Source organism: Roseococcus sp. SYP-B2431 (assembly GCF_004336745.1).
Lineage (GTDB): Bacteria > Pseudomonadota > Alphaproteobacteria > Acetobacterales > Acetobacteraceae > Roseococcus.
On record NZ_SJXD01000025.1, the window covers coordinates 500544 to 556077 of the forward strand.

At 72.2% G+C, this 55534-nt stretch carries 53 protein-coding genes (2 of these 53 only partly in view); 28 read left to right on the plus strand and 25 right to left on the minus strand.

All coding sequences use genetic code 11. The features are described from left to right. On the minus strand, positions 1–358 hold the start of the coding sequence (locus EJV46_RS13665) for an ABC transporter substrate-binding protein (RefSeq protein ID WP_131549188.1). The gene continues 1238 nt to the left of window position 1, outside the view; the window shows 358 of its 1596 coding nt (coding positions 1–358); the start codon lies at positions 356–358; its stop codon lies off the left edge, out of view. Between the two features lie 345 nt (positions 359–703). Between EJV46_RS13665 and EJV46_RS13670 the strand changes: the two genes are divergently transcribed. Both EJV46_RS13670 and EJV46_RS13675 read left to right on the plus strand, forming a co-directional pair. Continuing rightward, positions 704–1381 carry a Crp/Fnr family transcriptional regulator gene (locus EJV46_RS13670; RefSeq protein WP_131549189.1) on the plus strand — a complete coding sequence of 226 codons (678 nt, stop codon included), beginning with the start codon at positions 704–706 and terminating at the stop codon, positions 1379–1381. Next, positions 1378–3144 (plus strand): adenylate/guanylate cyclase domain-containing protein, encoded by a 1767-nt coding sequence (locus EJV46_RS13675; protein WP_131549190.1) that lies wholly within the window; start codon positions 1378–1380, stop codon positions 3142–3144. The genes EJV46_RS13670 and EJV46_RS13675 overlap by 4 nt, the downstream gene beginning before the upstream one ends. 44 nt (positions 3145–3188) lie before the next feature. Here the strand turns inward: EJV46_RS13675 and EJV46_RS13680 are convergent, their stop codons facing one another. After that, positions 3189–3800: a FecR domain-containing protein gene (locus EJV46_RS13680; RefSeq protein ID WP_131549191.1), complete on the minus strand. Its 612-nt coding sequence runs from the start codon at positions 3798–3800 to the stop codon at positions 3189–3191. 190 nt (positions 3801–3990) lie between these two features. Here EJV46_RS13680 and EJV46_RS13685 point away from each other — a divergent pair, with 190 nt between their 5' ends. After that, positions 3991–4284: a hypothetical protein gene (locus EJV46_RS13685; protein ID WP_131549192.1), complete on the plus strand. Its 294-nt coding sequence runs from the start codon at positions 3991–3993 to the stop codon at positions 4282–4284. A gap of 7 nt (positions 4285–4291) precedes the next feature. Here the strand turns inward: EJV46_RS13685 and EJV46_RS13690 are convergent, their stop codons facing one another. After that, positions 4292–5683, minus strand: a complete 1392-nt coding sequence (locus EJV46_RS13690) for an amidase (protein ID WP_131549193.1) — start codon at positions 5681–5683, stop codon at positions 4292–4294. 119 nt (positions 5684–5802) lie between these two features. Between EJV46_RS13690 and EJV46_RS13695 the strand changes: the two genes are divergently transcribed. Both EJV46_RS13695 and EJV46_RS13700 read left to right on the plus strand, forming a co-directional pair. Beyond that, positions 5803–6693: a polysaccharide deacetylase family protein gene (locus tag EJV46_RS13695; protein ID WP_165585525.1), complete on the plus strand. Its 891-nt coding sequence runs from the start codon at positions 5803–5805 to the stop codon at positions 6691–6693. A 10-nt stretch (positions 6694–6703) separates the two neighbouring features. Next, positions 6704–7633 carry a polysaccharide deacetylase family protein gene (locus EJV46_RS13700; RefSeq protein WP_131549195.1) on the plus strand — a complete coding sequence of 310 codons (930 nt, stop codon included), beginning with the start codon at positions 6704–6706 and terminating at the stop codon, positions 7631–7633. A gap of 57 nt (positions 7634–7690) precedes the next feature. Here the strand turns inward: EJV46_RS13700 and EJV46_RS13705 are convergent, their stop codons facing one another. The 3 genes from EJV46_RS13705 to EJV46_RS13715 are packed head-to-tail and all read right to left on the minus strand — an operon-like array spanning position 7691 to position 10821. Beyond that, positions 7691–8467, minus strand: coding sequence for an SDR family NAD(P)-dependent oxidoreductase (locus EJV46_RS13705; RefSeq protein WP_131549196.1), 777 nt, complete (start codon positions 8465–8467; stop codon positions 7691–7693). Next, the gene (locus EJV46_RS13710; protein WP_131549197.1) at positions 8467–10044 is read right to left on the minus strand and encodes an ABC transporter substrate-binding protein; all 1578 of its coding nucleotides are present in this window, start codon (positions 10042–10044) and stop codon (positions 8467–8469) included. Before EJV46_RS13710 ends, EJV46_RS13705 begins: the two co-directional genes overlap by 1 nt. Before the next feature lie 15 nt (positions 10045–10059). Then, on the minus strand, positions 10060–10821 hold the full coding sequence (locus tag EJV46_RS13715; RefSeq protein ID WP_131549198.1) for an SDR family NAD(P)-dependent oxidoreductase: 762 nt from the start codon (positions 10819–10821) through the stop codon (positions 10060–10062). Between the two features lie 167 nt (positions 10822–10988). Here EJV46_RS13715 and EJV46_RS13720 point away from each other — a divergent pair, with 167 nt between their 5' ends. Then, on the plus strand, positions 10989–11816 hold the full coding sequence (locus EJV46_RS13720; protein ID WP_165585526.1) for a TauD/TfdA family dioxygenase: 828 nt from the start codon (positions 10989–10991) through the stop codon (positions 11814–11816). Here the strand turns inward: EJV46_RS13720 and EJV46_RS13725 are convergent. Genes EJV46_RS13725 through EJV46_RS13735 form a run of 3 tightly spaced genes read right to left on the minus strand, consistent with a single transcriptional unit; the run spans position 11813 to position 13377 of the window. Next, on the minus strand, positions 11813–12565 hold the full coding sequence (locus EJV46_RS13725; protein WP_131549200.1) for an alpha/beta fold hydrolase: 753 nt from the start codon (positions 12563–12565) through the stop codon (positions 11813–11815). The genes EJV46_RS13720 and EJV46_RS13725 overlap by 4 nt on opposite strands. A 12-nt stretch (positions 12566–12577) precedes the next feature. Then, complete coding sequence (locus EJV46_RS13730) at positions 12578–13066, minus strand: cupin (protein ID WP_131549201.1); 489 nt, start codon at positions 13064–13066, stop codon at positions 12578–12580. A gap of 41 nt (positions 13067–13107) precedes the next feature. Beyond that, positions 13108–13377: a hypothetical protein gene (locus EJV46_RS13735; RefSeq protein ID WP_131549202.1), complete on the minus strand. Its 270-nt coding sequence runs from the start codon at positions 13375–13377 to the stop codon at positions 13108–13110. A 67-nt stretch (positions 13378–13444) separates the two neighbouring features. Between EJV46_RS13735 and EJV46_RS13740 the strand changes: the two genes are divergently transcribed. Beyond that, positions 13445–13993 carry a 4-vinyl reductase gene (locus tag EJV46_RS13740; RefSeq protein WP_131549203.1) on the plus strand — a complete coding sequence of 183 codons (549 nt, stop codon included), beginning with the start codon at positions 13445–13447 and terminating at the stop codon, positions 13991–13993. Between the two features lie 64 nt (positions 13994–14057). Next, positions 14058–16751 (plus strand): EAL domain-containing protein, encoded by a 2694-nt coding sequence (locus tag EJV46_RS13745; protein WP_131549204.1) that lies wholly within the window; start codon positions 14058–14060, stop codon positions 16749–16751. A gap of 13 nt (positions 16752–16764) precedes the next feature. Here EJV46_RS13745 and htpG read toward each other — a convergent pair whose 3' ends face one another. From htpG to EJV46_RS13775, 6 genes are all read right to left on the minus strand, one after another. Further along, the gene (htpG, locus tag EJV46_RS13750; protein ID WP_131549205.1) at positions 16765–18591 is read right to left on the minus strand and encodes a molecular chaperone HtpG; all 1827 of its coding nucleotides are present in this window, start codon (positions 18589–18591) and stop codon (positions 16765–16767) included. Positions 18592–18666: 75 nt separating this feature from the next. Next, positions 18667–19248: a transposase gene (locus tag EJV46_RS13755; RefSeq protein WP_131549206.1), complete on the minus strand. Its 582-nt coding sequence runs from the start codon at positions 19246–19248 to the stop codon at positions 18667–18669. Between the two features lie 70 nt (positions 19249–19318). Further along, entirely contained in the window at positions 19319–19675 is a 357-nt protein-coding gene (locus tag EJV46_RS13760; RefSeq protein WP_131549207.1) for a response regulator, read from the minus strand. A 9-nt stretch (positions 19676–19684) separates the two neighbouring features. Beyond that, a complete protein-coding gene (locus EJV46_RS13765) occupies positions 19685–20686 on the minus strand; it encodes a PAS domain-containing sensor histidine kinase (protein WP_131549208.1) in 1002 nt (333 codons plus the stop codon). Positions 20687–20778: 92 nt separating this feature from the next. Next, complete coding sequence (gene hflX, locus EJV46_RS13770; protein ID WP_131549209.1) at positions 20779–22146, minus strand: GTPase HflX; 1368 nt, start codon at positions 22144–22146, stop codon at positions 20779–20781. A 59-nt stretch (positions 22147–22205) separates the two neighbouring features. Continuing rightward, a complete protein-coding gene (locus EJV46_RS13775; protein WP_131549210.1) occupies positions 22206–22550 on the minus strand; it encodes a hypothetical protein in 345 nt (114 codons plus the stop codon). A gap of 537 nt (positions 22551–23087) precedes the next feature. Between EJV46_RS13775 and EJV46_RS22850 the strand changes: the two genes are divergently transcribed. The 5 genes from EJV46_RS22850 to EJV46_RS13795 all read left to right on the plus strand — a co-directional run bounded on the left by EJV46_RS22850 (position 23088) and on the right by EJV46_RS13795 (position 27336). Further along, on the plus strand, positions 23088–23378 hold the full coding sequence (locus tag EJV46_RS22850) for a hypothetical protein (protein ID WP_165585527.1): 291 nt from the start codon (positions 23088–23090) through the stop codon (positions 23376–23378). Then, entirely contained in the window at positions 23375–24322 is a 948-nt protein-coding gene (locus tag EJV46_RS13780) for a tripartite tricarboxylate transporter substrate binding protein (protein ID WP_165585528.1), read from the plus strand. The genes EJV46_RS22850 and EJV46_RS13780 overlap by 4 nt, the downstream gene beginning before the upstream one ends. Before the next feature lie 10 nt (positions 24323–24332). Further along, positions 24333–25439 carry an LLM class flavin-dependent oxidoreductase gene (locus EJV46_RS13785; RefSeq protein ID WP_131549212.1) on the plus strand — a complete coding sequence of 369 codons (1107 nt, stop codon included), beginning with the start codon at positions 24333–24335 and terminating at the stop codon, positions 25437–25439. Next, positions 25432–26256 carry a CmcJ/NvfI family oxidoreductase gene (locus tag EJV46_RS13790; protein ID WP_131549213.1) on the plus strand — a complete coding sequence of 275 codons (825 nt, stop codon included), beginning with the start codon at positions 25432–25434 and terminating at the stop codon, positions 26254–26256. Before EJV46_RS13785 ends, EJV46_RS13790 begins: the two co-directional genes overlap by 8 nt. 354 nt (positions 26257–26610) lie before the next feature. Next, positions 26611–27336, plus strand: a complete 726-nt coding sequence (locus EJV46_RS13795; RefSeq protein ID WP_165585529.1) for a class I SAM-dependent methyltransferase — start codon at positions 26611–26613, stop codon at positions 27334–27336. Positions 27337–27349: 13 nt separating this feature from the next. Here the strand turns inward: EJV46_RS13795 and EJV46_RS13800 are convergent, their stop codons facing one another. From EJV46_RS13800 to EJV46_RS13830, 8 genes are all read right to left on the minus strand, one after another. Beyond that, positions 27350–28120 carry a YdcF family protein gene (locus EJV46_RS13800; RefSeq protein ID WP_131549215.1) on the minus strand — a complete coding sequence of 257 codons (771 nt, stop codon included), beginning with the start codon at positions 28118–28120 and terminating at the stop codon, positions 27350–27352. A gap of 118 nt (positions 28121–28238) precedes the next feature. After that, positions 28239–28409, minus strand: coding sequence for a hypothetical protein (locus tag EJV46_RS22855; protein ID WP_165585530.1), 171 nt, complete (start codon positions 28407–28409; stop codon positions 28239–28241). Between the two features lie 118 nt (positions 28410–28527). Beyond that, positions 28528–29379, minus strand: a complete 852-nt coding sequence (locus EJV46_RS13805; protein ID WP_131549216.1) for an alpha/beta fold hydrolase — start codon at positions 29377–29379, stop codon at positions 28528–28530. Next, the gene (locus tag EJV46_RS13810) at positions 29376–30473 is read right to left on the minus strand and encodes a mandelate racemase/muconate lactonizing enzyme family protein (protein WP_131549217.1); all 1098 of its coding nucleotides are present in this window, start codon (positions 30471–30473) and stop codon (positions 29376–29378) included. Before EJV46_RS13810 ends, EJV46_RS13805 begins: the two co-directional genes overlap by 4 nt. A gap of 70 nt (positions 30474–30543) precedes the next feature. Then, on the minus strand, positions 30544–31839 hold the full coding sequence (locus EJV46_RS13815) for a replication protein RepA (RefSeq protein WP_165585531.1): 1296 nt from the start codon (positions 31837–31839) through the stop codon (positions 30544–30546). A gap of 280 nt (positions 31840–32119) precedes the next feature. Next, positions 32120–34291 (minus strand): 1,4-alpha-glucan branching protein GlgB, encoded by a 2172-nt coding sequence (gene glgB, locus EJV46_RS13820; protein ID WP_131549219.1) that lies wholly within the window; start codon positions 34289–34291, stop codon positions 32120–32122. Next, positions 34284–37589, minus strand: a complete 3306-nt coding sequence (gene treS, locus EJV46_RS13825) for a maltose alpha-D-glucosyltransferase (protein ID WP_131549220.1) — start codon at positions 37587–37589, stop codon at positions 34284–34286. The genes glgB and treS overlap by 8 nt, the downstream gene beginning before the upstream one ends. 2 nt (positions 37590–37591) lie before the next feature. Next, positions 37592–40825 (minus strand): maltotransferase domain-containing protein, encoded by a 3234-nt coding sequence (locus EJV46_RS13830; RefSeq protein ID WP_240782547.1) that lies wholly within the window; start codon positions 40823–40825, stop codon positions 37592–37594. Between the two features lie 435 nt (positions 40826–41260). Between EJV46_RS13830 and EJV46_RS13835 the strand changes: the two genes are divergently transcribed. The 10 genes from EJV46_RS13835 to EJV46_RS13880 are packed head-to-tail and all read left to right on the plus strand — an operon-like array spanning position 41261 to position 50008. Further along, positions 41261–41977 carry a sulfite exporter TauE/SafE family protein gene (locus EJV46_RS13835; RefSeq protein WP_165585532.1) on the plus strand — a complete coding sequence of 239 codons (717 nt, stop codon included), beginning with the start codon at positions 41261–41263 and terminating at the stop codon, positions 41975–41977. A gap of 59 nt (positions 41978–42036) precedes the next feature. Then, positions 42037–43524 (plus strand): cytochrome-c oxidase, cbb3-type subunit I, encoded by a 1488-nt coding sequence (gene ccoN / locus EJV46_RS13840; RefSeq protein WP_370323082.1) that lies wholly within the window; start codon positions 42037–42039, stop codon positions 43522–43524. Positions 43525–43535: 11 nt separating this feature from the next. Further along, positions 43536–44270, plus strand: coding sequence for a cytochrome-c oxidase, cbb3-type subunit II (ccoO, locus tag EJV46_RS13845; protein ID WP_131549222.1), 735 nt, complete (start codon positions 43536–43538; stop codon positions 44268–44270). A 9-nt stretch (positions 44271–44279) separates the two neighbouring features. Beyond that, the gene (locus EJV46_RS13850; RefSeq protein ID WP_131549223.1) at positions 44280–44432 is read left to right on the plus strand and encodes a cbb3-type cytochrome c oxidase subunit 3; all 153 of its coding nucleotides are present in this window, start codon (positions 44280–44282) and stop codon (positions 44430–44432) included. A 12-nt stretch (positions 44433–44444) separates the two neighbouring features. After that, complete coding sequence (gene ccoP, locus EJV46_RS13855; protein WP_131549224.1) at positions 44445–45329, plus strand: cytochrome-c oxidase, cbb3-type subunit III; 885 nt, start codon at positions 44445–44447, stop codon at positions 45327–45329. Between the two features lie 21 nt (positions 45330–45350). Further along, entirely contained in the window at positions 45351–46847 is a 1497-nt protein-coding gene (ccoG, locus tag EJV46_RS13860; protein WP_131549225.1) for a cytochrome c oxidase accessory protein CcoG, read from the plus strand. Further along, a complete protein-coding gene (locus EJV46_RS13865; RefSeq protein ID WP_131549226.1) occupies positions 46844–47311 on the plus strand; it encodes a FixH family protein in 468 nt (155 codons plus the stop codon). The genes ccoG and EJV46_RS13865 overlap by 4 nt, the downstream gene beginning before the upstream one ends. After that, a complete protein-coding gene (locus EJV46_RS13870; RefSeq protein WP_131549227.1) occupies positions 47308–49659 on the plus strand; it encodes a heavy metal translocating P-type ATPase metal-binding domain-containing protein in 2352 nt (783 codons plus the stop codon). The genes EJV46_RS13865 and EJV46_RS13870 overlap by 4 nt, the downstream gene beginning before the upstream one ends. Next, positions 49656–49832: a cbb3-type cytochrome oxidase assembly protein CcoS gene (gene ccoS / locus EJV46_RS13875; protein ID WP_131549228.1), complete on the plus strand. Its 177-nt coding sequence runs from the start codon at positions 49656–49658 to the stop codon at positions 49830–49832. The genes EJV46_RS13870 and ccoS overlap by 4 nt, the downstream gene beginning before the upstream one ends. After that, positions 49829–50008, plus strand: coding sequence for a hypothetical protein (locus tag EJV46_RS13880; protein ID WP_165585533.1), 180 nt, complete (start codon positions 49829–49831; stop codon positions 50006–50008). Before ccoS ends, EJV46_RS13880 begins: the two co-directional genes overlap by 4 nt. A 20-nt stretch (positions 50009–50028) precedes the next feature. Here the strand turns inward: EJV46_RS13880 and EJV46_RS13885 are convergent, their stop codons facing one another. Then, on the minus strand, positions 50029–50721 hold the full coding sequence (locus tag EJV46_RS13885; protein WP_131549230.1) for a Crp/Fnr family transcriptional regulator: 693 nt from the start codon (positions 50719–50721) through the stop codon (positions 50029–50031). A gap of 172 nt (positions 50722–50893) precedes the next feature. Here EJV46_RS13885 and EJV46_RS13890 point away from each other — a divergent pair, with 172 nt between their 5' ends. Together EJV46_RS13890 and EJV46_RS13895 are read left to right on the plus strand one after the other, a co-directional pair. Next, positions 50894–51658 (plus strand): histidine phosphatase family protein, encoded by a 765-nt coding sequence (locus EJV46_RS13890; RefSeq protein WP_131549231.1) that lies wholly within the window; start codon positions 50894–50896, stop codon positions 51656–51658. Beyond that, positions 51655–52554 carry an NAD(P)H-hydrate dehydratase gene (locus EJV46_RS13895; protein ID WP_131549232.1) on the plus strand — a complete coding sequence of 300 codons (900 nt, stop codon included), beginning with the start codon at positions 51655–51657 and terminating at the stop codon, positions 52552–52554. Before EJV46_RS13890 ends, EJV46_RS13895 begins: the two co-directional genes overlap by 4 nt. A 13-nt stretch (positions 52555–52567) precedes the next feature. Here the strand turns inward: EJV46_RS13895 and EJV46_RS13900 are convergent, their stop codons facing one another. Beyond that, complete coding sequence (locus tag EJV46_RS13900; protein ID WP_131549233.1) at positions 52568–53539, minus strand: tripartite tricarboxylate transporter substrate binding protein; 972 nt, start codon at positions 53537–53539, stop codon at positions 52568–52570. A 250-nt stretch (positions 53540–53789) separates the two neighbouring features. On the opposite strand from EJV46_RS13900, the gene EJV46_RS22860 reads away from it, so the two are divergent. The 3 genes in view from EJV46_RS22860 to EJV46_RS13915 are tightly spaced (at most 35 nt apart) and all read left to right on the plus strand, a layout consistent with a single transcriptional unit that may run on beyond the window. Then, complete coding sequence (locus tag EJV46_RS22860; RefSeq protein ID WP_165585534.1) at positions 53790–54356, plus strand: hypothetical protein; 567 nt, start codon at positions 53790–53792, stop codon at positions 54354–54356. A 35-nt stretch (positions 54357–54391) separates the two neighbouring features. Next, positions 54392–55498, plus strand: coding sequence for an HlyD family secretion protein (locus EJV46_RS13910; RefSeq protein ID WP_206020809.1), 1107 nt, complete (start codon positions 54392–54394; stop codon positions 55496–55498). Further along, positions 55488–55534 carry the beginning of a DUF2955 domain-containing protein gene (locus EJV46_RS13915; protein WP_131549234.1) on the plus strand. It continues 1003 nt past the right edge of the window, so only the first 47 of its 1050 coding nucleotides appear in the window; it begins with the start codon at positions 55488–55490; its stop codon lies beyond the right edge, outside the window. Before EJV46_RS13910 ends, EJV46_RS13915 begins: the two co-directional genes overlap by 11 nt.

Sequence of the window (55534 nt, forward strand, 5' to 3'; positions counted from 1 at the left end):
TGGCCCAGCGCCTGATGCTGGCCACGCAGTCGCGCGCCGTCACCTTCTCGCCATTGTGCCACAGCAGGCCGTCGCGCAGCGTGAGGTTCCACAGCCTGCCGTCGTTCTCGACGGTGTGGCCGTCCACCATCTGCGGCACGGCCTGGAACTTGCTGTCCATGCCATAGAGCGTGTCGAAGACCATGTAGCCATGGTTGCGGCTGATATAGGCCGTGGTGGTGACCGGATCGAGCGTGACCAGGTCCTGCTGGGGCGTGAACTTCAGCGTGGTGGCGGATTGCGCGCGGGCGGCGGAAGGGGCGGCCAAGGGGGATGTGAGGGCCGCGCCGGTGGCCGCGAGCAGGCTGCGTCTTTGCATGATGGGGGACTCCTCGGCCGGGATGGCGATCCGGTCGGGAGCATGCGCCGATCCGCCCCCGGCGCAACCCGGACGAGGCGGTCCCGGGACGCGGGGAAGGGCCGGCCTGCTCAATCGGCCGGCCGGGTGAACATCTCCTGGGCAGCCGCCTAAGGCCCGCCCGGGGCGGGCCTGCATCGCCAGCGCCGGATCGCCGGAGCGCGGAAGCCGGCGCCGCTGCCGGACGGCTCAGGCGGCGTGCCGTGCCTGGACGACTTCGACGGGGCGAGGGCATGGCCGCCCGATGCCGTGGGCGGCCCATGCTTGCGTGTTCCGTCCGGAACAGGGCGGTGGCATGCTCGCCCCGTGGCCGAACCCCAGGACATCCGCCGCGCGATCGACCGGTCGCCGCTGCTCGCCGACGTGCCGGAGGGCCCCAGGGCAAGGCTGGCCGCGGCCGCGCGACGCGTGCGCTACGCCGCGGGCGCGCCGATCTTCCGCCGGGGCGATGCGGGCGAGGGGATGCTGCTTGTGCTGGACGGGCTGGTGCGCCTCCACCTTTCCACCCCCGCCGGGCGCGAGATGACGATCGGCCTGGCCGGCGCGGGCGAGCCGGTCGGCGAGATCGCGCTGATCGACGGCGAGCCGCGCAGCGCCGACGCCACCGCGCTCACCCCCGTCGCCGCGCTGCTGCTCCGCCACGCCGAGGCGAAGGCGATCCTCCGCGAGGAGCCGGAGCTGGCGTTGGCCCTGCTGCGCACCCTCGCCGCCCGGATCCGCCGCACCACCGACCAGGCGGAGGCGGTGGCGCTGCAGCCCCTGCCGCAACGGCTGGCGGGGGCCCTGCTGCGGCTGGCGGCGGTGGATCCCAGCGGGCTGGTCCGCCAGTCGCAAAGCCAGATCGCCGCGCTGGTGGCGGCCAGCCGGCCCAAGGTGAACCTGGCCCTGTCCGAGCTGCGCGACCGCGGCCTGGTGGAGCAGGCCCGCGTGGGGCTGCGGCTCGCCGATCCGGACGGGCTGCGCAAGCTCGCCGGGCAGGGATGAGGTCCGGCGCGCTGGCGGCGGCGCTGGTCGCGGGCGCCGGGCTGCTCTTCGCCGCGCCCGTCGGCGAGCTGCGCGAAACCGCCGCCGATGCGCTGATCCGCGCCTGGCCGCGGCCGGATGCCGCAGCCCCCGTCCTGGCCGTCGCGATCGGCGAGGAGGAGCTGGCCGAGCTCGGCCCCTGGCCCTGGCCGCGCGCGACCCTGGCGCGGCTGGCCGCGCGCCTCGCCGGGGATGGCGCGGCGGCGGTGGTGCTGGACGTCTCGCTGGTCGAGCCGGCCGAGGGCGACGCGGCGCTGCGGCAGGCGCTCTCCATCGTGCCGGGCGTCGTCGCGGTGCTCGAGGGCGCGCTGCCGCAGCCGCGCAGCCTCCCTGTGGCCACGCTCGGGGCGCCCGATCTCACCGGGCTTCCCCTGTTGCGCGGCGTGGAGCCGCAGCCCCTGCCGGACATCCCCGCCGGGCTCGGCGCGCTGCCCGGCCGCACGATCCGTTCCGTGCCGATGCTGGCGCGCGTCGCGGCGCCCGGCGAGCCGCTGCTGCCGGGCCTGGCGCTCGCCGCCCTCGCGGCCGCGCTGCGCATGGAGACGCTGCTGCTGCGCGAGGGATCGCCCGTGCTGATCCAACTTGGACGGGCGGGCCTGCCGCTGCCGTGGGATGGGCTGCTCCGCCTCGATCCGCCGCTTCGTCCCGTGCCGCGCCTGAGCGCCGCCGCCGTGCTGCGCGGCGAGGCGGGAGAGGCGGCACGGGGCCGCATCGTGCTGATCGGCGTGACGGCGCCTGAGGCGGCGCCGCTGCGCCCCTCGCCGCTCGGCCCTTTCACGCCCGCGCTGCACATCCAGGCCGAGGCGGTGGCGCAGCTCGCGGCCGGCTGGGTGCCGCTGCGCCTGGCGGGTGGCCCCTGGACGGAGGCGGCCACCGGCCTGCTGCTCGGCCTGCTTGCCGCCTTCGCGGTGAGCCGCGCGCCCGGGCCCGGCTTCCTGCTGGCGCTGCTGCTGGCCCTCGCCTGGCCCATGGCCGCGCTGACCGCTCTGCGGCTGGGCGCGACGCTGGTCGATCCCGTCCTGCCGGCCGCCGCCGCGCTCGCCGGCGGGCTCGCCGAGGCGGCGGCCACGGCGCGGCGCCTCGCGCGCGAGAGGGCGCGGCTGCTGGCGCGCTTCGCGCATCGCCTGCCAACGGGCGTCGCGGACCAGCTCCTCGCCATGCCCGAGGCGGAGCGGCTGCGGCCGGAGCTTCGCCGCGTCGCCGTGGTGATGACCGACCTCGCCGGCTTCTCTGCCATGGTCCGCGCGGGCCGCCCCGACGCGGTGGTCGCCACGCTCAACGCCTATCTCGCCGGCATTGAGGCGGCGGTGCTGGCGCAGGGCGGCACGCTGGAGCGGCTGATCGGGGACAGCGTGCTCGCCGTCTTCGGCGCGCCCGTGCCGCAGGCGGACAATGCGGCCCGCGCGCTCGCCGCCGCCCGGGCCATCGACGCCTTCGCCGAGGACTTCCGGCAGCGTCCGGCGGCCCGCGCGCTCGGCTGGGGCGAGACCCGCATCGGCGTGACGGCCGGCGAGGTGCTGGCGGGGGAGGTGGGCGGCTCGCGCCTCACCTGGTCGGTCTGCGGCGATGCGGCGAACCTCGCCGCGCGGCTGCAGGAGCTGGGCAAGAGCCTGGGCCGGCGCGCGCTGGTGGCCGGCATCGAGGATGCGTCCCTGCCCGGGCCGGTCGGGCGCTTCGGGCTGCGCGGCCTGGAGGGCGAGGTCGAGGTCAGGCCGCTCGGTTGACGATCGGTTCACGCCGCCGGGCGAAGCCCTCCGGCGGTCCCGTCTCAGCTGACCAGCGCCATCGCCCGCGCGATGCGCGGCGCCCCCCAGCGCACCACCGGCCCGAGGGGGCCGCCCGGCACGGCCTGGTCGACGCCCTCGCCCGCGCCGAGCTCGGCGGTGCCGCCGCCGGCCTGCACGGCGACCCGCCCGCGCTCGACGAAGACGGCGTTGCGGCCGTCCAGGAGGCCGGCGAAGAAGCGGGTGCCGCGCACGCCGATCCGGGCCCAGGGCAGCCGCACCTCGATGGGCGAGGTGCCGGCCTGCGGCGCGCGGTCGAGCAGCAGGGGCCCCTCGAAGACGCGCAGGACCGTCCCTGGGCGCGGACCGTCGAGGGTCAGCGCGTCGATGCGCAGGCTGGCCTTCTCGCCGAGCCGGATCTCCAGCCCGCCCACCAGCCGGCAGGCCAGCCGCGCGGCCAGGCCGGTGCTGAGCGTGTCGTTCAGCAGCAGCGCGTCCTGGGCCGAGAGCATTCGCGTCGGCACGCCGGTATAGTCCGCGCGCGCCTCTCCGGTGACGGCGGCCACCTGGCCGATGCGTGGGCGCTCGGCCAGGGCATCGCGTGCGGTCAGCCCGAGCAGCACGGGGGCCGCGAGGGCGCGTCGGGCGACGGACATGGAGACCTCCAGGGTGTCGGTCCATGCCCGATTACAGGCCGAGGGCCCGCGAGTGCAAATTCCGCGGCATGGCCCGGCCTCGGCGCTTTACAGACCGTTACACTTTGCCCCAGGAAAAAGGCAGCCCTGCCGCGACCTCGCCCCACCGAAAGGGTTGAAGGGGGCATATGGAAATCCTGAAGGAGGAACCATGCGTCGCCTTCTCATCGCAGCCGCGCTCGGGATCGGGGTTCTCTCGTCGGGCGCAGCGCCCCGACAGGCCACGGCCGCGCCGTTCAATCCCGGCCAGGTGGAATGGGGCGCAGGCGTGACGCCCGTGCAGTATTACGGCCGGCCCTACTACGGCCGGCCCCATTACGGCCCGCGACGCTACTACGGACCGCGGCGCTATTACGGGCCGCCGCGCCGCTATGGCTATTACGGGCCGCCGCCTCCGCCGCGCTACTACCGGCCGCCGCCCCGCCCGTATTACGGCTGGCGGTAACGGCCGATCAGGCGATCGCCGGCTCGATGGTCTCCACCATCCACCGCGCGATCGCCGTCATTGCCGCGTCCGAATGCGGCTGTCCGACAAGCTGGATGCCCATCGGCATGCCGCCGACGGCCGTCATGGGCGAGGTCACGACCGGCGCGCCGAGCGCCGAGCTCGGCGTGTTGTAGACGGCATCGCCCGTGGGCCGCGGCGCCAGCGGCTGGCCCGGGACGTCGCCCGGCCAGAGCGGCGCCGGCCCCGGCGAGGCGGGCGCGATCATCGCATCCACGAGCGGCGCGAGGGCCGCGTGGCGCTGCCGGATCTCCTCTCGCCGCAGGACAAGGGTGCGGTAGTCGGCCGGCGTCAGCTTCTCGGCCCCGGCCAGCGTGTTCCTGATGCGCTGGCTCACCCCGTCCGGATCGGCGTTCACGAGGTTGCGGTGGCCCCAGTGGTTCTCCCAGGCGGTGATGGTGTTGGTCAGCACCTGGATGCCCTGCAGCGACTCCTCGAAGGCCTCGATCATCGGATTGTCGCCGCGCCGAAGCACCGTCACGCCGGTGGCGCGGAGTCGCTCGATCAGCGTCTCGAAGGCCGATTTGCTGGCGTCGTCCAGCAGGGCCCAGCCCTCGGCCTCCATCACGGCGAGCGTCATGGGCTTGCGCGCCTCGGGCGTGGTGCTCGGGCCGAAGAGGCCGAGGCGGCCCGGATCGCCGCCGGCGCGCGTCGCGATCTCGATGGCGACCTGCCACATGTCCTCGATGCTGCCGGCATGGGGCCCATGGGTGCTCATGCTGGTCGCCTGGCGCTCGCCGCGGTTGATGCCGCCCTGCGTCGGCTTCAGGGCGAAGTTCCCGCAATAGCCGGCCGGCCGGATGATGGAGCCGCCCACCTGGGTGCCGATCGCGGCCGGCACCATCCGCGCGCCCACCGCGGCCGCCGACCCCGAGGAGGAACCGCCCGGCGTGCGCGCGGGGTCGAAGGGGTTGGTGGTCGCCGGGGGATGCGAGCCGCCGAGCTCCGCCGTGGTGGTCTTGCCCAGCACCACCGCGCCCGCCTCGCGCAGCGCCCAGACGGCCGCGTTGTCGCGCTTCGGGAAGTTCCCCTCATAGGCCTTGCAGCCCATCTGGGTCGGCATGTCCCTGGTCTCGAGCAGGTCCTTGATGCCGATGGGCATGCCGTCGATCGGCGAGAGCGGCTGGCCGGCCTTCCAGCGCGCCGTGCTGGCATCGGCCGCCTCGCGCGCGCCGGCCTCGTTCATGACGACCCAGGCCTTCACCACCGGCTCGCGCGCCGCGATCGTCTCCAGGCAGCGCTCCAGATAGGCGCGCGGCGTGTCCTTGCCGGTGGTGAAGGCCGGCGTGGCGTCGTGCCAGGTCAGCGCGCGGAAGTCCTTGGGCGAATAGTTCGGCATGCTGGGCACCCTCCATCGGCGGCGTCATCATAATGAATGCGATTGTCCCCGCGCGACCTCTTGCGTGCCGCGCGCCGGTGTCGGAGCATCCCCGCGAAACGTCGAATGGGGAAGCGGCCTTGACGGAAAATCTCGACGCGGAGCTGGACGAGCTCGACGCGGCGGCCAAGCGGCACCTCGCCCGTCACGAGCCGATCACCGATCCGAAATGGCCGGGCGGCGCGCGCATCGCGGTGAACCTCACCGCCGATTTCGACGCCATGCTGCTGCGCCGGCTGATGAACGAGCCGGCCATGCAGCTCGCCAAGGGTGAGTTCGGCGGGCGCGTCGGGATCTGGAGGATGATCGAGCTCTTCGACAGCCACGGCATCAAGGGCACGATCTTCACGCCGGGCCGCATCTGCGAGCTCTATCCGCAGGCCCTGGCCGCTGCGGCGAAGAGCGGCCACGAGATCACCGACCACATGTGGGAGCACCGCGTTCCCAAGGAGCCGGAGCTGGAGCGCGACCACCTCACGCGCTCCACCGAGGCGCTGGCGAGGATCGCGGGCTACCGCGGCGTCGGCACCCGCAGCGGCCACAGCCACAAGCTCCTGCGCGAGCTCGGCTACATCTACCGCTCCAACGGCTCGGCGAGCCACATGCCGCACTACCTGCGCGATCCCGACGGCTCGAACGTGCTGATCAACCTGCCGTTCCACTACGCCATCGACGACGCGATGTTCTACTCCTTCGCCTGGATGGGCACGCCCAACGCGGCGCAGCGCATCTCCGATCCCGAGCGCGTGATGGACATGTGGTGGGAGGCCTTCCTGCAGCAGCACGCGACGGGGCGCGGCTACCTCAACATCTGCATGCATCCCTTCGTCTCGGGCCGCGCGCTGCGCACGCTGATGATGGACAAGCTCATCACCCGGATGAAGGAGAAGGGCGGCGTGTGGTTCGACACCTGCGAGGCGACGGCGCGGCACTGCATCGCCGTACAGCCCCCCAGCGGCGGCTGGAACTGAGGAGGACGCCATGCCCTGGAAAGACAACTACACGGTTTCCGACGAGCGCGGCCTCGCCGATGCCGAGCTGCGCTGGCCCGACGGCAGAAGCTGCTGCGTCAGCATCACGGTGGACCTCAGCCTCGCCGCGACCGGCGAGGGGCTGAAGACGGCGGAGCTCTCCACGCCCGTCGCGCGCTTCGCGATGACGGAGGGGCTCGACAACCTGCTCGGCGTGCTGGGGCAGCACGGGCTGAAGGCCACCTTCGCCACGCCGGCGGCCATGGCGCGGATCCACGGGGCGAAGCTGCGCGAGATCCAGGCCGAGGGCCATGAGATCGCCGCCGAGGCGCTGCTGCACGAGGATGTCTCGGGCCTGCCGCGCGAGATCGAGAAGGCGCGGCTGGAGCGCACCACGGCCATCCTCTCCGACGCGGTCGGCAAGGCGCCGGCGGGCTGGTTCATGCTCTCGCGCCAGGGCGACCAGTTCGCCGGCGGCACCATCAGCCCGAACACGATCGACCTGCTGATCGAGGCCGGCTACCGCTACTACGGCAACGGCCTCGCCGACGACGCGCCCTATTGGACGGCGGTGGACTTCGCGAGCGGCCGCGCGCTGCCGACGATGCCCTACTACTACCACTTCGACGACCAGTATTTCTGCATGTTCCCGATCAAGGGCACCGGCCTCGAGAACGTGGACATGTTCTTCCGCAACCTGCGCTGGGAGTTCGAGGCGCAGCACAAGCGCGGCCGCCATTTCCACATGACGCTGCACCCGCAGCACATGGGCTACATGCATCGCCTGAAGATGCTGGACGACTTTCTCACCTGGATGAAGGGCCATGCCGGGTTGTGGAACCCGACGGCGGAGCAGTGCATCGCGCATTGGACGGCGACGCACCCCGCGCTCGCCCTAGAGCCCAGCATCTGGCAGGACTATCCCGGCAGCCTCAGTTAAGGGGTCCAGGGCAAAAAGCCCTGGTGGGGGTCCAGGGGGCGAAGCCCCTTGGATTCTTTATAAGAAGCCGCCGTCGACAGGCATCCCCACGCCCGTGACGTAGGACGCCGCTTCCGAGCACAGGAAGCCGATCACCGCCGCCACCTCATGCGCCTCGCCCGCCCGTCCGGTCGGGAAGTCGCGCAGCATGCCGGCCTTGTGCTCGGGCGAGAGCGCCTCGAAGCGGTCGCGGATGCGGCTGCCCTGCTCGGCCAGGATCAGCGAGGGCATGACGGCGTTCACCGTGATTCCGTGCGCCGCCTCGTCCTTCGCCAGCTGCGACGTGAAGCCCAGCAGCGCGGCCTTGGAGGTGGAATAGGCGAGGCGGGCGCCCTGCGTCGTCACCGGCCCCTTCCGCCCGCGCGCCAGGGTGGAGGAGGTGTTCACGATGCGGCCATAGCCCCGCGCCCGCATGCCCGGCACGAAGGCGCGCGAGAAGCGGAAGGCGCTGGTGAGGTTCAGCGCCATCACATGGTCCCACAACTCGTCTTCCATCTCCTCGATGGTGCGGACGGGCCGCGGGCCCGAGCCGCCCGCGAGGTTCACCAGCACATCCGTGCGGCCCAGCGCCTCGGCCTTTGCCAGCGCCGCGGCCGGTGCCCTGGGGTCGAGCACGTCCAGCGCCAGCACCTCGGCACGCCCGCCGGCCCCGCGCACGCGCTCGGCCGAGGCCGTGAGCGGCCCCTCCTGCACGTCCAGCATCAGCACGCCGAGGCCCTGCTGCGCGAGCTGCAGGCAGACCGCGGTGCCGATCCCGCCCGCCGCGCCGGTGACGGCGGCCCAGCGCGCCGCCATCAGCGCCGTGCCCGCTGGATGTTCCAGAGCACCGGGAAGCCCACGTCGAGCACGCCGCGCAGATCCGCGCGATACACCGCCGGCCCGGCGAACTGCCCGAGCAGCACGACATTCACATGCTCATGCGCGAGCGTCTGCAGCTGACCCGCGATCTCGCGGCGGCGCGCCATGTCAGGTTCCTCGGAATACTGCCGCAGCAGCGGCACCTGCCGCTGGTCGCACCACCAGCCCGGATAGACGTTGGCGCAGTTGTAGACCATTGCCGGATTGACGATCGGGTCCGGCATGTCGAAGCCGGTCCAGACCAGCGGCACGATGTTCCACCCGCCCTGGCCGACCGGGTTCCGGTTCACGCGCCGCGAGGCCACGCTGCTCCAGTCGGTCGAGACCAGGTCGATGTTGAAGCCGGCGCGGCGCAGCTGGTCCATGGCGACGAGCGAGACCGGGTCGATCAGCGCGGAATCGCGCGAATGCAGCACGGTGATCGGCTGGTTGTTGTAGCCCGCCTCGCGCAGCAGCGCGCGCGCGCGCTCCATGCTGTGGTTGCGCAGCGATTCGGTGCCGGCCTCGGTCGCGTAGGGGCCGCCGCACATGAAGAAGGTGTAGCAGTGCTGATGCACCATGTCGGGCGGCAGGCCCGTCGCCGCGACGACGTCCGACTGCTCGATGGCCTGCTGCGCCGCGCGCCTCACGAGGACGTTGTCGAAGGGCGGGATGGTGTGGTTGAGCGTCAGCGCGCCCACCACCTCGCCGCCGCGCAGCCCAGGGGTGACGACGACGCGACGGTCGCGCCGCAGGCTCTCGATGAAGTCGAGCGGCGCGCGCTCGATATAGTCGATCTCGCCCTGCTGCAGCGCGCCGACCTTGGTCGCATGGTCGGGGATGCTGACGAATTCCGTGCGCTCGAAATGCACGACCTTCCCGCCGGCGAGGCCGTCGGCCGGCTCGGAGCGCGGGCGGTAGCGCGCGTTGCGGTAGAAGACGACGCGGTCGCCGGGCCGCCATTCCTCGCGGCGGAAGACGAAGGGGCCGGAGCCGACGATCTCGGTGATCTGCTGCGTGCCGGGCGTGTTCGCGATGCGCGCGGGCATCATGTAGGGCACCAGCGTCGCCGTCTTGCCGAGCGCCTCCAGCACCAGCGCGAAGGGGCGGTTGAGGCGCATCACGAAGGTGTCGGGCGCGGTGGCGTCGAGGCTCGCGGTGGCCTCCATCAGCTGCCGGCCCAGCCCGTCGCGCGCGCCCCAGCGGCGGATCGACGCCACGCAATCCTCGGCGGTGACAGGCGTGCCGTCGGTCCATTCCTGGCCGGGCCGGAGCTTGAAGGTCCAGGTGAGGCGGTCGGCGCTGACCTCCCAGCCCTCCAGCATCTGCGGCCGCATGACGCCCTGGCTGTCAGGCGCGACGAGCGTGTCCCAGACCATGGAGCCGAAGGCGCGCGTCACCACCGAGGGCGAGACGATGGGGTCGAGCGTCTGCAGCTCGTTGTTCATCACCAGGCGCAGCGGCTGTTGCTGCTGCGCCTGCGCGCCGGCCGCGCCGAGCATCGCGAGGCCGAACAGGAGGGCTTTCGTTTTCATCCCCGTATCCTTTCTTCAGATCTGAACCCGGCCGCCATCGACCTCGATGACCGCGCCCGTGGTGAAGGAAGATTCGGCGCAGCTCAGGAAGAGGATGGCCTTGGCGACCTCCTCCGCGGTGCCGAGCCGCCGCATGCCGACGCGCGAGAGGAATTCCTGCATCTTCGCCTCGCGGTCGGGCACACGGCTGAGCGTGCGCTCGAGCATGGGCGTGTGAATGGGGCCCGGCGCCACCGCGTTCACGCGGATGTTCTCGCCCGCGAATTCCAGCGCCAGGGCGCGGCTCAGCATCACCAGCCCCGCCTTGGCGGAGCAGTAGGCGCCGAGATTGGGCAAGGGCCGCATCCCGGCGCCGGAGGCCAGGTTCACGATGGTGCCGCCGCCGGCGGCGCGCAGCAGCGGCAGCGCCTCCCGCGTGACGAGGAAGGGGCCGTCCAGGTCGATGGCGTGAACGCGACGCCAGTCTTCGAAGGAGGTCTCGGCGAGCGGTCGCCACAGGCTCACGCCGGCGGAATTCACCAGCCCGTCCACGCCGCCGAGCGCCGCGCCCGCGGCCTCGACGGCCTTGGCCACCGAGGCTTCGCTCGTTACGTCGCAGGCGAAGCCGGCCGCGCCCTGGCTCGCCGCGCCCTGGCCGAGGGAGGCCGCCGCCGCTGCCCCGCCGTCCAGGTCCAGCAGCGCCACGCGCGCGCCCTCGGCCAGGAAGAGGCGCGCCGTCTCCAGCCCGATGCCGGAGGAGCCGCCGGTGATGATGACGCGCCGGCCTTGCATCCGCATGCGGGATCGTTCCTTCCTGGCAATAGCAATGAACGAAGCCTTTCACGCCCTCGCCCGGGCGCAAAGAGGCATCGACAGGCAAGGCCGGAAAAATTAGCATGGCCTCCGGAACTCGACGTCCTCATAATGAATTGCTGCGGCGCGGAACGGCCGCGAGGGAGATCACGATGGAAGGGTTGTCCACGCCGACCGCAGGGCTCGACCTGCATCCGCTCAATCCGCATTTCGGCGTCGAGGTGCGCAACCTCGACCTGCGTGACGATCCGAGCGAGGCCACGCGCGCCGCGCTGCGCGCGGCCTTCCGGCAGCACCGCCTGCTGCTGCTGCGCGGCCAGGAGATCACGACCGAGCAGCAGACCCGCTTCGCCGAGATTTTCGGCCCCGTGCAGCTGCGCGAGCGGAACAAGGTCAAGAGCGCCGAGGCCACGGCGCAGCACGTGTCCAACGTGCGCGCGGACGGCGTCTTCGGCAAGGGCGACCTCGCCTTTCATTGCGACCAGCTCTTCCAGAAGGAGCCGCTCTCGGCGCTGATTCTCTATGCCATCGAGGTGCCGGTGAATGCCGGCGGCGACACACGCTTCGCCGACAATGTGACCGTGCTGGACCGCATGCCCGCGGCGCTGCGCGAGCGCGCGGAGACGCTGCACATTCGCCACGAATACACCTTCCGCGGCACGCTCGCGAAGGACTGGAACATGGATGCCTCGGCCGAGCTCTCCGCTGTGCATCCCATGGTCTGGCGCGCGGCGCCGGAGGATCGCGGCGCGCTCTGGGTGAACAAGCTCTCCAGCGTCGAGGTGACGGAGTTGCCCGGCGCGGAGGGCGTGGCCCTGATGACCGAGCTGCGCGAGTATCTCCACGACCCGGCGATCATCTACGACCACGCCTGGAAGCCCGGCGACCTGGTCCTCTGGGACAACCGGCGCCTCCAGCACGCGCGCACGCCCTATGACGAGACGCAGCCGCGCACGCTGCGTCGCAGCCCGATCGTCTAGCTGCCGCGCGTCCTCGCCTTCAGGAAGGCGAGGACGCGCTGCTCCTGTTCGGCGCGGTGATCGGGACCGCGCCAGTTCGTCAGCACTTCCACCTCCGGCAGTAGCTCGGCAAGCTCTGCGCTGGTCGCGGCCGGATGCGGGATGTCGGTGCCCGGCAGCAGGAAGGCCGGCACCGGGCAGTTCCGCACGAACTCCCGGTCCACGCAGAAGACGAAGTCGCGCGCCCACATGTTCCGGCCGAAGCCGGCCAGCGCCTCCTCGGTGATCTCCGGGCGCTCGGCGCGCAGCGCCGCGGCCCATTCGGCATGGCTCTCGGGAAAGTACTCCGGGTGCTCCGGGTTGAGGCCGATCGGATTTTGCAGCACCGCGGCCGTGATGCGGTCCGGCGCGGTCTCGATGGCCTTCAGGCAGAAGCTGCCGCCGATGCAGCCGCCGAGCACGTGGAATTTCCCGAAGCCGAGATGGTCCATCAGCGCCAGATGATCGGCCGCATAGCTGTGCCATCCATCATCGGCCCCGATGCCGGCGCGCGACCGGCCGGCATTGCGCTGGTCCATCGCGATGGCGGTGAAGCCGGCGGCGGGCAGGGCTTTCGTCCAGTCCACCCAGGGCCGGGGCGGACCCTCGGTGGGCGCGGACCACATCTCCATCCGCGAACGAAGCCCGCCGGGCGCGAAGAGCAGGACCGGGAAGCCGGAGCCATGGACCTCGTACCGGATCTCGCCGTCGGGACGCTTCAGTGTGGGCATGCCGCTCTCCGTTCAATCCACGCGCCAGAGCCCGGCCGTCCCGAGCACCGGGTCGGTGTCGGGGAAGGGCAGGGCGGCGATGCGCTCCAGCATGGCCGGCGTCGGCGCCTCGCGCTGGATGTCGCCCTCCTGGCCCGGCGGATAGGCGCCGACCACCAGGAAGTCCGGGCTCGACCGGATCCTGAGATGGCCGGTGCCGGCCGGCAGCAGCGCGATGTCGCCCGCCGTCACCCGCACCTCGGCGCCATCGGGCCCGCCGAGCTTCAGCAGCGCCTCGCCGGCCGCGAAGCCGAGCACCTCGTGCCCCTTCGAATGGTAGTGGTGATAGCCGTAGATGCCGTCGCGCCATTGCGGCGGCCAGCCGTTGCGCTCGAACAGCGCCTCCATCGCGGCCGCGATGTCGCCGGAGGCCGGCATGGCCGCGCGGTACAGCAGCACCGGCAGGCGCGGATTGTTCGGCACCCATTCGCTACGGGGGAAATGCAGGGATTCTGGCTTCATGGAGACCTCCGGGCAGGAGAACGCGGGCGGGCGCGCTCCGGCTACAGCGCCGCGACGATCTCCGACCATTCCGATTCCAGCGTCACCGCCGGGCGGCGGCGGCCGGCGCGGCGGTACCAATAGTCGGCGTTGGAGAGGTCGCCCTCCTTGCGGTGCAGATAGGCGTGGACCCAGGCGCCCTCGGCCGTGTCCACGGCTTGCGCGGCCTCGTGCGCGCGCGCCCATTCGCCGCGGGCGTCCCACCACAGCGCGGCCAGGGGCGGCGGCAGGTCCGTCGCCGTCTCGCGCTCCATGAGGGCATGGGGTTCCATTCGCCGGTCCTCCAGCTTGCGACACTATCGCGGATCGCCCAGCATTGCGAAGTTCCAGGAGACGCGCATGGCCCAGCCCCAGGTTCCGATCGAGGTCGATCCCGAGACCGGCATCTGGTCCACCGACGGCCTGCCGATGGTCTATCTGCCGCGCCACTTCCTGGTGAATATGCAGAAGGGCGTCGAGGACGCGATCGGGCCCGAAGCGTATCGAAAGATCCTCTACGGATCGAGCGACCTCTCGGCGCTGCAATGGTGCCGGGCCGAGGCGAGGACGCATGGCCTCTCGCCGCTCGAGACCTTCAGGCACTATCTCAGGCGCCTTTCGCAGCGGGGCTACGGCCAGCTGGAGATCACGGCACTGGACGAGGCGGCGGGCACCGGCGCGGTGACGGTGCGGAACTCGGCCTTCGCGCTGGGCTATGGCCCGGGAGCCGGACGGAAGGTCTGCTACATGTTCGAGGGCAGCTTCGCCGGCGGCATGCGCTACGTGCTGGAGATGGCCGGGCGGAAGGGCGAGCCCGCCTGCCGCGAGGTGGCCTGCGCGGCGGAAGGGCATCCCGAATGCCGCTTCGAGCTGCGCTGCGACGCAGTGCGGCGCAGCGAGGGCTGCTGAGGGCGGAAACCGCGGCTTCCGGCGCAGGTTTTAACGTCCTGGGCCCGACAAACTGGAACCGCCTGTGAGCTTCGTCTTTCGCCTCATGCTTCTGGCGGTGATGAGCGTCCTGCCGTCCGCCATGCTGGAAGTCTGGCGCAGCGAGGAGCACCGACAGGAGAATCTCGCCGAGGTCCCGGCCCGGGCCCTGGGCCTGGCCCAGATCGGCGCGGCCGAGCAGCGGCGCATCCTGGAAGGCGCGCGGCAATTGCTCACGGCCCTGGCGATGCTGCCGGTGATCCGCGACCGGGACGAGGCGCGGTGCGGCCCCGCCCTGCAGCGCGCGCGGGAGCAGTTCACGCTCTACACGGTCATCGGCGCCGCCGACCTCGATGGCCGGATCTGGTGCAGCAGCTCGACAGCGGGCATCGATGTCTCCGACCGCGCGTGGTTCCGGCGGACCTTGGAGACGGGGAGCTTCTCCGTCGGCGGCTATGTGGTCGGCCGCGTCACGGGCCGGCGCACGCTGAACCTCTCCCTGCCCGTCCATGACGACGAGCTCCGGATCGTCGGGGTGCTCAGTGCCGGGCTGGATCTCGATCTCCTGGCGGAGGACCTGGCCACGCGGGAGCCGGCGCCCGGCATCAGCCTGACCGTGGTGGACCCCTTCGGAACCGTCCTGGTCGACCTGCCGAGCCGGCAGCAGATCGGGCAGCCGCTGCCGGAGCGGCTGCGCCACATCGTCGGCGCCGGGCCCGGCGTGCTCGACACGGAGTGGCTCAACGGCCGGCGCGAGATCGTCGGCCATGTGCCCGCGATCGCCCCTGCCAGCCCGTCCTTCCTCGTGGCCGTGGGCCTCGACCACGAGCGCTTCGTGGAAGACGCCTTCCGGAAAGGCCCGCCTCGGGTGGTCTCGGCCGCCGTGATGGCGGCCGCGCTGCTGGCGGCCTGGTTCTTCGCCACCCGCTACATCCGCCGGCCCATCGCCAGGCTGATGGCGGTGACCGAGCGGTGGCGCCAGGGCGACATGACCGCGCGCGCCGGGCGGATCGACAGGAGCTCGGAAATCAGCGAGCTCGGCCTGGCCTTCGACGTCATGGCCGACGCCGTGGCCGAGCGGGAGCGGCGCATGGCCGACATGCTGGAGAGCACGACGGACAGCGTCTGGGCGATCGACCGGGACTGGCGCGTGACCTTCCAGAACCGTCGCGGCAAGGCGCGGCTGGAGGGCTTCGATCTGCTCGGGCGGAAGGTGTGGGAGGTCTTTCCGGAGTTGGAGGCCGGGCCGGTGGGCGCGGCCTACCATCGCGCGATGGAGGAACGCGTCCCGACGCAGGTCACCTTCTATTTCGAGCCGATCGCCGGGCATTTCGAGGCGCATGTCTTTCCCTCCGAGGAGGGCGGCATCACGCTCTTCGTCCGCGACGTGACGGAGGCGCTGCAGGCGCGGCAGGCCCTGCTGCACCAGGCCTATCACGACCCGCTCACGGACCTGCCCAACCGGAACAGGCTCCAGGAGATGGTCACCCAGGGCGAGGACGGGCGCATGCCCTCGGCCCTGGCGCTGCTGGATCTCGACGGCTTCAAGCATGTGAACGACACGCTGGGCCATCCCGCCGGAGACGTGGTGCTGCGGGATGCCGCCTCCCGCCTGGCCGCGCATCTGGGCGGACAGGGGCGGCTGGCGCGGCTGGGCGGCGACGAGTTCGCGGTGCTGCTCTTCGGGGCGGAAGCGGCGGCCAACGAGGCGATCGTGGAGGGTATGCTCGCCGCGCTGGAGCGCGCGCCCTTCACGGTGAGGGGGCGGCAGTTCCGGATCACGGCGAGCGCCGGGCTGGCGCGGGTGCCGCCCGGCGCGGCGCCCGATGCGGAGACCCTGCTCTCCAACGCCGACCTGGCCCTCTATCGCGCCAAGGCCGCCGGGGGCGGGGTGCATCGCGTCTTCAGCGAAGCGGACCGGGCGGCCTACGAGACCCAGCGGCTGCTGGACGAGCAGATCGGCCGGGCCGCCGAGCAAGGCGAGTTCGAGCTGCACTACCAGCCGCAGGTCCGGCTGTCCGACGGGGCGCTCGTCGGGGCGGAGGCGCTGATCCGCTGGCGCCACCCGACGCGCGGACTGCTGGGCCCCGCCGCCTTCCTGACGACGCTGGAATGCAGCCGCCACGCGCCCGGCGTGGGCGGCTGGATCATCGACGAGGCCTGCCGCCAGACCGCCGCCTGGCGCGAGGCGGGCCTGCCGCTGCGTATCGGGATGAACCTCTTCGCGGAGCAGGTCGCGTCCGGCGACCTGGAGGAGGTGATCGAGGCGGCGCTGGCGGCCCATGGATTGCCGCCCCAGATGCTGGAGCTGGAGCTGACGGAGAACATCGCGCTCAGCCAGGACGGGGCCGAGCTGCTGGCGCCGCTGCGGGCCCTGCTGGCCCGGGGCATCGGCATCGCGCTCGACGACTTCGGCACGGGCTTCGCCTCGCTGACGGCGCTGCGGGACGTTCCCGTCACCCGGCTGAAGATCGACCGCAGCTTCGTCTCGGGCCTGCCGGAGGCGACGCATGACGCGGCGATCGTCGAATCCGTGCTGGTGCTGGCGCGGCGCCTGGGGCTCGAGGTCATCGCGGAGGGCGTCGAGACCGAGGAGCAGGAAAGCTTCCTGGCCGCCCGCGGCTGTCCAGAGGGCCAGGGCTATCGCTACGGCCGCCCCATGCCGGCCGAGGAGTTCCTGGCCGCGAGCCTGGCCTGGGAGGCCAGGCGGGGGGAGGCCAGGAGGCGCATGGGGCGTTAGCCATCGGGCCGCGTCAGCCCGCCAGCGCCGCCGCGACCTGCTTCGCGAAGCCCGCCGGATCGCGCGGCACGTCGCCGTCCTGCACCCGCGCCAGGTCCAGCAGCAGCCCCGCCTTCTCGAAGAGCGCCGTGTCGCCCGCCGCGCTCTCGGCCAGCTTGCGGATCAGCGGATGGCGCGGATTCACCTCCAGCACGGGCAGCCCGCCGCCCCCGCCACGGCCCGCGCGGCGCAGCATGCGCTGCATCTGCAGGTCCGGCCCATGCTCCGGCGCGGCCAGGACCACGGCGCTGTCCACCAGCCGGTCCGTCGCGCGGACCTCGGAGACCTCCTCCTTCAGCGCGTCCTTCAGCAGCGGCAGCAGCAGCGCGACATCCGCCGCCTCGGCCTGCTCGGCGCCGCCCGCCACCTTGGACAGGTCCACCGTGCCCTGGGTGATGCTGCGGATGGGCTTCTCCTCGAAGGTGCCGAGGCGGTCCGGCCAGAAGGCGTCGATGCCGTCGGAGAGCAGCAGCACCTCCACGCCCTTGGCCTTGAAGCCCTCCAGCTGCGGCGACTTCGCCAGCGCGGCCGGGTCGTCGCCGAGCAGGACATAGATCGCCTCCTGCCCCTCCTTCATGCGCGCGACGTAGTCGGCCAGCGAGGTCCAGCCCTCCACCGCCGAGGAGCGGAAGCGCAGCAGCGCGGCCACGTCCTTGCGGTGCTCGGCATCCTCCCAGACGCCCTCCTTCAGCACCGGGCCGAAATTGTCCCAGAAGGCCTCGTACTTCGCCGCGTCCTTGGCCTGGGTCTTCAGCTCCGACAGCACGCGGTTCGTCACCGCCTTGCGGATGCGGGCCAGCACCGGCGTGGACTGCAGCATCTCGCGCGAGACGTTGAGCGGCAGGTCCTCGGTGTCCACCACGCCCTGCACGAAGCGCAGCCAGGAGGGGAGCAGATTCGCCTGGTCGGTGATGAACATGCGGCGGACATGCAGGCGCAGCCGGCTCTCGCGCTCGCCCTCCACGGCCTGGAAGGGCTTCATCCCCGGCACGAAGAGCAGGGCCGAGAACTCCATGGAGCCCTCGGCGCGCCAGTGCAGCGTGGCCCAGGGCTCGTCGAAGGCATGGGCGACGTGGCGGTAGAAGTCCTTGTACTGCTCCTCCGTCACCTCGGACTTCGGCTTGCGCCAGAGCGCCGTGCCCTCGTTCGCCGGCTCGTCCTTGCCGTCCTGCGCGACCGTGATGGGGATGGCGATGTGGTCCGCCCATTTCCGGATGATCGCCTGGAGGCGCCAGGGCTCCAGGAACTCCTCGGCATCGGACTTCATGTGCAGGACGATGTCGGTCCCCGCCTCCTCGCGCGTGGCGGGCGCCAGGGTGTAGTCGCCCTTGCCCTCGGAGGCCCAGACCCAGGCCTCCTCGGTGCCGGCGCGGCGCGAGGTGACCTCGACGCGGTCGGCCACCATGAAGGCGGAATAGAAGCCCACGCCGAACTGGCCGATGAGGCTCGGCTTGTCGCCGGCCGGCGCGTCGGCGAGGGACTTCGCGAAGGCCGCCGTGCCGGAGCGCGCGATGGTGCCGAGATGCTGGGCGAGCTCGGCCTTGGTCATGCCGCTGCCGGGGTCGCTGATGGTCAGCGTGCGGGCTTCCTTGTCCGGCAGGATGCGGAGCTTCGCCTCGGCGGGCAGGCCCAGCGCATGGTCGGTCAGGGATTCGAAGCGGCGGCGGTCCACGGCGTCGGCGGCATTGGCCACCAGCTCGCGCAGGAAGATCTCGCGCTCGGAATAGAGCGCGTGCACCACCAGATCCAGGAGGCGCCCGACCTCGGCGCCGAATTCATGCCGCTCCAGGGTCTCACCCATTCGTCTTCTCCCACAGGGGTTCGCGTTCAACGGCGGGCGATATGCGGGGAGGTGGCGATTGTTTCAACCGGGGCGTCACGGCCAGCAGGCCCGGAGGGCGCGCGGGATGTATCTGCGGCCGGCGACGACGGTGAGGCACTTCCGCATGGCGCGCAGCCAGGCGAAGGCGCGCTTTCGTTCTCCCCGGACGACGGATTCGAGCCGCGCCAATTGCAGGTCGAAGAGCTTTTCGGACAAATCCGGATCGGGGCACATCCAGGGCGGGGCCGGCAAGGCGCGCTTCAGCTCGAGCCGGCGGGCCAGGAGGATGATGCGGAAGCCGCGCAGGCGGATGGCCCGGCGCGCGGCGCGGCAGATGGGGCCGAGGAGGTTCTTCAGGACATGGCCCTGGGGAGCGGCGGCCAGGGCGAGGAGCAGGTGCTCCCACAATCCCTCATGGGTCAGGCGGCGGAAGTAGCGCGAGATGGTGTCGGGCTTGCCGTAGGGCTCGGGAAGGTCGGACCAGGGGCCATCGGTGGCGGCGACGCGGAAGATGGCGTCGAAGCGGGCGCGGTGGTCGCAGGGGCGGCCGCGGAAGCGGCGCAGGATGTGGGGGAGGAGGGCGGCCCATTCGGCATCGGAGAGGGGGGCGTGGGGGATGCGGAGGGGGGAGGGCATCCCGCAATACTAGGAAAATAATCTGAGTCATGGCAAGGAAAATCGGTCCGTCGCCGCGCGGCCGCGCGGATCAGGGCTCCGTCAGCCGCTCCAGGGTGGCGAGCAGGCGCCGCTCCTGCGTCGGCTTGCCGACATTCGGCACACCCGTCAAAATGGCGCCGCCGAACCGCTCCGGCCGTTCGAAGGCGCTCGCCACGGCGAAGGGCACGCCCCGGGCGGCGAGGGTCTCGGCGACGCGCGTGACCAGCTCGGAGCGGAGCTGAACGTCGAGCAGCGCCACGTTGGGCACGTCCTGCTCCAGCAGGCGGAGCGCCGCCTGCACCGTCGCCGCCGGGCCCAGAACCCTCCATCCGCGACGCTCCAGCATCTGCTGCAGGTCCAGCGCGATCAGGAACTCGTCTTCGACGATCAGGATGGTCTTCTGCACGGCCCGCCTTCAATCCGAGGGAGAGGCCTTTCCAAGCGGAATGACGATCTCGGTCTCTAAACCGCCGGACTCGTATCTTTGTTGCACCTCGCCCCCCAAACTATAGCTCGCGGACGAGCGGATGAGGTGGGTGCCGTAGCCCGTGGTGGCGGGCGGGGCCACCGGGGGGCCGCCGCTCTCCACCCAGCTCAGCCGGAGCTGGCCGGCCTCGTCCAGCCGCCAGCTGATCCGCACCCGGCCGCCGGGGGCCGACAGGGCGCCATGCTTGGCGGCGTTCGTCGCCAGCTCGTGCACGATCAGCCCCAGCGCCATGATCACCCGCGGCCCGAGCACGACGGCCGGGCCGGGCTCGATGAGGACGGCCTCCGGCGCGGCGGCGTAGGGGGCGAGGGCGCGTTCCAGCAATGCGGCCAGGCCGGCATCGTCCTGCTCCCGGAAGGCGAGGTCCTGCGCCTCCACCAGGGCGCCGAAACGGCCCAGGAAGGCGTCGCGATACTCCTCCGCCGAACGGCCCTCCGTGGGGGTCTGGCGGGCCATCGCCTGCGCCACGCCCAGCAGGTTCTTCATCCGGTGCCGGAGCTCGCCGAAGAGCATGTCCTTCGCGGCCTCCTGCTCGACGCGCTCGGTCGCGTCCACGATGGCCAGCAACATGGAATGCCCGCCATTGTCCGGATGGTGGAGGGTGCGGGCGGTCAGGAGCATCGTCCTCCGGCCGAGGGCCGGGAACTCATGCTCGACCTGGAAGTTGACGACGGCCGTGCTTCTGGGGATCACCTGCGACAGCAGGAGGCGCAGATCGGGGATGTTCCATTGGCCATTGCCCAGCTCGTAGACGAGCTGCCCGATGGTCTCGTAGCGGTCCACCTTGAAGGCCTGGTAGAAGGACCGGCTGGCCGCCTGCACGCGCAGGCTCTCATCGAGGACGAGCAGGGGATCGGAGATCGTGTCGACGATGCCCTGGGCCTGGACATGGCCGGCGCGCAGGAGGCGGTAAAGGTCTTCCACATTCATCGTAGGCCGGTCCTGCATGGGACGCCCAACCTACAGGAAAGGCCCTCAATCCCGCAATCCGAGGCCGGCGCGCCGGCCGGCGGCGCCCGGCGTCAGGCCGCGGCCAGGCTCCGCCGCAGCCGCGCGATCGCGCCGGGCAGGCCGCGCACCTTCAGCACGCGGCCCGTCTCGTCGTAATCCTCCGAAAGCACCCGCGCGCTCTCATAGACCTCGCCGATCAGCCCCTGCCTGGCATAGGGCAGCACCAGCGTGTCCTCCACCATCGCCTCCTCGAAGAAGGCGACGATCCGGTCGCGCAGCGCGCTCACGTCGCCGGGCGCATGGGCCGAGAGCAGGATCGCGTCCGGATGCCTGTCCCGCAGCGCGGCGCGCCCGGCCGCGTCCACCCGGTCCATCTTGTTCAGCACCAGCCGCGACGGCACCGCATCCGCGCCGATCTCGCGCAGCGCGGTCCTGCTGACCTCCAGCTGCGCCTCCCAGGTCGGGTCCGAGGCATCCACCACGAAGAGCAGCAGCGAGGCCTCCAGCGCCTCCGCCAAGGTGGAGCGGAAGGAGGCCACGAGATCGTGCGGCAGCTGCTTGATGAAGCCCACCGTGTCGGAGACGAGCACGCGCGGCCGCGTCTCGGGCTGGAGGATGCGGACGGTGGTGTCGAGCGTGGCGAAGAGCTTGTCCTCCACCAGCACCTGGCTGCCGGTCAGCGCCCGCATCAGCGAGGATTTGCCGGCATTGGTGTAGCCGACCAGCGCCACGCGCAGCTGGTCGCGGCGGGCGGAGCGGCGGTTGTCGCCGTCGCGCTGCACGGCGTCGAGCTGGGTCTTCAGCTCGGAGATGCGGTCGCGGACCTTGCGGCGGTCGAGGTCCAGGGTGCTCTCGCCGGCGCCCGGGCCCTGCTGGCGCCCGCCGCCGGTCGAGGATTCGCGCATGCGGGGCGCCACGTATTTCAGCCGCGCCATCTCGACCTGGAGCTTCGCCTCGCGGGTATGGGCGTGGCGGTGGAAGATCTCGACGATGACGCCGGTGCGGTCGAGCACCTGCGCCCCGGTGGCGCGCTCCAGGTTGCGGAGCTGGCTGGGCGAGAGCTCGTGGTCGACGATGACGAATTCGGGCCTGCGGGCGGCGCCCGGCTCGGCTTCGCCCGGCTCGGCCTCGCCTGCTTCGGGCGTCCCGGCCGCGCCCTCGAAGCGCTGCCGGGCCTTGGACTTCGCGGCCGGCGCCATGGAGGTGACGACGCCGCTGCCGCCGGTCAGCGCCGCGAGCTCGGCCAGCTTGCCGCTGCCCAGCAGCGCGGCGGCGCCGGTGCCCTCGCGCTTCTGCGAGACCGCGCCGACGACCTCGTAGCCGAGCGTCCTCACCAGGCGCCCCAGCTCCTCGAGGCTGGCCTCGTGGGCGATGTCGTCCACGTCGGGGGTCTGGATGCCGACGAGGACGGCCAATGGTGTCGGGGCTCTGGTCTCCATGGCGCGTGGTAGCACGGAAGCGTCGCCCCGCGCCTATCCCAGGATACCGGCGGATCGCCTCAATGCGAGGCCCGCACCACCATCACGGGCGGCTCGCCGGGGTCCCGGTCGAACATGGTCAGGGCCGCGATCTCGCTCGGATCCAGCAGATTGCCGTCGCGGTCGAGCCGGATGGCCCGGGGATCGCCGTTGCGGGCGGCGCGGCCGTGCCAGAGGCCATGGCTGTCGGCCCAGAGATCGGTGACCTGGGTATAGCCGATGGCCTCGATGCGGCTGCGGGCCTCGCCCTCGGTGAGGCGGAGCGGCTCGGCGGCGGGGGGAGGGGCGGACAGCGTCTCGGCCCTTGCCGAGGGCGCCATGAGGAGGGCCGCGAACAGCGCCATGGCCAGGGGGGAACGGCCCATGGGATTCTCCTTCTTTCCGGCGCGTGCGGGAGTGCACGCCACGCGGCTGTAAAAGCCGCCAACACCGCGCCGGTTGTGGGGGGGCGGAAATATCCTGTCGCCGCGCGTGATCGGGGCCGGTGCCGGAGATGGCTGGCGCGGGGCTGTGGAACCCCCGCGCCGTGTTCGGGAGTTTCACGTTTCAAGACGTGCGAAGCTTGCGGCCGCCTTCGGGGCCGGCGGCCGGGGCGTGATCGCCAGGCCGGCCTGAGCCTGGGGCTGTAGGCTGGTTCTGGCGTGAATTTCCGATTCTGCGTGCCGGGGTGTTGAATTATCCGCATGCGATCGTATAATCCGAAAACTACGAACTCATGTGCAGGAACGGGCGGCCGTCCCAGCCTGGCCGCCCGAACCCGACGAGGAACTGCGATGCCCCGCTCCGCCTCCGTCTCCCTCCGCAGCCTCCCGGCCCGGGCGGCGTCGCGCCGTCGGATTTCGTGTCGCGGCTGAGCCGCACCGATCCGCCGACACGACGAAGCCTGAAATTCCGGAGATCCCATGCGCCTTTCCAACCCCATCATCGAGGATGGTGCCCTCGTCGCCGTCGCCGCCCAGGGCGATGCCGGCTGGTTCCTGATCGCCATCGACCGGCGGCTCGAGGAGCTCGACCGCGCGAATTTCCAGAGCGCCTCCGCCGCGGAGCAGGCGGCGCGCGGCTATCTGCGCCGCAACCACCCGCCGACCGGCGCCTGGCGGACCGTGGAAATGACCGGCGCCGTGCCGTCCACCGGGAAACCCGCTCACCTGTCCGCGGGGCGCGCCGCGCCGACCGCAGGAGACGCCGCATGAACCGCCGCATCCTTCTCGCCGGCCTGCTGGCCGCGCCCGCCGTCGCCCGCGCCGAGGCCGGCTTCAGCCGCCCCATCCGCTACATCTCGCCCTTTCCGCCGGGCGCGACCAACGACAATGTCTCGCGCGTCATGTCGCGCGCGCTCGGCCAGCGGCTGGGCGTGAACGTGGTCGTGGAGAACCGGGCGGGCGCGGGCGGCGCCGTGGGGGCGCGGCTCGTGGCCGAGAGCCGGCCGGACGGGCTGACCCTGCTCAACGCCTCCGCCGGCAACCTCACCATCGCGCCGCATCTCAACCCTGTCGGCTACGATCCGCTGCGGGCCTTCGCGCCCGTCGCCATGTCGGGCGAGGCCTTCAGCCTCGTCGCGGTGAACCCGAAGCTGCCCGTGCGCACCCTGCCGGAGCTGATCGCCTATGCGCGGCGGCATCCGGGCGAGCTGAACTACGGCTCGGCCGGCATCGGCTCGGCGGGGCATCTGCGCGGCGCGCTGCTGGCCGATGCCGGCGGCTTCGAGGCGGTGCACATTCCCTTCCCGGGCTCCGCGCCCGCAGCCAATGCGCTGGCGGCCGGCGACGTCCACTTCATGATCGACCCGATCGTGGCGCCGCATGTGGAGGCCGGGCGCGCCCGTGCCGTCGCCGCCATCGGCAACGGCCGCTGGGAGGCCTTCGCCGAGGTGCCGAACATCACGGAGCACGGCCTCGGCCGCGACTGGCCCTCGGGCGGCTGGTTCGGCCTCTTCGCGCCGGCCCGCACGCCGGACGAGATCGTCGCCCGCATCAACCGCGAGTTCAACGCGAGCCTCGACGAGCCCGAGGTGAGCGCGGCGCTGCGCCGCTTCGGCCTCAGCCCGGAGAAGCTGACGCCCGAGGAGCTCGGCGCGCGGCTGGCGCGCGACCACGCGGCCACCGGCCAGGCGCTGCGGCGCCTTCACATCGCCTGAGGGAACGGCCATGACGCATCCGCTCCAGTTCATCGGCATGATCTCGCACCGGGCCTCCTCGGAGATCCATCCGCCGGGCGGGCCGATCCTCGATCCGGCCTATGTGGCGCGCTTCGCCCAGGCGCATGAGGAGGCGGGCTTCGACCGCGTCCTGGTCGCCTGGCATTCCACCAGCCCGGACGCGCTGCTCGTCGCCGGCCATGCGGCGGCGAGCACGCGGCGCATCGGCTTCATGGTCGCGCACCGGCCGGGCTTCATCGCGCCCACTTTGGCCGCGCGGCAGTTCGCGACCTTCGACCATCTGAGCCAGGGGCGCGCCGCCATCCACATCATCACCGGCGGCAATCCGGCCGAGCAGAAGCAGGACGGCGACTTCCTCGACCATGCGCAGCGCTATGCCCGCTCGGACGAATATGTGGGCCTGCTGCGCCGCGTCTGGACGAGCGAAGCGCCCTTCGACCACGAGGGCACCTATTACCGCTTCGAGCGCGCCTTCTCCGAGATCAGGCCGGTGCAGAAGCCGCATATCCCGATCTTCTTCGGCGGCTCCTCCGACGTCGCGATCGAGGTCGCGGGCCGCCATGCCGACACCTATGCCTTCTGGGGCGAGACGCTGGACCAGGCGCGCGACACCATCGCCCGCGTGCGGGCCAGCGCGGCGAGGGCCGGCCGCGATCCGGCCGCGATCCGCTTCAGCCTCTCGGTGCGTCCGGTGCTGGCGGAGACGGAGGAGGCGGCCTGGGCGCGCGCCTCGCGCATCCTCGACCGCATCCGCGAACTGCGCGGCGACAGGTTCGGCAAGGGCAGCCCCAAGCCCGAGAGCATCGGCAGCGCGCGCCTGCTGGAAGCGGCCGCCGCCGGCCCCGTGCGCGACAAGCGCCTCTGGACCGAGGTGGCCGCCGCCGTGGGCGCCGGGGCGAACACCACGGCGCTCGTCGGCACGCCGGAGCAGGTGGCGGAGTCCCTCGCCGACTACGCCGCGCTCGGCGTCTCGACCTTTCTCATCCGCGGCTTCGATCCGCTGGAGGACGCGCTGGACTACGGCCGCACGCTCCTGCCCGCGACCCGCCGGGCGGTCGCGGCGCTGACCCCCGCGCGGGAGCTCGAACATGCCTGACGGCTATGTCAGCCCGCCGCTGCTGCAGACGGCGCCGCTCAACTACCTGCGCGCGGGGACCGAGCGTCCCACGCGCCATGTCGCCACGCCACCGCCCGGCCTGCCGGTCGACGCCATCGAGGTGGAGACGCATGAGGTGCTGGTGGAGAACGGCCGCTTCCGCCAGCACGAATTCACCCTCGACCGCCACGGCTTCGAGCTGATCGAGGCGCCGACCCGCGTGGCCGATCTCCACGACGCGGCGGCGGTGCGGCGCGACTACTATGCCGAGGTGGAGGGCCTCCTCCGCGCGCATCTCGGCGCCTCCCGGGTCGTGGCCTTCGACCACGAGATCCGCGACGCCGCGCGCGCCGTCGGCGAGGGCACGTCGCACGGGCCGGCCAGGCGCATGCACAGCGACCACAGCTACGCCGCCGCCCCGCGGCGCCTGCGCGACCTGCTGCCGGAAGAGGCCGACCGCCTGCTCGCCGGCCGCTTCGCCATCGTGAACCTCTGGCGGCCCATCAAGCCGGTGCAGGAGAGCCCGCTCGCGCTCGCCGAATGGCCCAGCATCGCCGAGGAAGACCTGGTGCCGACCTCGACGGTCCATGCCGACCGCGTGGGGGAGGCCTTCAGCCTGCGGCACAGCCCGCGCCACGCCTGGGTCTATTTCCCGCACCAGCTGCCGAGCGAGGCGCTGCTCATCAAGGGCTATGATTCCGCGACGGACGGCCGCGCGCGGCTCTCCTTCCACGGGGCCTTCGACGACCCCTCCTCACCGCCCGACGCCCCGCCACGCGAGAGCATCGAGGTGCGGGCCCTGGTCTTCTGGGGGTAAAGGCGAGGGCTCGGCGCTTTCCTTTCCGTTGAAAGTCGATCGCGGGTTTGCGCAGAGCGAAAGCCGCGAGAATCCGAGCATCTCTGCGCGCTGCCGCGAGGCCGGGCCCCGATCATCCGGAAGATCGAAGAACCCGGCCCTGTTCCGCGCCTACCGGATACTGGGCATGACTGCGCCTGCGATCACGGCCGCATGAAAATACGCAATTATATGAAAAACGGCCTTCCGAAATGCTTTGCGGGGCCCGATCCGATCGCCTAGCATGCGGCGTTGAGAGGCGCGCGGCGCGCCAGGGCGCTAAGGGGACCGGACGTTGAAGCTTTCCTGCATGGCCTCGGCTGGAGGGGCGGCGCCTTGAGTGCAGCCACCGATGCCAGGATCCAGCCTCTTATCGAGCGCTACTACCCGCCGGCCACGCATCCCTACCAGCGGCTGGCGGGCGAGGTCCGGCGCCATCTGCGCCCGGACGCGACGGTGCTCGAGATCGGCTGCGGACGCGGCGCACCGATGCTCTCCACCATGAAGGGGCAGGCCGGGCGCCTGATCGGCATCGATGTGGTGGAATTCACCGCCGCGGATCCCGATCTCGAACTCTGGCGGTGCGACGTGACGGCGATGACGCAGATCGCCGATGGCAGCATCGACCTCGCCTTCTCCCGCAGCGTGATGGAGCATATCGAGGATGTCGACCGCGCCTATGCGGAGATCGGCCGGGTGCTGGCGCCGGGCGGGACCTATGTCTTCCTCACGCCGAATTTCTGGGACTATGCCAGCCTGATCTCGGCGATGGTGCCCAATGCCCTGCATGGCCGCATCGTCCGCGCGACGGAGGGGCGGGAGGAAGAGGATGTCTTCCCGACGCATTACAGGTCGAACACCGCCCGCTCCATTCGCCGCCTCGCGGCCGCCGCGGGCCTCTCCGTGCAAGGCCTGCAGCATCTCGGCCAGTACCCGACCTATTTCCGTTTCAGCCCGACGCTGTTCCGCCTGGGCTGCCTCTACGGGAAGCTGCTCGAGCGGTTCCAGCCCTTGCACGGGCTCCAGGGGTGGATCTTCTGCGAGCTGCGCAAGGCGCCCTGACGCGGATCGGCCCTCAACCCGCGGGGCCGTCCGGCCGACGCGCCGGCCGGAAGCCGTAGGAGGCCGCATACCAGCCCATGCCGATCCATTCGTGGAGGGCATAGGCGCTGTCGGACAGGGCGCGGGCATTCGGAAGAAGGGCCTCCGCCGTCACCCGCTGGGAAACGGCGTGGCTGGACGGGGCGGGAATGGCCTCGAGCCCCGTGGCGCGGAAGGCCATCATGGCGCGTGGCAGGTGCCAGGCATGGGTCACCACATAGACTTTCCGGATCGGCACCTCCGCGAGCAGACGCGCGGAAAGCAGCGCATTCTCGGCGGTATTCGTGGACGCCTCCTCCCGCCAGCGCGTCTCCAGGCCGAAATCCTGCGCGAGGGCTTCGGCCATCAGCGCCGCCATGGGCAGACCGCCCGGCCTGGGTGGGGGACCGCCGCTCACCAGCAGCGGCAGGCCTGAAGCCCGCTGCAGGCGCGCGGCGAAGCGCAGCCGCTCCAGGCTGAGGGAATCGATCGTGTCGCCGCCGAACATCGGGACATGCCGGTCCCTTCCCGCCGAAAGCACGACGATCGCCTCGGCCGGCGGCCCCCCGCCCGGCACGATCGGCGGATACCATTGAAGGGACCGGATCAGCAGGCTGGCGACATAGGGCGTGCTGAGCAGATAGAGGCAGGCCGTCGCCGCCAGCAGGATGGCGCGGCCCGCCCCGGGCCGCCGGCGGAACAGGAACAGCAACGCCAGGGATGCGAGAATCAGGCTACCGGGCGGCAGTAGGAATTCCTTCAGCATGCCGTCGCGCGCCCCCGAGTGTCGGCCCCGTCCTACCGAAGCCTGCGGCGTGGCGCCACCTCGCCCCTGCCCGGCCGTCCGGGCGCGCGATGCCGGTCCATGGCATCACGCCCGCAACTCAGATGACGGTGACAAGGCTGATGACGGCCATGCCGGCGACCAGGAAGACCATGGCCCGCACGACGACCAGCCATCCGTCGAAGCCGGCATGCTCCGGCGGCTCCCGGCGCCGGACCTGGAAGTGCTCGGCATAGGCCTCGTTGGTGGCGGTCATGAGGGACTCGCGCATGATGCGGCTCCTGTTCTGGCGGGGCCGGACGCGCGCCGGCTGACGGCCTGAACATGCCGCCACCGTGTCGCGGGAGGATCGCGCGCGGGCAGAGCCAATTGTCGCGCGTGTCGCCGCGCTACAGCGGGTGACGCCGCAGATGCTCCAGCAACAGCTCCGTGACCCGGTCCGGCACCTGGTCCGGCGCGTAGTGGCCGACACCGGGAAGAACCTCGAAGCGATAGGGCGCCTCGACGAAATCCGCCGTGCCCTCGGCGGCCATGCGGCCGACCGTGTCGTCCGCATCGCCCCAGAGGAAGAGCGTGGGCACGGAGACCGCGCCGATCGGCCGGTTCACCGTGCCGCGGGCGCGGTACCAGGCGAGCGCCGCTTCCATGGCGGCGGGATGGCCGAGGACGGCCAGATGCTTCGCCGTCGCCTCCGGCGGAATGCCGTTGGCCGCATGGCGGGTCCGCAGCCAGGCGGCGTCCTCGGCCAGCAGCGAGGCGGCCGCGTCCGGATCCTGGAAGGCCTTGTGGTGGCGCGAGCGGTGGGGCTGCTCCGGATCCTCGCGCATCGCCCGGGCGAAGGCGGCGGGATGCGGACGGGACAGCATGGTCAGCGAGGCCAGCCGCCCGGGATGGTGGGCGGCGATGTCCCAGGCCAGGCTGCCGCCCCAGTCGTGCCCGACCAGATGGAAGCGCCGGGCGCCCAGGGCGTCGGCCAGCGCGAGCGCATCGGCGGTGAGCAGCCGGATGTCGTACAGCGTGCGGTCGGACGGGTTCGGGCGGGCGCCCGGGGAATAGCCGCGCTGGTTCGGTGCCGCGGCGAGGAAGCCGGCCCTGGCGAGGGCCGGCAGCTGCGCGTCGTAGAGGTGCCGCGAGACGGCGAAGCCGTGCAGCATCAGCACGAGCGGCGCATCCGCCGCGCCCGCCGCCGAGACGTCGAAGACGAGGCCCGGGAGTGCCTCGATCCGGCGGTCCTCGATCATGCCAGCCGGAAGTCCTTCAGGACCTCCGGCCGGAAGGCCAGCCCGTGGCCGGGCGTCTCCGGCGCGGTGATCATGCCGTCCGCGATCTTCGGGCGCGACACCCAGAGGTCGTCCAGGAGGCCCATCTGCTCGGCCCAGCTGGCGTTCGGGATGCTGGCCAGCAGGTGCACGTTCAGCTCGGGGAAGAGGTGCGGCGCGATGGTCATGCCCCAGGTGTCGGCCACCGTCGCGATCTTGCGGAGCTCCGTCAGCCCGCCGCGCATCGGGTCCGGCTGGAGGATGGGCAGGCGGGGATTTTCCAGGAAGGGCTTCAGGTCGGCCCGGCCGAAATGCGTCTCCCCGCCGACCACGCGCAGGTCGAGCATCCCGGCGCAGCGCAGATAGCCGGCGTAGTCGTCCGGCATCACGGGCTCCTCCAGCCAGTAGATGTCGTATTCCTCGAACTTCCGGCCCGCCTGGATCGCGATGTCGGCGCTCCAGCCCATGTTCACGTCGATCATGATGTCGATGTCGGGGCCGACCGCCTCGCGCATGCGGCGGACATTGTCGATGTCGGTCCGCAGGTCGCCGATATGGGCCACCTGCATCTTGATCGCCTTGTAGCCCTGCGCGACGTAGTGCTGCGCCTTGGCGATCATCCCGTCGCCGCGCGAGTTGCGGAAGCAGCCGCTCCCGTAGATCGGAATTTCCGACCGGCAATGGCCCCAGAGCCGGTGCAGCGGCAGGCCGGCGGCCTTGCCGACCACGTCCCAGAGCGCGATGTCGATGGCCGACTGGGCCATCATGGTCACGCCGCCGCGCCCGGCCGTCAGCGTCGAGCGCCAGAGATCCTGCCAGATCGCCTCCACCGCCGTCGCGTCCCGGCCCAGGATGCGGGGGGCCATCGCATCCTCGATGCAGGCGCCGATGCTGCGCAGCAGGGGCAGGCTCAGAAGGTGCAGATAGCCCATGCCGGTCAGGCCGGAGGCGGTGACGATCTCCACCACCACCAGGTCGCGCCTCTCGCCGAGGGGATGGCCGGCGAGCCAGGGATCCTCGGGCCAGGGCATGCTCAGCAAGGTCGTGCGGACCTCGCGGATCGTCAGGTCGGCCAATCTGTGTCCCTCCCGGAAGGCTTTCGCGGAAGCCTGCGCGCCGGCGGGAGGAGAGGCAACCCTGCGGGCGCTACCTCCAGCCCGGGGCGGGGGCCTTGCGCAGGCGCAGGCGCACCTCCTGGAAGGTCGAGATCCGGTCGTCCCAGAAATCGTCGATCAGGTCGCGGTTCGCCATGATCCAGGCCGAGACGCGGTCGAAGTCGCCCTGATGCAGACCGCCGCTGACCTGCAGGATCATGGGCTCCACGGCCAGGATGGTCAGCCGCTCGGGATCGAGCCGCGTGCCGGGCGTGACGCCGACCAGCACCTGCTCGGCGCCATGGCCGCGCCGCAGCCACAGGCATTGCGACAGGCCGGTCGCGTCGCGCGGCAGGCAGATGCTGTCCTCGGTGATCCTGTCGGCGGCAGGAGGGGCGGCCGCAGCGGGAGCGGCCGCAGGGGGGGCGGCGGCAGGTTGGGCCACGGCGGGGGGAATGGCCCTTGGCGCGGGGGGCGGCGCGGCAGCGGCGGACGGCGCGGGTGGCGCGGGCGGCTCGCTCGGCGGGGCTTCGGGCGACCCGGCCGCCGGCCGTTCCTCGGGCGCGGGTTCCGCCTCGCCGCGGGCGTGGCGGATGCTGACGCCCTCGTCGTCGACGGCGATCTCGATCGACGGGTCCGCGTCGAAGACCATCCGCAAGGCGGGCTCGAAGAGGGCCCGGAAGGAGGCGGCGTTCTGCGAGGGGCTGCCGAAACGGGCCAGGAGCTCGTCCCAGCCGGCCGTCGGCATGGAATCCGGCGCGGCGCCGCCGAGCGACTGCCGAATCCAGGCATAGGCGTCCAGCGCCATGGGCGAATCGCCGAGCGTCCTCACGATGCGGGAATCCAGCCCGACGGCGTGGCTGGCGAGGGCGGCGAGGAACTTGGCGCTCAGGCGGATCTTCGGCCGCCATTCGGGCAGGTCGCCACGGGGGCGGCTGCGCGCGTCGAAGACGGGAACGTCCGGACCGCCGCCCCAGGAGACCGTGATCTTCGACGCCATCATGCGGTGCATCTGGTCGATCAGCTCGGCCGTCTTCCCGGCGGCGCCCATGCGCTCGGCCAGGGCGGAGGCGTCGGCGCCGAGGTCGAGCGAGACGCCGTTCGCCCGCCGGGCGGCGTCGCAGATATGGATCAGGTTCAGCCGCAGCATGCGGCCGCTGGGCAGGGGCTGGTCCGGCGAGGGCGCCTCCATGCGCAGGGAGGCGCTCCCGGCGTCGCGGTGCCAATGGCCGCGCGGCGTCCGGATCGGCAGCCCCAGCTCGCAGAGCACCGGGTGGATCCACAGGACCGTGTCGTCGGGCGGTGCGGCTTCGGCATCGGGCGAGGAGACGGGAGGAGCGTGGTTCAAGCGCAGGGTACCAGTGTCAGGTTGTTGCCGGGAGGCGGCGCGTTTTCGGGGTCCGGCGAGGGTATCGGCCAGCAGCGGCCGCGACACCAGCCCGGAGACTATGGCAGGCGGGGGAGGGTCGTCCAATCGGCGCGACGAGCGGCGGGCCGGCCGACCGTGGCCGGCCCCTCCTGTCGCCTCGCGCCGCAGGCCCCGCAAGGCCCCTTCGCGCATGGCCGAGGCTACCGCGCCCGGGCGCGCGATCCTGGCCGGCCCGCCCGGCCCGCTACGAAAGGCCCCCCTAGCCCTCCGCGCGCGCCGGTCTCAGGATCAGCGTGCTCAGCGGCGGCAGCGTCAGCGACAGCGAGGCGGGCCAGCCGTCCATGCCGTCGCTGCCGGCCTCCACCAGCCCGCCATTGCCGGCGTTGCCGCCGCCGTAGATGGCCGCGTCGGAATTGAACACCTCCTGCCAGGCCCCCGGCCGCGGAGCGCCCAGGCGATAGCCGTGCCGCGTCACGGGCGTGAAGTTGCAGACCACCAGCACGGGATCCTGCTCGTCCGGCCCGTAGCGCAGCCAGGCGAAGACGCTGTTGCCGCTGTCGTCGAGCGAAACCCAGCGGAAGCCGGCGGGGTCGCAGTCCAGGGCGTGCAGCGCCGGCAGGTCCACATAGAGCCGGTTCAGGTCCCGCACCATGCGCTGAAGGCCCGCGTGGCGCGGCTCGTCCAGCAGGTGCCAGTCCAGCGAGCGGTCGTGGCTCCATTCGCGCAGCTGGCCGAATTCGCAGCCCATGAAGAGCAGCTTCTTGCCGGGATGGGTCCACATGAAGCCGAGATAGGCGCGGAGATTGGCGAAGCGCTGCCCTTCGTCGCCCGGCATCTTGCCCGGCAGCGAGCCCTTCCCGTGCACGACCTCGTCATGCGAGATCGGCAGGATGAACCTCTCCGAGAAGGCATAGACCAGGCCGAAGGTCATCAGCCCGTGATCGTAGCGGCGGTAGACCGGGTCGCGCTCGATGTAGCGGAGCGTGTCGTTCATCCAGCCCATGTTCCACTTGAAGTCGAAGCCCAGCCCGCCCTCGCCCGGCTTGCGGGTGACCCGGGGGAAGGAGGTGGATTCCTCGGCGATGAGCAGCTTGCCGGGGCAGCGCGCGGCGATGGTGTCCGAGAGCTCCTTCAGGAAGGAGATGGATTCCAGGTTCTCGCGCCCGCCATGGATATTAGGCACCCATTCGCCCTCGCGCCGGCTGTAGTCGCGGTAGAGCATCGAGGCCACCGCATCGACCCGCAGCCCGTCCACGCCGTAATGCTCCAGCCAGTGCAGGGCGCTGCCGATGAGGAAGTTCCGCACCTCCTGCCGGCCGAGGTTGTAGATCAGCGTGTTCCAGTCCTGGTGGAAGCCCTCGCGCGGATCGGCATGCTCGTAGAGCGCCGTGCCGTCGAACTGTGCGAGGCCATGGGTATCGGTCGGGAAATGCGCCGGCACCCAGTCCAGCAGCACGCCGATGCCGGCCTCGTGGCAGCGCTCCACCAGCCGGGAGAAGTGCTCGGGGGCGCCGAAGGGGGCGTGCGGGGCGAACTGCCCCAAAGGCTGGTAGCCCCAGGAGCCGCCGAAGGGATGCGCCATGATCGGCAGGAATTCGAGATGGGTGAAGCCCATGCCCTTCACATAGGGGATGAGCTGGTCGCCCAGCTGCTCCCAGTCGAGCGGCTGGTCGCCGTCGCCGCGGGCCCAGGAGCCCGGATGCACCTCGTAGATGGACATGGGCCGGCCCGCCGGATCGGCCGCCGCCGGCAAGGCCTTCGGCGGCTGGATGCGCGCCGTGTCCGCGACGACCGAGGCCGTCGAGGGCGGCGGCTCGGCCTGCCAGGCCACCGGATCGGCCTTCATCGGCAGGAGCTGGCCCCAGCCGTCGAGCAGCTCGAACTTGTAGGCCGCGCCGGGCCGCAGGCGGGGGATGAACAGCTCCCAGACGCCGGCCTCATGGCGCAGGCGCATGGGATGGCGGCGGCCGTCCCAGCTGTTGAAGTCGCCCACGATGGAGACGCGGCGGGCATTGGGCGCCCAGACGGCGAAGCGCACGCCCGGGACGCCTTCCACCACCTTGGGATGCGCGCCCAGGCAGCGGCCGATGTCCTGGTGCCGGCCCTCGCGCAGCAGGTGCACGTCCAGCTCGCCCAGCAGCGGGCCGAAGCCGTAGGGATCCTCCGTCTCCTGGACCACGCCGTTCCAGTCGATCCGCAGGGTATAGGGCCCCGGCACCATCCCGCGGGCGAAGAAGCCGGCGGGATGCAGCAGGGCCATCGGCAGCACGGAACCGCCTGAGACGAGCGAGACGCCGCTCGCGCCCGGCAGGAAGACGCGCACCACCGGGCCGGCCTCGGTCTCATGCGGACCGAGGATCGAGAAGGGATCGCCGTGGCGGCCGTCGATCAGGGCGGCCAGGGCATCGGGATGCAGGGCCGGATCAGCCATTCCGCGCCTCCTTGCCCAGGATGCGGCCGGCGAGGGTCTCCAGGCCGCGAAGGGGAATGTGGATCCAGCCCGGCCGGTTCGCCGCCTCGTAGCAGACCTCGTAGGCCGCCTTCTCCAGCAGGAAGAGATCGAGGAGCGGGGCCTCGGCCTTCGCCTCGACCCAGGGGCGCGCCGCCCGCGCATGGGCCTCGCGATAGGCGGCGAGGAAGCTCTCGGCGGCGCGGCCGCGGAACTGGTCCAGCAGCGCGGCCAGCCGGTCCGCCGCCGGGCCCTGAAGGCCCTGCCGGTTGGCCGCGGCCGCGGCCGCCGCATAGTCGAAGGAGCGCAGCAGGCCGGCCACGTCGCGCATGGGCGAGGACTTGGCCCGGCGCTGGTCGAGCGTCTTCGCCGGCTCGCCCTCGAAGTCGATGATGGAGGCGTCGCCCTGCACGACCAGCACCTGGCCCAGATGGAAGTCGCCATGCACGCGGGTCTTCAGCGCGCCCTCCGCCGCGCCGGCGAGCCGCTCCACGCCCGTCAGCAGCGCCTCGCGCTGCGAGAGCAGGCCCTTGGCCCGGGCCTCGTCGGCCGCGGAATCCCAATCCTTGACGGCGCGAAGGGCCTTCAGCGCCTGTTCGAGCTGCGCGCGGGCGGCGCGGCCCCAGGCTTCCGCGTCCCGCCGCGTGGCCGGCTCGGGGCGGAAGGCGTCGTCGTCGCTGTCCTGCGCCAGGATGGCGTGCATCTCGGCCAGCCGGCGGCCCAAGGCTGTCGCGAAGCCCATGTAGTTGTCGAAGACGCCGTCCTGCTCGTCGGCCGGCGCGTCCGCGACGGCCGTGATGTCGATGCTGCGGCGGAGGAAGTCGGTCGTCCAGGCCCAGCCGTCGCCCTGGTTGCGCACGAAGCCCTGCAGCACCACGAGGGTGCGCGGCACGCCGTCCGGGGTCACGCGCACCACTTCGCCGAGCAGCGGCGCCGTCTGGGCGAAGCCGCGCTCGGTGAGGAAGCGCGTCATCTCCGTCTCGGGGCTGATCCCCTCGGTGACCCGGCGCACGAGCTTCAGGACCGCCTGCTCCCCGATGATGAGCGAGGAGTTGGACTGCTCCGCGGACAGCCTGCGGATCTCGGCGCCCTCGGGGATGTCCACGCCTTCGAAGGCGGAGGTGGGCAGGAAGCGGATCTCGCCCTGGGCCAGCGGCAGGACGGTGCTGTCCCGCAGGCTGCGCAGCACGCCGAAGGGCAGCGCGTCGAGGGCGAAGGCGTCGGTCAGCACGCCGACGCGCCGGCCCCGGCGGATGCGCGCCAGAGCGAGCTGCTGCGGCAGGGCGGCGCTGGTCTCGTCCTCCCAGGCGATGCCGAGCGGCAGGAGGTAGCGGCCGGTGCCGGTGGCATCCGCCGCCTCCACCTCGGTCAGCAGGATCTCAACCCCGCTCTCGCCGGTGAGCGCCTCGGTGAAGGCGAGCCGCGGCTGCCCCACCTCGGTGTCCTTGCCGGCGAACCAGCGGCGCCGCGAGAGGTATTGCGGCAGCGCCTCGGTCTCCAGCGTCCGGACCGTCGCGGGGGTCAGCACCTCCGCGAGGCTGTTGCGCAGCACGAGGGTCGTGAGCTCCGACATGGGCTCGGGCGTGGGCATGTGCCAGCTGGGCATGGCGGCCTCCGTGGCCAGCAGGAACCAGTAGAAGCCGTAGGGCGGCAGGGTCAGCAGATAGGTGAGCTGCCCGATCGGCGGGAAGGAGGAGCCGCCGACGAGCTCGACCGGCACGCGGCCGGCGAAGGCGGAGAGGTCGAGCTCCACCGCCTGGGCGGTGCGCGAGAGGTTGCAGACGCAGAGGATCGTCTCGCCCTCGTGCTCCCGCAGATAGGCCAGGATCTTGCGGTTGCCCGGATAGAGGTAGCCGAAGGTGCCGCGGCCGAAGGAGCGGTGCCGCTTGCGCACCGCCAGCATGCGGCGCGTCCAGTTCAGCAGCGAATGCTGGTCGGCGGACTGCGCCTCCACGTTCACGGCCTCGTAGCCATAGACCGGGTCCATGATCGCCGGCAGCACGAGGCTCGCCGGATTGGCGCGGCTGAACCCGCCATTGCGGTCCGGCGACCACTGCATCGGCGTGCGCACGCCGTCGCGGTCGCCGAGATGGATATTGTCGCCCATGCCGATCTCGTCGCCGTAATACATCACCGGCGTGCCGGGCATGGAGAGCAGCAGCGAGTTCATCAGCTCGATGCGGCGCCGGTCGTGCTCCAGCAGCGGCGCGAGGCGGCGGCGGATGCCGAGGTTGATGCGCGCCCGCTTGTCGGCGGCATAGGTGTTCCAGAGGTAGTCCCGCTCCCGGTCGGTCACCATCTCGAGCGTCAGCTCGTCATGGTTGCGCAGGAAGATCGCCCATTGGCAGTTCTCGGGAATGGCGGGCGTCTGGCGCAGGATGTCGGTGATCGGGAAGCGGTCCTCCTGCGCCATCGCCATGTACATGCGCGGCATCAGGGGGAAGTGGAAGGACATGTGGCACTCGTCGCCCTCGCCGAAATAGAGCTGCGTGTCCTCCGGCCACTGGTTGGCCTCGGCCAGCAGCATGCGGCCCGGCGCGATGCGCTCCATCTCGGCGCGGATCTTCTTCAGGACGACATGCGTCTCCGGCAGGTTCTCGTTGTTCGTGCCGTCGCGCTCGATGAGGTAGGGGATGGCGTCCAGCCGCAGCCCGTCCACCCCGGCGTCCAGCCAGAAGCGCATGACGGCGAAGACCTCCTTGAGCACCTGCGGATTGTCGAAGTTCAGGTCCGGCTGGTGGCTGTAGAAGCGGTGCCAGAAATAGGCGCCGGCGACCGGATCCCAGGTCCAGTTCGACTTCTCGGTGTCGAGGAAGATGATGCGCGTGCCGTCGTACTTCCGGTCGTCGTCCGACCAGACATAGTAGTCGCGATGCACCGAGCCCTTCTTGGCCCGGCGCGCGCGCTGGAACCAGGGATGCTGGTCCGAGGTGTGGTTGATGACCAGCTCGGTGATCACCTTGATGCCGCGGGCATGGGCTTCCTGCACGAGCCTGCGGATGTCGGCCATGCTGCCGTATTCCGGATGCACGTCCTTGTAGCTGGCGATGTCGTAGCCGTCGTCGCGCCGCGGCGAGGGGTAGAAGGGCAGCACCCAGATCGTGTCGACGCCCAGCTCGGCGATGTAGTCGAGCTTCTGCAGCAGGCCGGGAATGTCGCCCACGCCGTCATTGTTCGAATCGAAGAAGGACTTGATGTGCAGCTGGTAGATGACCGCGTCCTTGTACCATTGCGGGTCGTTCGCGGCCGGCGCTGCGATGCGGGTCGTGTTTCGCGGCATGATCAGACCTTGTCGGCGGCGCGGAGGCGCCAGATGGCGAAGGGCAGGGCGGCGGGGTCGAGCCGCAGATGGCGGTGCGTGCCCTCCCAGCGCTCCTCGCCGCCCCGGAGGAGGTCCTCGGCGAGGAAGGGAGCGCCGGCGCCGAGGCCCAGGACGCGCTGCGGCAGCTCCATATGGGTCTCCAGCGCGTCGAAGGGATTCATGGACACCGCCACCAGGACGACGTTGGAGAGATCGTCCGTCGCCTTGGCGAAGAGCATGATGCCGGGATGCCCGGCGGCCAGCACGGTCGTGCCCAGATGCGTCTGCAGCGCCGGGTTCTGGCGGCGCAGCGCGTTGAGCCGGGTGATCTCGGCCTGGATGTTGCCGGGCCGGTCGTAGTCCCAGGCGCGGATCTCGTATTTCTCGCTGTCGAGATATTCCTCCTTCCCGGGCTTCTCCGGCCGCGCCTCGCAGAGCTCGAAGCCGTTATAGACGCCCCAGAGGCCGGACAGCGTGGCCGCCAGCGCGGCGCGGATCAGGTGCCCCGGCCGGCCGGACTGCTGCAGGAAGACCGGGTTGATGTCCGGCGTGTTCACGAAGAAGTGCGGCCGGAAGAAGTCCGAGACGGGCGGCTGGTTCAGCTCGGTCATGTACTGGCCGAGCTCCCAGGCCTCGTTGCGCCAGGTGAAGTAGGTGTAGGACTGCGAGAAGCCGACCTTCGCCAGCCGGTACATCACCTTGGGCCGCGTGAAGGCCTCGGAGAGGAAGACGCAGTCGGGATCGCGCGCGCGCACCTCGCCGATCATCCATTCCCAGAAGGGCAGGGGCTTGGTGTGCGGATTGTCGACGCGGAAGAGCTTCACGCCCTGCTCCGCCCAGAAGAGCACGACGTCGCGCAGCGCCACCCACAGCTCCGGAACGGCGCCCTTGGCGTAGAAGTCGACGTTGACGATGTCCTCGTACTTCTTCGGCGGGTTCTCGGCGTAGCGGATGCTTCCGTCGGGCCGCCAGGCGAACCAGTCGGGATGCTGCTTCAGCCAGGGATGGTCGGGCGAGCATTGGATGGCGAAGTCGAGCGCCAGCTCCAGCCCGTGGTCCTTCGCAGCGGCCACCAGGCGGAGGAAATCCTCCAGCGTGCCCAGCTCGGGATGGAGCGCGTCGTGGCCGCCGGCCTCCGAGCCGATGGCGTAGGGGCTGCCGGGATCGTCCTCGCGGGCGGCGAGGCTGTTGTTGCGGCCCTTGCGGTTCTTCCGGCCGATCGGGTGGATCGGTGGGAAGTAGAGCACGTCGAAGCCCATGTCCCGCACCCGCGGCAGCGCCGCGATCACGTCGTCGAAGGTGCCGTGGCGGTGGGGATCGCCGCTCTGCGAGCGGGGGAAGATCTCGTACCAGGAGGCGAAGCCGGCCGCGCGCCGCTCGATGTCGAGCGGGAACTCCTGGATCGCCTGGAAGGGCCGCCGGTCCGCCTGGGCCATCAGCGAGACCACGCGCGGCATGCCGAAGAGCTCCACGGCCCCGGCGGCATCGGCGCGCGGCAGGGCCTTCAGCAGGGCGGCGAGCTCGGCCGCCTCGGCCCGGGGAAGGTTGCGCCTCGCCTCCTCCAGCAGCGCCATGCCCTCGCGGCGCTCCAGCGCGATGTCCACGCCGGCGGCCTGCTTCTTGGTGATCTCGTCGCGGAAGGCGGCATAGACATCCACCCAGGCGCAGACGGCATAGGCGTGGCGGCCCACGCGGTCGGGCACGAAGGTCGCGGTGTGGATGTCGTTGAGCGTGTGCCGCATCGGCACCTCGCGCCACGCCGCCTCGTCGAGGGGCCGCCACAGCAGCCGCACCGCGAGCTTGGTGGCGCCGTCGGTGAAGACATCCGCCGTGACGGTCACGGGATGGCCGACGATGCGCTTGACCGGGAAGCGGCCAGCATCCACGGCGGGCGAGACCGCCTCGATGGCGATGCGCGGCGATTGCGCGGCGCCCCGGGCGCCGGCGTCGCCGGGTCTGGGCGTCAGGCGGACCGGCTGGGTGGCCTGGACGGGAACGGCGCGGACCTCGCCGGGCTCCAGCCGGATGCGGCCCGGCCCGGTCTCCGGCAGGGCGGCGGGCTGCGGCAGCGCGCCCAGGATCTGGGCCGTCGACAGCTCGGCCGGGCGCAGGAGCGAGGGATTGGCCAGCACGAGCAGCTGCGGCGCCTCCGCCGGACCGCGGGCGGCGACCGCGAGGGGCGCGCCCGGCCCGGAGAGCAGCACGGGCGGCTCGGCGCCGAGGGCCGCGGGGAGGGACCGCCGCTCGGCATTCACCTCCCGGATGGCCGCGGTGAGGTCGATCCGGGGCGAGCGCCGCAGCTCGTCGAAGGCCTCGGCCTGCCGGCCGTCATGCCCCATGCGGTGCAGGTCGCCGAACTCGAAGCCCATGGGGAGCAGCCAGGCCGTGCCGCTGAGCGCGGCGAAGCGCAGGGCCCGCTCGCCGGCGCGGCGCGCCAGGTCCCGGTCGCTGAAGCCGGCCAGCAGCCGGCGCGCGAAGGGCGCCTCCGGCATGGCGAGGATCGGGGCGACCCTGGACAGCCGGGCGGCCTCCTCGCCCCACCAGGCCGCCTCGTAGTCCCACCAGGGCAGCGAGGAGGCCGCCAGGTCGAAGCCGCAGCCCTCCAGCTCGGCGAGCTGAGCGGGCGTGAGGCCCTGGGTCCAGGCGATGAGGACCAGCCCGGGCTGCTGTCCGCGAAGCGCGCCGATCAGCGGCCCCCAGAAGGCGCGGCCGGCCGAGGCGTCCAGGCAGCGGAAGCCGCGGATGCCGGCGCCGGCCCATTCCCGCAGCCTGGCGAGCCACCAGGCCCTCAGCGCGTCGGGCGCGGGCCGGGCCAGCGGCGCGCCATGGTCGAAGGGGCGGCGGGGATCGGGAGGGAGGCCGGCCGAGGGGTCGCCGCGCCGCCAATCGGGATGTTCGGCCAGGATCGCGGCCGCGCCGTCCAGCCGGTCGGTCGGGAGGTCCAGCAGGACCGCGAGGCCCGCCTCGCCCGCCAGGCGGCAGGTCTCCGCCAGCCCGGCAAGGGCATCGCCGCCGCCCAGGCGCGCATGCAGGGCCCGGTGATCGGCGGTCAGGAACAGGGAATTGTCGGGGCCCGTCGCGAAGGGCGGCGCCAGGACGACGGCATCGAATCCCATCCCGGCGATGCGCGCGAATTCCTCCGGCCACCGCCGCGGCTCGGGCACGAAGAGAGGATGGAAGTGGTAGAATGAGCGTAAGGTCTTGGTTTCGGCCAAGGGTTCGGCGTCCTCGCTTCGGCGCGTTCACGGGCGTGTCGAGAGCCTAACATCGGCTTGGCGGAGAGGTTGCCCCTGGGAGCTTGCCCTGGGGAGGTGCCCTTCGCGGCCCGCGCATGGCGCGCGCTCCCGGTGGGGGCGTTTCGCAGGGGAGCGATTGAAATCCGGCGGCCGGGGCCTCATCTGGGGGTTTCGTGCAACAACCGAAAGGAGGTGGTCAGATGTCTCATTGTCACATGCCGCGCATGGCGGCTCTCGTGAGCATGACCCCCGTCGTGGGGCTCCAGCTCGGCTGAGCTGTCCGTCCAGGCAGGACAATGGAAACGCCGCCCCGTCAAACGGGCGGCGTTTCGTCGTTCTGGGCCGGTAAAGCCGGGACGGATCTCCTGACCTAGATCAAGGAAGCCGGCGCATGGGCGTGGCATGTGGCCCGCCATGTTGTCCGACTGCCTGCATGGCCTGGCGGCCCTCGGTGCCGACGGTGTCCTGGCGCTGACGGGAACGATGCTGCTGGCCGGGCTTGCCGGCGGCGCCACCCATTGCGCGGGGATGTGCGGCCCCTTCGTCATCGCCCAGACGCTGCAGGCGCCCGCCGGGGGCCGCCTGGTGCGGCTCGCCGGCCTGCCTCTCCTGCCCTATCAGCTGGGCCGCGCGACCGGATATGCGGCGCTGGGCGCGGCGGCCGGCGGGGCGGTGGGGCTGGCCTCCCTGGGCGTGTCGAGATCGCTGCTCGCCCTGCCCCTGGTCCTGGCGGCGGCCCTGATGCTGGTCCAGGCGGCCTCCGGCCTGCCGCTGCCGGCGCGCCTGCGAATCCCGCTGCCGCATCTTCCGATGCCCGCGATGCCGGCGGGCCTGCTGCGGCCGGGGCCGGCCGGCCCGGGGCGGCGCTTCCTGCTCGGGCTGATGCTCTCCGCGCTGCCCTGCGGGCTGCTCTACGCCGCGCTCGCGGCGGCGGCGGCGAGCGGCAGCGCGCTGGCGGGGGCGATCGCCATGCTGGCCTTCGTGGCGGGGACCGTCCCGGCCCTCACCGGGGTCGCCGTGCTGGGCCGCTTCTTCGGCCGGCGCTTCGGGCGCGGCCTGCGTGTCCTGGGCGGGATCGCGCTCGTGGCGAATGCCGGCGTCCTTCTCGCTCTCGCGCTGCGCGTGGCTTGATCCAGATCAACGCGATCCGGGCGCGGATGGCCGATCAGGCGGCATGCCAGGAGTTGTCCATGCCTCATGACGTGATCGCCGCCGCGGCCGTGCCGCCTGTCATGCGCGGCGCCATGCGCCCGCAGCCCGTCTATGTCGAGACGCCGCTGCGCGCCTTCGCCGTCGCCACCATCTTCTGGGGCATCGCGGGCTTCCTCGTCGGCGTCTACATCGCCTTCCAGCTCGCCTTCCCCGTGCTGAACCTCGGCCTGGAATACACCACCTTCGGGCGGCTGCGGCCGTTGCACACCTCGGCGGTGATCTTCGCCTTCGGCGGCAATGCGCTGCTGCTGACGAGCCTCTACGTCGTGCAGCGCACCTGCCGCGCGCGGCTGCTGGGCGGCGACGACGCGGCCTGGTTCCTCTTCTGGGGCTACAACTTCTTCATCGTGATCGCGGCGACCGGCTATCTGCTGGGCGTCACCCAGGGCAAGGAATACGCCGAGCCGGAATGGTATGCGGATCTCTGGCTGACCTTCGTCTGGGTCGCCTACCTGGTGATCTACGGCGGCACGATCCTGCGGCGCGAGGAGCCGCATATCTACGTGGCCAACTGGTTCTTCCTCGCCTTCATCATCACCGTGGCCGTGCTGCACCTCGGCAACAACATGGCGCTGCCCGTCTCCTTCGCGGGCGCCAAGTCCTACGGCGCGGCGGCCGGCGTGCAGGATGCGATGATCCAGTGGTGGTACGGCCACAACGCGGTGGGCTTCTTCCTGACCGCCGGCTTCCTGGGGATGATGTACTACTTCGTCCCGAAGCAGGCGGAGCGGCCGATCTACTCCTACCGCCTGTCGATCGTGCACTTCTGGGCGCTGACGTTCCTCTATATCTGGGCCGGCCCGCACCACCTGCACCACACCGCGCTGCCCGACTGGGCGCAGGTGCTGGGCATGGTCTTCTCGATCATGCTGTGGATGCCCTCCTGGGGCGGCATGATCAACGGGCTCATGACGCTCTCGGGCGCCTGGGACAAGCTGCGGACCGATCCCGGCCTGCGCTTCTCCGTCGCGGCGCTGGGCTTCTACGGCATCGCCACCTTCGAGGGGCCGGTGATGTCGATCCGCGCCGTGAACTCGCTGTCGCACTACACCGACTGGACCATCGGCCACGTGCATTCCGGCGCGCTGGGCTGGAACGGCTTCATCACCTTCGGCGTGCTGTACTGGCTCGTGCCGCGCCTCTGGGGCCGCACGCAGCTTTGGTCGGCCAAGCTCGCCAACTGGCACTTCTGGATCGCGACGCTGGGGATCCTTCTCTACATCACCTCGATGTGGGTCTCGGGCATCATGCAGGGCCTGATGTGGCGCGCCTACGACCATCTCGGCTTCCTGCAGTATTCCTTCGTGGAGACGGTCGCCGCGATGCGCCCCTACTACGTGATCCGCGCGCTGGGCGGCGTGCTCTTCCTCGTGGGCGCCCTGCTCATGGCCTACAACCTGTACCGCAGCGTGCGCGCGCCCAGGGAGGCGAACGCCGCCCTCCCGGCCGCGACCGCGGCCGCCTGAGGAGGGCTGGCATGTTCGGCATCCGATTCAACCACGGCCGGATCGAGCGGAACCTCATCCTGCTCGGCGTGCTGACGCTGATCACCATCTCGATCGGCGGCCTCGTCCAGGTCATCCCGCTCTTCACCATCGAGAGCACGATCGAGCGCGTGGGCGGCATCCGCCCTTACACGCCGCTCGAGCTCGCGGGGCGCGACATCTATGTGCGCGAGGGCTGCTACACCTGCCACAGTCAGATGGTGCGCCCCTTCCGCGACGAGCGCGAGCGCTACGGCCACTACAGCCTCGCCGCCGAGAGCATGTTCGACCGTCCCTTCCAGTGGGGCAGCAAGCGCACGGGGCCCGACCTGGCCCGCGTCGGCGGCCGCTATTCGGACGAGTGGCACGTGCTGCATCTGCGCCATCCGCGCGAGCTCGTGCCCGAGACCGTCATGCCCGACTACGCCTTCCTCGACCGGCCGCTGAACTACGCCGATATCCGCGAGCGGCTGGCGGCGCAGCGCAGCCTCGGCGTGCCCTATACCGAGGAGATGGTGGCGAATGCCCGCGCCGACCTGGAGGCCCAGGCCCGCCCGGCCGAGGACGGCGCCGCCTTCGCCGCGCGCTACGCCCGCGCCCGCCAGATGGACCCCGACGGCAATCCGCGCGCGATCACCGAGATGGACGCGATCGTCGCCTATCTGCAGATGCTGGGCACCCTCGTGGACTTCTCCGAGGTCACGCCCGAGCGGCTGCGGCAGCAGTAGGGGCGGGCAATGGACATCCACCAGCTGCACGGCCTGCTGACCACCGCCTGGGTGGTCTGGTTCTTCGTGCTCTTCGCCGGAATTCTCGTCTGGGCCTTCCGCCCGGCCCGGCGGGAGCGGTTCGAGCGCGCGCGGCAGATCCCGCTGCGCGACACCGAATAGGACTTCGACACGATGGACGATCATTCGCAGCGCGCGCCCGCCGACATCGATGCGGTCACCGGCCGCACGACCACCGGCCATGAATGGGACGGCATCCGCGAGCTCAACACCCCGCTGCCCAAGTGGTGGCTCTGGACCTTCTATGCCTGCATCGCCTTCGCGGCGGTCTGGGTCGTGCTCTACCCCGCGCTGCCCATGACCGGCGCGACGGGCCTGCTCGGCCACACCGCCCGCGGCGATGCGGAGCGCGACCGGCGCGAGCAGGCGGCGGCGATCGAGCCCATGCTCGCCCGCCTGCGCGCGGCGACGCCCGCGCAGATCCTGGCCGATCCGGACCTGCGCGGCTTCGCCATGGCCGGCGGGCGCATGGCCTTCGCCAATGCCTGCGCGGGCTGCCACGGCGCGGGCGGGCAGGGGGCGCCCGGCTTCCCCAGCCTCGCCGACGACGAATGGCTCTGGGGCGGCGATCTCGCGGCCATCGAGGAGACCATCCGCCACGGCATCCGCGCGCCCGACGACGATGCGACGCGCAACTCGCTGATGCCGCGCTTCGTGGCCGACGGCATGCTGACCGTGGCGCAGGCCGCCGACGCGGCGGAGTATGTGCTGGCGCTCGGCGGGCGTTCCACCGACGGGGCCTCCGCCATCCGCGGCGCGGCCGTCTTCGCCGAGAACTGCGCGAGCTGCCATGGCGAGCGCGGGCAGGGCAGCCGCGAGATGGGCGCGCCGCGCCTCGACGACCGCGTCTGGCTCTATGGCGGCGACAAGGCGGGCATCCTGCGCACCATCTCCCTCGGGCGGAACGGCGTGATGCCGGCCTGGGAAAGCCGCCTCGATGCCGCGACCATCCGCATGCTGGTCATCTACCTGCACAGCCTGGGCGGCACCGAGCAGTAGGCGGGACGACAGGTGAGCCGGATGGACAAGCCCGAGGCCTTCGCGCCCGACGACCGGAACCAGCCGCTCTACGCGGACCGCGTGCGGGTCTATCCGCAGGCGGTGCAGGGCCGCGTGCGGCGGGCGAAATGGGCCATCCTGATCGCCTGCCTCGGGCTCTACTACCTGCTGCCCTGGCTGCGCTGGGACCGCGGGCCCGGCCAGCCGGACCAGGCCGTGCTCGTGGACATGGCGCGCGGGCGGCTGTTCTTCTTCCAGCTCGAGATCTGGCCGCAGGAGGTCTATTACCTCACGGGCCTGCTGCTGCTGGGCGCGATCGCGATCTTCGCCGCCACGGCGCTCTTCGGCCGCGTCTGGTGCGGCTTCGCCTGCCCGCAGACCGTCTGGACCGACCTCTTCATGCTGGTCGAGCGCTGGATCGAGGGCGACCGCAACGCCCGCATGCGGCGCGACCGCAAGCCGCGCTGGAGCGCGGGCGACAAGGCGCGCAAGCTGGCCAAGCACGCGGCCTGGCTCGCCATCGCGGCGGTGACCGGCGGCGCCTGGGTGAACTACTTCACCGACGCGCCGCAGCTGGCGCGCGACCTGCTGGCCTTCGAGGCCTCGACGACCATCCTGGGCTTCGCCGCCCTCTTCACCCTCACGACCTATCTGCTCGCCGGCTGGGCGCGCGAGCAGGTCTGCACCTATATGTGCCCCTGGCCGCGCTTCCAGGCGGCGATGCTCGACGCGGACAGCCTCGCCGTCTCCTATCGCGACTGGCGCGGCGAGCCGCGCGGCAAGGCGCAGGATCCCGGCGCGGGCGATTGCGTGGATTGCCGGGCCTGCGTGAACGTCTGCCCGACCGGCGTCGACATCCGCGACGGGCTGCAGATGGCCTGCATCAATTGCGGGCTCTGCATCGACGCCTGCGACGGGATCATGGCGAAGCTCGGCCGGCCGACGGGCCTCGTCGCCTTCGAGACCATCGGCAACCTCGCCGCCGCCGAGGCCGCGACCCGGGCCGTCCCGCCCGGCCCGGCGCGCTGCGGTGCGGGCATGGCGGCGCGCCGGCCGGCCCGGCTGCTGCGCGCCCGCAGCTGGGTCTATGCGGGCGCCATGGTGGTGATCGTGCTCGCCATGCTCGTCGGCCTCGCCCTCCGCCAGCCGCTCTCGCTGGAGGTCCTGCGCGACCGCGCGCCGCTCTATGTGCGCCTGGCCGATGGCGGCATCCGCAACAGCTACACCCTGAAGCTGTCCGACCGGCGGCATGACGCGGCCGTGCTCGCCGTCGCGGTCGAGGGGCTGCCGGCCGGCGCCGCCTGGCAGGTCCTGGGCGCGGCGCGGCACGACGCCGCCGGACTGCCGCTCGTCGAGACCCGCCCCGACGGCGTGGCCGAGTTCCGCCTCTTCGTCACCGCGCCGCACTATGCCCTGCCCGCCGAGGAGGGCACGCCGGTGACGATCCGCCTGCTTCCTCCCGGCGGCGGCGCCACGCAGGCCGCCGCCGCCACCTCCTTCCTGGGACCGAGACGATGACGACGACGATGCCGCGCGGCCGCTGGATCCCCTGGGTCTTCGTGGGCGGCTTCGGCGTGGTGGTGGCGGTGAACGCCGTGCTCATCACCGCGGCGGTCACCACCTTCACCGGCACCACCACGGGCGGCGCCTATGACCGCGGGCGCACCTATGGCGACGTGCTGGCCGAGGCCGAGCGGCAGCGGGCCCTGGGCTGGCAGGGGGCGGTCTCGCGGCAGGGAGGCGCGGTGGTGCTGGCGCTGCGCCAGGCCGACGGCAGCCCGCTGCCCGCCGATGCGACGGTCGCCGGCCGGCTGCAGCGTCCGCTCGAGCGCAGGGCGCTGCCGCTGCACTTCCTGCCCGCCGCGCCCGGCGGCTGGCGCGCCGCCGTGGAGATCCCGGCGCCGGGCGCCTGGGAAGCGGTGCTGACCGTCACGCGCGGGGCGGACCGCTTCGAGCTGCGCGAAAGGCTGACCTTCCCGTGAACGCCCTTCCGGCCCGCCTCGATGTCGAGGAGCCGCGCCTGTCCGCGGCCGCCTGCGCGCATTGCGGCGCGCCGGTGCCGGCCGGCGCGGGCCGCTTCTGCTGCGCGGGCTGCGAGGGCGCGGCCGCGCTGATCGCGGGTCTCGGCCTCGACGCCTTCTACCGCCGCCGCGAGGGCGTCGCGGAGCTGCGCCCCGTGCCGCTGCCGCCCGTGGACTTTTCCGCCCGCGCCGAGCCGCTCGGCAACGGCCGGGACCATCGGCTGGACCTGATGGTCGCGGGCCTCGCCTGCGGCGCCTGCGTCTGGCTGGTGGAGCAGGCGCTGGCGATGGAGCCGGATGTGCTGCGCGCGCGCGCCAGCCTCACGGCGCGGCGGCTCACGGTCGAATGGCGCGGCCCGGCCTCGCGCGCGGCGGAGCTGGCCGGCATCGTGGCGCGGCTGGGCTTCCGCGTGGCGCCCTGGTCCGCCGCCTGCCTGCGCGCGACCGAGGATGCGGAGGAGAAGGCGCTGGCCCGCGCCCTCGGCATCGCCGCCTTCGGCGCCTCCAATGTCATGATGCTCTCGGTCGCCGTCTGGGTCGGCAGCGACATGGGCGAGGCGACGCGGGCGCTGATGCACTGGCTCGCGGCACTGATCGCCCTGCCGGTCGTCCTCGTCGCGGGCATGCCCTTCTACCGTTCCGCCTATGCCGCGCTGCGCGCGGGGCGGATCAACATGGACATGGCCGTCTCGCTGGGCGTGGTGGCGACCACGGCGATGAGCCTGTCGGAGGCGCTGCGGCAGGGGCCCTTCACCTGGTTCGACGGCGCGACGGCCCTGCTCGCCCTTCTCCTCGCCGGCCGGCTGCTGGACCGCGCGGCCCGTCGCCGCGCCCGCCAGGCCTGCGCCGAGCTGCTCGCGCTGCAATCGGCCGAGGTGACGCGGCTGGCGGCCGACGGAACCGCGCGGCGCGTCGGCGCCGAGACCGTGCGCGCCGGCGAGCGCCTGCTGGTCGCGCCGGGCGAGCGGCTGTCGCTCGACGGCGTGCTGGAGGAGGGCGAGGCGCTGCTCGACACCGCGGCGACGAGCGGCGAGAGCCTGCCGCGCCGCTTCGCCGCGGGCGAGGCGCTGCCGGCCGGCGCGGTGAATCTCGGCGCCGCGCTGGTCCAACGCGTGACGGCGGCGGCGGCGGAAGGCTCGCTCGCCGCCGTGTCGCGGCTTCTGGAGCGGGCGGAGCAGGCGCGCGGGCGCTATGTCTCCATCGCCGACAAGGCGGCGCGGATCTACGTGCCGGTCGCGCATGGCGTGGCGCTGGCGACCTTCCTGGGCTGGTGGCTCGGCATGGGGCTGCCCTGGCAGGCGGCGCTGGTGCCCGCGGTCGCGGCGCTCATCGTGACCTGCCCCTGTGGCCTCGCCATCGCGGTGCCGGCCGTGCAGGTGGTGGCGGTCGGCGCGCTGTTCCGGCGCGGCGTGCTGGTGGGCTCGCCGACGGCGCTGGAGCGGCTGGCCGCCTGCGACGTGGCGGTGCTGGACAAGACCGGCACGCTCACCCTGGGCCGCCCGGAGCTGCTGGCCGATCCGGCGCGGCCGGAGGGCGCGCTGGAGGCTGCGGCGGCCCTGGCGGCGAGCAGCCGGCACCCGCTGGCCCGCGCCCTCGTCGCGGCCTGCCCGGCGCTGGTCGCCGCGGCGGCGGGCGTATCCGAGCTTCCCGGCGCCGGCCTGCGGCGCGGCGACGAACGGCTCGGCAGCGCCGCCTTCTGCGGCCTCGCGGCGGCGGAGGAAGACGGGCCCGCGCTCTGGTACCGCTCGCCCGCGGGGGCGGTCGCCTTCCGCTTCGCCGACCCGCTGCGCCCCGATGCGGCCGAGGCCGTGGCGGCGCTGCGGCGCCTCGGCCTGGAGGTGGAGCTGCTCTCCGGCGACGCGCCTCCGGCCGTGGCGCGGGCGGCCGGGGCGCTCGGCATCGGCATGTGGCGCGGCGGCGCGACGCCCGCGGACAAGGCCGCGCGCATCGGGCAATTGCGGGCGGAGGGCCGCCGGCCGCTCATGATCGGCGACGGGATCAACGATGCCGCGGCGCTGGCGCTGGCGCATGCCTCCGCCAGCCCCGCGGGCAGCACCGACCTCGCCCAGGCGGCGGCGGATCTGGTGCTCCGCGCGGAGGGCCTCTCGGCGCTGCCGGCGGCCGTCGCGACGGCCCGGCGGGCGCAGGCCGCGGCGCGGCAGAACATCGCCTTCAGCCTGGCCTACAACCTCGTGGCCGTGCCGATGGCGGTGCTCGGCTTCGTCACCCCGCTGCTCGCGGCGGTGGTGATGGCGTCCTCGTCCCTCGTGGTCATCCTCAACGCGCTGCGCGCGGGGCGGGAGGCATGAACGCCCTCGCGCTGCTCGTGCCGCTCGCCCTCGGTCTGGGGCTGGCGGCGCTGGCCTTCTTCGGCTGGACGCTGCGCAACGGCCAGTACGAGGACCCCGACGGCGCCGCCGCCCGCATCCTTTTCGACGACAACCAGGAGACCCCCAGATGCCCGCCCCCGGATTCCCGATGAGCCGCCTCGTCTACCTCGCCGGCTCCTTCGTCCTGGCCATCCTCGGCCTCTTCGCCGTCGCCCGCGCGACGGATGTGGGGATGTCGCTCTTCGGCGCGGGGCTGACGCTGGTCAGCCTGGCCTTCGGCCTCTTCCTCGTGAAGCGCGGCGCCGACTCGCTGTGGGGCCATGGATGAGGGCCGGCGACGGCCCGGCCTCAGGCCGCCTCGGCGCGGGATTGCAGCGCGGAGGGGTTGCGGATCGCGACCCGGCGGCTGGTGGGCAGGTCGATCACCCCGTCGCGCCTGAGCTTGGTCAGCTGCCGGCTCACCGTCTCGATGGTGAGGCCGAGCACGTCGGCGATCTGCGCGCGGCTGACCGGCAGGTCGAATTCGGCGATGCGCGACGACGTCCTCCGGGCGAGGTGGTGCGCCATGTCGAGCAGGAAGCTCGCCACCTTCTCCTCCGCCGTCTTGCGGCCGAGCATGAGCATCCGGGCGCGCGCCTCGTCCAGCGCGCCGAGGGTCCGGCGCAGGAGCAGCCGCTCGAGATGCGCGTGGCTCTCGAGCGCGGTCTCGAAGCCCTTGCGGGGAAAGACGCAGAGCTCGGCCTCCGTGAGGGCGGTGATGGTGTGCTCCGCCTCTTTCGCGAAGGGCCGGCCGACGAAGTCCGCCGGGTAGAGCAGGCCCACGATCTGTTCCCGCCCGTCCGCCGTCGAGGCGCTGAGCTTCAGGACACCGGAGAGGAGGTTGGCGCAGACCAGGGCGTCGTCGCCCGCCCAGACGAGCGTCTCGCCGCGCTCCAGGCGGCGAGGCCGCCCGATGCTGTTGAGCGTGGTCAGCTCTGAATCGCTGAGGCTGCTGCAGAGCGACTGGTCCCGGACCAGGCATTCCGTACAAATCGGCTTCACGGGCTACCCTTCGCCGTCGTTTGGCATGGAGGCTGGCAGCCTCTATGCGCCGCCAGGGCGGAACCCGGCAAGATCGACCGGCTCCCCCGGGCCGCGACGCGGCCGGCCTGCGACCTGCATAACCCTCGCCCGCCTGCGGCGTTAGCCCCTCCGAGGCAGCGGGGATCGAGGCATGTCACAGCGCTGGCCGGACCGACTCTGGGTGGTCCGCCATGGGGAGAGCAGCGGCAATGTCGCCCGGGACGCGGCGCATGCCGCCCGGCTGGCGCGCATCGACACCGATGGCCGCGATGTCGATGTGCCGCTCAGCCCGCTGGGCGAGGAGCAGTCCCGCGCGCTGGGGCGCTGGTTCGCGCAGATGCCGCGGGAGCAGCGGCCCGATGTGGTGCTCACCTCGCCCTATCGCCGCGCGCGGCAGACGGCGGCGCTGATCCATGGCGGCGGCGGCCTGTCGGTGGACCCGGCCGACTTCGTGCAGGACGAGCGGCTGCGGGAGAAGGAGTTCGGCATCCTGGACCGGCTGACCGGCCAGGGTATCCGCCAGGAATTCCCCGACCAGGCCGAGTTCCGCCGCGTCCTGGGCAAGTTCTATCACCGGCCGCCGGGCGGCGAGAGCTGGTGCGACGTGATCCTGCGGCTGCGCAGCGCGCTGGATACGGTGTCGCTGCACCACGGCCAGGCGCGGCTGCTGATCGTGGCGCATCAGGTCGTGGTGCTCTGCCTGCGCTACCTGCTGGAGAACATGACCGAGGAGCAGATCCTCGCCATCGACCGCGAGGGCGACGTCGCCAATTGCGGGGTCACCGAATACGCCTTCGATCCCGGCCAGGGGCGCGACGGCGCGCTGGTGCTGAGGCGCTACAACTTCGTCGCCCCGCTCCGGCAGCAGGGCGCGACGGTCACGGCCGAGCCCGACAGGCCGGTGGGCTCCCGATGAGCGGCGCGACCCCGGTCGACGAGGCGCTGCTCCACGGAATGCCTCTGCCCCGCCACCAGGACGGCGAGGACAAGAACCAGCGCGGGCGCGTGGCGGTGCTGGGCGGCAGCGCGGAGATCCCCGGCGCCGTGTTGCTCGCGGGCGTGGCCGCGCTGCGCGCCGGGGCGGGCAAGCTGCTGGTGGCGACCGCCCGCAGCGTCGCCGGGCCGCTCGCCGTCGCCCTGCCGGAAGCCCGGGTGATCGGCCTCGCCGAGACCGCGGCCGGGGGCCTCGCATCCGAGGCCGCCGGGACGCTGGCCGAGCAGTGCGGGCGCTGCCATGCGCTGGTGCTGGGGCCGGGCATGGTTGACGCCGAGGCCGTCGCCGCCCTGACCGCCGGCCTGCTGCAGCGGATGGAGGGCCTGCGCTTCGTGCTGGATGCCGCCGCGCTCTACCGCCTGGCGGAATGCCGGGCCGCGCTGCGCGGCCATGCCGGGCGCGTGGTGCTGACGCCCCATGCCGGCGAGATGGCCGGGCTGCTCGGCGTGCCGCAGGCCGCGGTGGAGGCCGATCCGCTCGGCGCGGCGCGGGAAGCCGCGTCCGAGCTGCAGGCGGTCGTGGCGATGAAGGGCGGGCGCACCTTCATCGTGACGCCGCAGGGCCAGGCCTGGTGCTGCGACCGCGGCCATGTCGGCCTGGCGACCTCGGGCTCGGGCGACACGCTGGCCGGCATCATCGGCGGGCTGCTGGCGCGCGGCGCCGTCCCGGCGGAAGCCGCCGTCTGGGGCGTCTTCCTGCATGGCGAGGCCGGCGCGCGGCTGGCGCGGCGCCTGGGCCGCGTCGGCTTCCTCGCGCGGGAACTGCCGGGCGAGATCCCGCGGATCATGGCCGGCTTCGACCCGCCGGAGGAGCCCTGATCCGCGGACCCGCCTATCCGTCGGCGCGAATATTGCCTCGCCGGATCACTTCGGCCCAGCGGGCGCGGTCCCTCGCGATGAAGGCCGCGAAGTCCTGCCGGGTGCCGCCCCGGGGCGCGACGCCCTGGGCGGCGAGCTTCTCGACGAAGCCCGGGCGGGCGAGGAGCTGGTTCACCTCGCGATTCAGCCGGTCCACGATGGGAAGCGGGGTCGCGGCCGGCGCCAGGAGGCCGTACCAGCCGAGCGCCTCATAGCCGGTCACGCCGCTCTCCGCGATGGTCGGCACGTCGGGGAGGGCCGGGTCGCGCTGGGCGGAGGTCACCGCGATCGCCCGCACGCGGCCGTCGCGGATATGGGGCAGGGCGGTCGGCGTGGTGTCGAACATCATGTCCAGGCGGCCGCCCACCGTGTCCACCATGGCGGGGCCCGTGCCGCGATAGGGGATATGGACGATGTCGACCTCGGCCTGCTGCTTCAGCAGCTCCATGAACAGGTGCTGCGCGGAGCCGATGCCGCTCGAGCCGTAGCTCATCTTCCCCGGCTCGGCCCGTGCCAGGCGGAGCACGTCGCCCAGCGTCCGGGCCTGCAGCGCGGGATGGACCACCAGCACCGACGCGACGGCGGCCACGGAGGCGACGGGAATCAGGTCCCGCTCCGGATCGTAGGGCAGGCGGATCAGCGAGGGGTTGATCGCGTTCGGCCCGGTGCTGCCCATGACGAGCGTGTACCCGTCCGCCGGGCTCCGCACCGCCGCCTCGGTGCCCACGCTGCCGCCGGCGCCGGTGCGGTTCTCCACCACCACCGACTGGCGCAGCGTGGTGGTCAGCTCCTCGGCGAGGATGCGGGCGAGAAGGTCGGCCGCTCCGCCGGGCGGAAAGGGCGAGATCAGCCTGATGCTGCGGGCCGGCCATTCCGGGCCTTGCGCATGGGCCTTGGCCATCACCAGCGTGCCGGCCAGGGCGGGAAGGATACGTCTCGTGGGCATCTGGTTGCGCCTGCTGAATTTCGCGGAACCTACAATCCCTTTCGCCACGGCCTGTCAATCGCGGAGAGGTTCCTGGCGCCGCCGGGCACGCAACCCCGCGACGCGCGGGCGGGCCGCCGCCTTGCGGGAATCGGATAGCGTCCGTGGAACCCGTTCCCCTTGACTGGGCCGACCAGGGGCAGCCGCGCGAAGGTGCCCGGCACGCCCCGGAAGAGCTCGATCCGAGCCGATGGCAGAGCGGGAGATTCGCATGCGCCTGAACCTGTTCGAGATGCTGGCCGTCATGGCCTTCGCCACGCCCGCGCTCGCGCAGGTTCCGGACGGCGCTTCGGTCGCCCGGACCACGAGCGTCCGCGCGACCGTGGAATCGGTGGACCAGAGGACGCGCCAGATCGTGCTGAGCGACGCGGAGGGCGGCATCGAGACCGTCGTGGCCCATCCCAGCATCCGGCGACTTGCCGAGATTCGGCCCGGCGACGCCGTGGTCGTCGAATACGGCGAGGCACTGGCCGTATCGCTGGCCAATCCCGCGGATGGGGCGCCAGCGATGGGCGAGGGGGTGGCCGCCGCCCGCGCGCAGCCGCGCCTGCCCCCGGGCGGCGCGGTCGCCGGCGGCATCCGGGCCCGGGTCGTGATCGGCGCCGTGGATGCCCGGACCGGCACGGTGACCTTCACCGGGCCGAAGGGCGTGCAGCGCCGCGTGCGGCCTCAACGGCCCGAGATGGTGGATTTCGCCCGCGGCCTCCGGCCGGGGCAGCAGGTGGATATCGTCTACGGCGAGGCGATCGCCATGCGCGTGGAGCCGATGCGCCGGTAGCGGGACGGGCGGAGCCGGTCGGGATCGAGGCGACCATGGCGGAAGCGGCCGGAACGAACGGGGCGGTCGCGGCCAGGCCCGCGCGGCGACGCCTGTCCGCGCGCGGCCTGGCCCTTCTGGTGCTGATGGCGCTGGTCGTCTTCTTCGCCGTGACGATCGCCATGGAGCGGCGCACGCCCTCGACGGCTCAGGCGCGGGTCCAGGCCTACGTCATCTCGATGGCGCCGGAGGTGCCGGGCCGCGTCGCCGAGGTCGCCGCCGCGGACAATTCCCTCGTCGCCGCCGGCCGGCTGTTGTTCCGCATCGACGCCCGGCCCTACGAGATCGCCGTCGAGCAGGCGGAAGCCCGGCTGGCCGGCGTTGGCCAGTCGTTGGGCGCCAGCGTCTCCTCCATCGATGCCGCCCAGGCCCGGGTGGTGGACGCGCTCGCCAATCGCGACAACATCCGTCAGCAGGCGGGCCGGGTCATGCAGCTGGTCCAGCGCGGCGTCTACCCGCAGGCGCGCTACGACGAGGCGCGCGCGGGGCTCGACCGCAGCGAGGCGGCCGTGGCCGCCGCGGAGGCCGAGCTGGAAAGGGCGCGGCGGGAGCTGGGCTCGGCCGAGGCGGACAATCCGCAGATGCGCGAGGCGCTGGCCGCCCTGGAACGCGCCCGTCTCGACCTCTCGCGCACCCGGGTCCTCGCGCCGGCCGACGGCGTGGTGACGAACCTGCAGCTCGCGCCGGGGCAATATGTCGCCGCCGGCCATGCGGCGCTGACCTTCCTGGACGCCGGAACGATATGGCTCAATGCAGAATTCAAGGAGAACAGCCTGGAGTATCTGCGCGCCGGCAACCGGGCCGAGGTGGTCTTCGACACCTTTCCGGGCCGCGTCTTCCCGATGCGGGTCGAGAGCGTCGGCTGGGGCGTCGCCTCGGGCGCCGCGCCCGCGGCCGGCCTGCCCACGGTCCGCAACGACACCGGTTGGGTGCGCGAGGCGCAGCGGTTTCCGGTGCGGCTGGTCTTCGCCGGCGAGAGGCCGCGCGGCATCCGGCACGGCTCCCAGGCGCATGTCGTCGTCTATGCCCGCGACAATCCGGTGGTGAACGCGCTGGGGAGGCTCTGGATCCGGCTCGTCGCGGTGCTGACCTATGTCAGCTAGCGCCGCCGCCGGCCTGGACCAAGGCGAGGCCGGCCG

What these genes read in the sequence shown, in the direction of transcription:
- ccoG (WP_131549225.1), top strand. Translation starts at nt 45,351, where the DNA reads ATGGACAAGCCCGAGGCCTTCGCGCCCGACGACCGGAACCAGCCGCTC.
- EJV46_RS13705 (WP_131549196.1), bottom strand. Translation starts at nt 8,467, where the DNA reads ATGGCGGCGCGCTGGGCCGCCGTCACCGGCGCGGCGGGCGGGATCGGC.
- htpG (WP_131549205.1), bottom strand. Translation starts at nt 18,591, where the DNA reads ATGGGTGAGACCCTGGAGCGGCATGAATTCGGCGCCGAGGTCGGGCGC.
- EJV46_RS13800 (WP_131549215.1), bottom strand. Translation starts at nt 28,120, where the DNA reads ATGCTGAAGGAATTCCTACTGCCGCCCGGTAGCCTGATTCTCGCATCC.
- EJV46_RS13740 (WP_131549203.1), top strand. Translation starts at nt 13,445, where the DNA reads ATGGCCCAGCCCCAGGTTCCGATCGAGGTCGATCCCGAGACCGGCATC.
- EJV46_RS22850 (WP_165585527.1), top strand. Translation starts at nt 23,088, where the DNA reads ATGCGCCTTTCCAACCCCATCATCGAGGATGGTGCCCTCGTCGCCGTC.
- EJV46_RS13785 (WP_131549212.1), top strand. Translation starts at nt 24,333, where the DNA reads ATGACGCATCCGCTCCAGTTCATCGGCATGATCTCGCACCGGGCCTCC.
- EJV46_RS13720 (WP_165585526.1), top strand. Translation starts at nt 10,989, where the DNA reads ATGGAAGGGTTGTCCACGCCGACCGCAGGGCTCGACCTGCATCCGCTC.
- EJV46_RS13710 (WP_131549197.1), bottom strand. Translation starts at nt 10,044, where the DNA reads ATGAAAACGAAAGCCCTCCTGTTCGGCCTCGCGATGCTCGGCGCGGCC.
- EJV46_RS13685 (WP_131549192.1), top strand. Translation starts at nt 3,991, where the DNA reads ATGCGTCGCCTTCTCATCGCAGCCGCGCTCGGGATCGGGGTTCTCTCG.
- EJV46_RS13715 (WP_131549198.1), bottom strand. Translation starts at nt 10,821, where the DNA reads ATGCGGATGCAAGGCCGGCGCGTCATCATCACCGGCGGCTCCTCCGGC.
- EJV46_RS13755 (WP_131549206.1), bottom strand. Translation starts at nt 19,248, where the DNA reads ATGCCCTCCCCCCTCCGCATCCCCCACGCCCCCCTCTCCGATGCCGAA.
- hflX (WP_131549209.1), bottom strand. Translation starts at nt 22,146, where the DNA reads ATGGAGACCAGAGCCCCGACACCATTGGCCGTCCTCGTCGGCATCCAG.
- EJV46_RS13890 (WP_131549231.1), top strand. Translation starts at nt 50,894, where the DNA reads ATGTCACAGCGCTGGCCGGACCGACTCTGGGTGGTCCGCCATGGGGAG.
- ccoN (WP_370323082.1), top strand. Translation starts at nt 42,037, where the DNA reads ATGCCTCATGACGTGATCGCCGCCGCGGCCGTGCCGCCTGTCATGCGC.
- EJV46_RS13790 (WP_131549213.1), top strand. Translation starts at nt 25,432, where the DNA reads ATGCCTGACGGCTATGTCAGCCCGCCGCTGCTGCAGACGGCGCCGCTC.
- glgB (WP_131549219.1), bottom strand. Translation starts at nt 34,291, where the DNA reads ATGGCTGATCCGGCCCTGCATCCCGATGCCCTGGCCGCCCTGATCGAC.
- EJV46_RS13675 (WP_131549190.1), top strand. Translation starts at nt 1,378, where the DNA reads ATGAGGTCCGGCGCGCTGGCGGCGGCGCTGGTCGCGGGCGCCGGGCTG.
- EJV46_RS13910 (WP_206020809.1), top strand. Translation starts at nt 54,392, where the DNA reads ATGGCGGAAGCGGCCGGAACGAACGGGGCGGTCGCGGCCAGGCCCGCG.
- EJV46_RS13765 (WP_131549208.1), bottom strand. Translation starts at nt 20,686, where the DNA reads ATGAATGTGGAAGACCTTTACCGCCTCCTGCGCGCCGGCCATGTCCAG.
- EJV46_RS13725 (WP_131549200.1), bottom strand. Translation starts at nt 12,565, where the DNA reads ATGCCCACACTGAAGCGTCCCGACGGCGAGATCCGGTACGAGGTCCAT.
- ccoS (WP_131549228.1), top strand. Translation starts at nt 49,656, where the DNA reads ATGAACGCCCTCGCGCTGCTCGTGCCGCTCGCCCTCGGTCTGGGGCTG.
- EJV46_RS13730 (WP_131549201.1), bottom strand. Translation starts at nt 13,066, where the DNA reads ATGAAGCCAGAATCCCTGCATTTCCCCCGTAGCGAATGGGTGCCGAAC.
- treS (WP_131549220.1), bottom strand. Translation starts at nt 37,589, where the DNA reads ATGCCGCGAAACACGACCCGCATCGCAGCGCCGGCCGCGAACGACCCG.
- EJV46_RS13690 (WP_131549193.1), bottom strand. Translation starts at nt 5,683, where the DNA reads ATGCCGAACTATTCGCCCAAGGACTTCCGCGCGCTGACCTGGCACGAC.
- EJV46_RS22855 (WP_165585530.1), bottom strand. Translation starts at nt 28,409, where the DNA reads ATGCGCGAGTCCCTCATGACCGCCACCAACGAGGCCTATGCCGAGCAC.
- EJV46_RS13805 (WP_131549216.1), bottom strand. Translation starts at nt 29,379, where the DNA reads ATGATCGAGGACCGCCGGATCGAGGCACTCCCGGGCCTCGTCTTCGAC.
- EJV46_RS13895 (WP_131549232.1), top strand. Translation starts at nt 51,655, where the DNA reads ATGAGCGGCGCGACCCCGGTCGACGAGGCGCTGCTCCACGGAATGCCT.
- EJV46_RS13865 (WP_131549226.1), top strand. Translation starts at nt 46,844, where the DNA reads ATGACGACGACGATGCCGCGCGGCCGCTGGATCCCCTGGGTCTTCGTG.
- EJV46_RS13735 (WP_131549202.1), bottom strand. Translation starts at nt 13,377, where the DNA reads ATGGAACCCCATGCCCTCATGGAGCGCGAGACGGCGACGGACCTGCCG.
- EJV46_RS22860 (WP_165585534.1), top strand. Translation starts at nt 53,790, where the DNA reads ATGCGCCTGAACCTGTTCGAGATGCTGGCCGTCATGGCCTTCGCCACG.
- EJV46_RS13775 (WP_131549210.1), bottom strand. Translation starts at nt 22,550, where the DNA reads ATGGGCCGTTCCCCCCTGGCCATGGCGCTGTTCGCGGCCCTCCTCATG.
- EJV46_RS13835 (WP_165585532.1), top strand. Translation starts at nt 41,261, where the DNA reads ATGTTGTCCGACTGCCTGCATGGCCTGGCGGCCCTCGGTGCCGACGGT.
- EJV46_RS13850 (WP_131549223.1), top strand. Translation starts at nt 44,280, where the DNA reads ATGGACATCCACCAGCTGCACGGCCTGCTGACCACCGCCTGGGTGGTC.
- EJV46_RS13880 (WP_165585533.1), top strand. Translation starts at nt 49,829, where the DNA reads ATGAGCCGCCTCGTCTACCTCGCCGGCTCCTTCGTCCTGGCCATCCTC.
- EJV46_RS13680 (WP_131549191.1), bottom strand. Translation starts at nt 3,800, where the DNA reads ATGTCCGTCGCCCGACGCGCCCTCGCGGCCCCCGTGCTGCTCGGGCTG.
- ccoP (WP_131549224.1), top strand. Translation starts at nt 44,445, where the DNA reads ATGGACGATCATTCGCAGCGCGCGCCCGCCGACATCGATGCGGTCACC.
- EJV46_RS13900 (WP_131549233.1), bottom strand. Translation starts at nt 53,539, where the DNA reads ATGCCCACGAGACGTATCCTTCCCGCCCTGGCCGGCACGCTGGTGATG.
- EJV46_RS13780 (WP_165585528.1), top strand. Translation starts at nt 23,375, where the DNA reads ATGAACCGCCGCATCCTTCTCGCCGGCCTGCTGGCCGCGCCCGCCGTC.
- ccoO (WP_131549222.1), top strand. Translation starts at nt 43,536, where the DNA reads ATGTTCGGCATCCGATTCAACCACGGCCGGATCGAGCGGAACCTCATC.
- EJV46_RS13700 (WP_131549195.1), top strand. Translation starts at nt 6,704, where the DNA reads ATGCCCTGGAAAGACAACTACACGGTTTCCGACGAGCGCGGCCTCGCC.